This is a genomic window from Gorillibacterium sp. sgz306347 (assembly GCF_059735245.1).
Genome location: NZ_JCAPET010000013.1, coordinates 57,672 through 110,525, shown reverse-complemented (window position 1 = coordinate 110,525; position 52,854 = coordinate 57,672). Strand labels below are relative to the sequence as shown.

The following is a 52,854-nucleotide window of genomic DNA, read 5'->3' as shown; positions in this document are numbered from 1 at the left end:
CGGCTTGCTCCGCCGCTGCCCCGCCTTGCGTCCGGCTTGCTTCGCGGCTGCCCCGCCGGGCGTCCGGCTTGCTCCGCCGCTGCCCGGCCGGCGTCCCGCCGCATTGCCGCCGCCCCGGCCGGGCGTCCCGCCTGCCTCGCCGCTGCCCGCCTGGCGTCCGGCTTGCTTCGCGGCTGCCCCGCCTGGCGTCCCGCCTGCCTCGCCGCTGCCCCGCCTGGCGTCCGGCTTGCTTCGCCGCTGCCCCGCCTGGCGTCCGGCTTGCCTCGCCGCTGCCCCGCGGGGCGTCCGGCTTGCTTCGCAGCTGCCCCGCCCGAAACCCGCTCCTGCGGCGCCTTCGCAGGCGCTGACGCTGTCGGGAAATGTTCGCGCTTCCCTTTTGCCCGCCTTTTCTATATACTTCTGTTTAGTACCTGGTATTAAAATCAATGAAAGCGGGTGGCGGATATCGACCGACTGCCCAAGCGCGAGCGGCAGAGGCAGCTCGCCCTCTACATTGAGGAGAATCCGTTCGTAACCGACGAGGATTTGACCCGCCGGTACGGAGTCAGCATCCAGACGGTCCGTCTCGACCGCCTCGAGCTCGGCATTCCCGAGCTGAGGGAGCGGGTGAAGGCGATGGCCGAGCGCTCCTTCGATCAGGTTCGTTCCCTTTCGCCCGAGGAAGTCATCGGGGAAGTCATCGATCTTCAACTGGACAAAAGCGGGATCTCCCTTCTCGAAATCCGGGAGGAGCATGTGTTTTCCCGCACGGGCATCGCCCGGGGGCATCATATTTTCGCGCAAGCGAACTCGCTTGCCATCGCGGTGATCAACGACGAGATCGCGCTTACCGCGGCGGCGGACATCCGGTTTGTCCGGCCGGTCCGGCTCGGCGAGAAATGCCTGGCCAAAGCGGCCATCCGGCGCAACTCGAGAGGCAACGCAAAGGTGGACATTGTGACCTCCGTCGGTCAGGAGGTCGTATTCCAGGGGCAATTTATCATTTATCACTCCAAGAACGCTGGGAAAGGGAGTTGATCGCATGCGGATCGCAATCGATGCGATGGGCGGAGACCTTGCGCCCGACGCTGTGGTGGAGGGGGCCGTCAAAGCCGCCCGCGAATGGCCGGACACGGAGATCGTCCTGGTCGGCAAGGTATCCCGGATGGAAGCGCTGCTGCGCGACAAACCGTCCAATCTGACGCTGCACCAGGCTGGCGAAGTCATCGCGTCGAACGACGAACCCGTCAAGGCCGTCCGGGGCAAAAAGGATTCCTCGATGGTCGTGGCGGCGAGACTCGTCCGCGAGAAGGAAGCCGACGCGATGATTTCCGCCGGCAATACAGGTGCGCTGATGGCGGCCGGCCTTCTGGTTGTCGGGCGCGTAAAAGGCATCGACCGGCCGGCGCTCGCCCCGATGATTCCGACCATGGACGGCGTCGGCACGCTGGCGTTGGACCTTGGGGCCAACATGGACGCCACGCCGGACAATTTGCTCCAGTACGCGATCATGGGCAGCATCTACCGCTCGAAGGTGGACGGCATCGACCAGCCGCGCGTCGGGCTCCTGAATGTCGGAACCGAGGAAACCAAAGGGAATGAGCTGACGAAGGCCGCCTACCCGCTGCTCAAAGCCGCCCCGATCCATTTTGTCGGCAACGTGGAAGCGCGTGACGTGCTGAGCGGCGAATGCGACGTGCTTGTTTGCGACGGCTTTGCCGGCAATATTTTGCTGAAATCGCTGGAAGGCACGGCGGGGGCCATTTTCAAAATGCTGAAGCATGAATTCACCCGATCGTTCGCGACCAAGCTGGCTGCGGCCGCCTTGGCGCCGGGGATCAAGGAATTCCGGAAAAAACTCGATTATCACGAGCACGGCGGAGCGCCGATGCTGGGGCTGAACGGACTGATTCTGAAAAGCCACGGCTCGTCGGACGCGACCGCGATCATGAACGCCGTCCGCCAAGCCCGCACGGCGGTGGCCGGCCGGCTTGTGGAGTCCATTTCGGAGGAAATCGGCAAGGAAGCGGAGTGAAAGCAATGGAACTCATCCCGGTAGGGGTATTGGGCACCGGAAAATACGTGCCCGAGCGGGTATTAACAAATTTCGATTTAGAAAAAATGGTGGATACCAACGACGAATGGATTCGGACGCGCACGGGCATGCGGGAACGCAGAATCGCATCCGCCGAGCAAGCGGCGTCCGATTTGAGTTTCGAGGCGTCCAAGCGGGCGATCGCTAACGCGGGAATCCGTGCGGAAGACATCGACCTGATCATTGTCGCGACGGTAACGCCGGATATGGCGTTCCCGTCCACGGCTTCGGTGCTTCAGGATAAGCTCGGTGCAAAAAAAGCGGCAGCCTTCGATTTATCCGCCGCCTGCACGGGCTTTATCTACGGCCTGGCCAACGCGGCGAACTTTATCGCCCTCGGGACTTATAAATACGCGCTGATCGTGGGGGCCGAGGTGCTCTCCAAGATTACCGATTACACCGACCGCAACACCTGCGTGCTTTTTGGGGACGGCGCGGGTGCCGTGGTGATCGGAGCAGTGCCGGAGGGCCGCGGGTTCCGTTCCTTCGAGCTCGGCTCGGACGGCTCGGGCGGGGAGCTTCTGAAGCTGCATGCGGGCGGCTCCCGCTGCCCGGCGACGCCGGCCAGCATCGAGCAAAAGCTGCATTACCTGTACATGGCGGGCGCGGAGGTGTTCAAGTTCGCCGTCCGGATCATGGGCAGCGCGGCCGAAGAAGCTTTGCGCAAGGCGGGCATGGAAAAAGCCGACATCGATCTTCTCGTGCCGCACCAGGCGAACATCCGGATCATCCAGTCGGCCCTGAACCGGCTGAACGTGCCGGAGGAGAAATGCATGGTCAACCTGGACCGGTATGGCAACGTGGGCGCGGCGTCGATTCCGATGGCGCTCGCGGAGGCCGCGGAGGAAGGACGGCTGAAAGAAGGCGACCGGATTGTTATGGTCGGCTTTGGCGCCGGATTGACATGGGGGGCTTCGGTCCTCGTTTGGTAGCGGGGCGGTGCGGTTCCCGCGGCATAGCGTTCCGCCCTTTGGCGGTCCTGCCGGGGAATGGCAGCCTTTGCGGGAAACTACACGGGAACCGGCCGCCCGGTTGGGGCCGGTTCCGACTTTGGATCAAGCGGGAGGACCGGAATGGGCAAAACAGCATTCGTTTTTCCCGGGCAGGGGGCTCAGGCCGTCGGCATGGCCCGGGATGCATATGAAACTTCGCCGGAAGCCCGGGCGATTTTTGAACGGGCCGACGCGGCGCTGGGCTTTTCGCTTTCCGGGCTCGTGTTTGAGGGACCCGAGGAAGAACTGAAGAAGACATATAATACCCAGCCTGCGCTGCTGACCGCAAGCGTGGCGCTTTACGCCGCCCTTGCGGCCAAAGGCGCGAAAGCGGACTTTGTCGCCGGGCACAGCCTGGGCGAATACAGCGCGCTGGTAGCGGCGGGCGTCTTATCCTTTGAGGATGCCGTCCGCACGGTACGCCGCCGCGGAGAGCTGATGGAAGCGGCGGTTCCGGCCGGGCAGGGGGCGATGGCGGCGGTGCTGGGCGCCGAACGCGTCGCGCTGGCCGCGCTGTGCGCGGAAATCTCTCCGTCCATCGGACCGGTGGAGCTGGCCAACGTGAACTGCCCGGGGCAGATCGTCGTCTCGGGCGCACAAGAGGCGGTCGCTTCCGTTCAGGAACGCGGCAAGGAAATCGGAGCGAAGCGCGTGATTCCGCTGGAGGTTAGCGGCCCGTTCCATTCCTCGCTCATGCAGCCCGCCGCCGACGGCCTGCGGGACGTGCTGGCCCCGCTTTCCTTTGGCGCGGCCGCCACACCTGTGATTGCAAACGTCACGGCGGAGCCCGTAACCGATCCGGAGCGGATCCGTTCGCTGCTGACGGAGCAGGTTGTTTCTCCCGTGCTGTGGGAGGACACCGTCCGCCGGCTCGCGGCGGAGGGCGTGGAGCAGGTGTACGAAATCGGCCCCGGAACCGTTTTGGCCGGCTTGATCCGCAAGACGGACAAGACGATTGCCGTTGTGAGCGTAAACGGAATGGAAGCGATAGCAGCTTATGCCGGCTAATCCGGCGGACAGAAGGAGGGAAACCGGCATGCTGGCAGGCAAAATAGCGGTGGTAACAGGCGCATCGCGCGGTATCGGCCGGGCGATTGCGGTCGGGCTTGCGGAAGCGGGAGCCGACGTGGTCGTCAACTATTCGGGGAGCGCGGACGCTGCCGCCGAAACCGCGGCGCTTGTCGAAGCCGCCGGAAGGCGCGCGCTTGCGGTGAAAGCGGATGTATCCGATTATGCGCAGGTGGAAGGGCTGATCGAACAGACGCTTTCGGCCTTCGGGCGGATCGACATTCTGGTCAACAACGCCGGAATTACCCGCGATAATCTGATCATGCGCATGAAGGAAGAGGAGTTCGACCAGGTTATCGCCACGAACCTGAAGGGCGTTTTTAACGGAATCAAGGCCGCGACCCGGCCGATGATGAAGCAGCGGGCCGGCCGGATCATCAACATTTCCTCGGTGGTCGGCTCGCTCGGCAACGCCGGACAGGCGAACTACGCAGCCGCCAAGGCGGGCGTGTTCGGATTGACCAAGTCGGCGGCGCGAGAGCTTGCCTCGCGCGGCATTACGGTGAACGCGGTGGCGCCGGGCTACATCGTCACGGAGATGACGGACAAGCTGCCGGAGGACGCCAAAGCGAAGCTGACCGGGCAAATTCCGCTCGCCCGTCTCGGCGCGCCGGAGGATGTCGCGGGCGTCGTCCGTTTCCTGGCTTCCGACGCGGCGGCTTACGTAACGGGGCAAACGCTGCATGTGGACGGCGGCATGTACATGTGACGACGCCCGTCCGGACAAGGATGGATGACCTTTCGTTTTTGGCGGAATGGCGCGGTTTTTCGGTGCGAACCGACGGAAAAAAGCAGGGCTGCGGGACCCTATGGTAATTTGCCCGCGGTTTTCGTATAATACCATGGAGGAGGTGAACCGGATGTCCGATGTAGTAGAACGCGTAAAGCGCATCGTTATCGACCGCCTCGGGGTGGAAGAATCTGAAGTTACCCTGGAAGCGTCTTTCAAAGATGATTTGGGAGCTGATTCCCTCGATGTCGTGGAATTGGTGATGGAATTGGAAGACGAATTCGATATGGAGATTTCCGACGAAGATGCAGAGAAGATTACGACGGTGGGAGAAGTAGTGAATTACATACAATCTCATACGTAGGAGATAATCCTCCAAGTCCCGTTGCAATGCCGACGGGACTTCTTCTCCTCATGCGGAAAGTCCACTACAATAGAGGTGAGTGTATGGCACGACGAGTGGTTGTGACGGGAATGGGAGTCCTGACGGCCCAAGGCCGCGACCTGGACACCTTCTGGAAAGCGCTAATGGCTGGTAAATCCGGCGTTTCCTTGATCGAGAGCTTCGATGTAAGCGATTATACGACCAAGATCGCCGCTTCTATAAAGGATTTTAACCCCGAAGAGTACATAGACAAGAAGGACCTTCGGCGGATGGACCGCGTCGTGCAGTTTGCGGCGGCGGCCAGCAAGATGGCGCTGAAGGATGCCGATCTGCAGATCGGCGAGAATGTGGACCCGCATGAAATCGGAGTCTACATCGGCTCCGGCATTGGCGGACTGACGACCTGGGAAGAGCAGCACCGCATCCTGATCGAGAAGGGACCGAGGCGGGTCAGCCCGTTTTTCATTCCGATGATGATCGCCAACATGAGCGCGGGACAAGTCTCGATCCTGACCGGCGCGAAAGGCCCCAACAGCACCGCCGTTACCGCCTGCGCCACGGGCACGAACTCCATCGGCGATTCCTACCGACTGATCAAGTACGGCGAAGCCGACGCGATGATTTGCGGCGGAGCGGAAGCAACGATCACTCCGATGGGGCTTGCAGGCTTCTGTTCCATGCGGGCGATGTCGACCCGCAACGAGGAACCCGAGAAGGCAAGCCGTCCGTTTGACAAGGATCGCGACGGGTTCGTCATGGGCGAAGGCGCCGGCGTTCTGATTCTGGAGGAGCTGGAGCACGCGCTTAAGCGCGGAGCCCGGATCTACGCCGAGATTGTCGGTTACGGCATGAGCGGCGACGCGCACCACATGACCGACCCGTCTCCGGGCGGCGAAGGCGCGGCGCGCTGCATGAAGAAGGCGATCAAGGACGCGGGAATTCCACCCGAGGCGATCGATTACGTCAACGCGCATGGCACTTCCACGGGCGCGGGCGACAAAGGCGAAACCGACGCGATCAAGAGCGCTTTCGGCGAAGCCGCCTATAAGGTCGCCGTCAGCTCCACGAAGTCGATGACCGGGCATCTGCTCGGCGCGGCGGGCGGGGTGGAAGCGATCATTTGCGCCCTGGCGCTGCAAAACAGTATGATTCCGCCGACGATCAACCTGGACAATCCCGATGAAGGCTGTGATCTGGATTACGTCCCCCACGAGCCGCGGCAAGCGGAGCTGGAATACGTCATGTCGAATTCGTTTGGCTTTGGCGGCCATAACGCAACCATTATTATGAAAAAATACGAGGCGTAGTCCCATGAACCGTGATTTAAAGCAGCTTCAGGATTCGCTCGGCATTTCGTTTCGCAATCCCGCGATTCTCCGCCAGGCTTTTACTCATTCCTCCTATGTAAACGAGAATCGGGCGGCGGGCGCGAAGGATAACGAGCGGCTGGAGTTTCTCGGCGATGCCGTGCTGGAACTGACCGTATCCGAATATTTGTTCGAAGCGCATCCGAACCGGACGGAAGGCGAGCTGACGAAGCTGCGGGCTTCGATTGTATGCGAGCCTTCGCTTGTCACGTTCGCCGAAAACCTCGGCTTTGGGCAGTTTGTCCTGTTGGGCAAAGGCGAAGAACTGACCGGCGGCCGCACCCGGCCCGCTCTGCTCGCGGACGTGTTCGAATCGTTTGTCGGCGCTCTGTATCTGGATCAGGGGCTGGACGCCGTTCGGGAGTTTCTGAAAAGCTGCATGTTTCCCAAGATCACGGCCGACGGCAAACCTCAGATCACGGATTACAAAACCCGGCTGCAGGAATACGTCCAGCAGCACGGGCTCGGTACCTTGGAATACCGGATTGCGGAGGAGCGCGGACCGGCGCACGAGAAGGAATTTGTTTCCGAAGTGTGCATGGACGGCACCCTGCTCGGTACGGGAGCGGGCCGTTCCAAAAAGGAAGCGGAGCAGCACGCCGCCTCCAAGGCGCTTGCCAAGCTGGATGTGCAGGGCGAGTAGCCGTGTTTTGGCCAAGCCGCCCGGAGGGCGCGCGGGGCGTTCCGCAGGAGAAAGGAACGCATCCGCGCCTTCCGGATTTCCCGGCAAACGCCGCTTTCGTTCCCGATGGGGAAGGGAAGCGGCGTTTGCTGCGTGAAGGGCCGGTCCGGCGATCCTCCGCGCGAAGCTGCCGGAGCCGGCGATAGCTGAGGGCCGGGCGTTGTGATACAATAAACGGTGTATTTTGGGTCAGAGGTGAGAATATGTTTTTGAAACGGCTGGAGCTTGCGGGCTTCAAATCGTTCGCCGACCGGACGGAACTGGAATTCGTCCGCGGCATTACGGCGGTCGTCGGCCCCAACGGGAGCGGCAAGAGCAATATCTCCGACGGCATTCGTTGGGTGCTCGGCGAGCAAAGCGCCCGTTCGCTGCGCGGAGGCAAGATGGAGGATATCATCTTTGCCGGCAGCGATGCGCGCAAGGCCGTCAATTACGGGGAAGTTTCGCTGACCCTGGACAATGAGGACCAGGCGCTGCCGCTCGGCTTCAGCGAGGTGACGGTGACGCGGCGCGTGCACCGCAGCGGCGACAGCGAATACCTGATCAACAAGCAGCCCTGCCGGCTGAAGGACATTACGGAGCTTTTTATGGACACGGGAATCGGCAAGGAAGCCTACTCCATCATCGGCCAAGGGCGAATCGAGGAAATCCTCAGCACAAAATCGGAGGACCGCCGGGGTATTTTTGAAGAGGCCTCGGGGATCGTCAAATATAAATCGCGCAAAAAGGAAGCCGAGAAGCGGCTCGCGGAAACCGAGCAGAACCTGCTGCGGATTCACGACCTGGTCACCGAGCTGGAGGATCAGATCGGCCCCTTGCGCGAGCAGGCCGAGAAAGCGCGGCGTTTCAAGGAACTGAAGGAAGAGCTGAAGGCAAACGAAATCTGCATGTACGTGCATCAGATCGAGCAGATCCACCAGCAGTGGACGCAGGCGGGCGAACGGGTGGCGGCGCTCAAAACCCGTCAGCTGGAGCTCTCCGCCGAGGTGGGCCGCCATGACGCGCAGCTGGAGAAGCACCGCTGGGAGACGCGCCGGCTCGACGAGGAGCTGGAACGCCTGCACGGTCTTTTGCTGACGGTTAGCGAGGATGCCGAGAAAAGCGAAGGCCAGGGTGAAGTGCTGAAGGAGCGCAGCCGGCATCTTGAAGCGAACCGGGAATCCATGGTCCGTTCCATCGGGCTGCAAACGGAACGGCTTGCGGAGCAGGAGAAGGAGCTTGCGGAGCACCGCGGGAAGCTGGACGAGCTGTCGCGGCGGCTGAAGGAATACGAGGCCGCGGTAAGAGCCGAGGAAGAACGGCTTCTGGGAGTGGCCGGTGGCCTCAGTGGCGACGCGGAGGAAAAGCTGAAGGGCGAGCTCCTGAACGTCATGAACGAAATGGCGCACGCGCGCAGCGAAATCCGGTACGCCGATCAGCAGTCGGAAGGGCTGCGCCGCCGGCTGGAGCGGCTGGACGAGGAAACCGCCAAATGGGCGGTGGAGCGTCGCCGTCTGGCCGGCCGCCGCGAGGAGCTGACCGCGCAGCGCGATCAGGCGGCGGCGGAGCTGGAGCGGATCCGCGCGGAGTACGCGGAGCTTTCGGGCAGCCTGCAGAACCGGCAAAAGCTGCAGGAGGAAGCCGCCGCCGCGCTCCGCAAGTGGGAGCAGCGGCTCGATTCCCTCGTTTCCCGCCGCGATACGATGCGGGAAATGCACAACGACTACGATGGCTTCCAGCACGGCGTCAAGGAAGTGCTGAAAGCCAAGGACCGGCCCGGCGGGCTGAAAGGGATTCACGGGGCGGTCGCCGAGATCGTCAAGGTGCCCGCGAATGTAGAACTGGCGATGGAAACCGCGCTCGGCGGCGCGCTGCAAAACATCGTCGTGGACTCCGAAGCCGACGGCCGGGCCGCGATCGCTTTCCTCAAGCAGCGCCAGCTGGGCCGGGCCACCTTTTTGCCGCTTGACGTTATCCGCGGCCGCTGGGTCGGCGAAGCGGAGCTGCGGGCGGTGAAGGATCACAGCGGTTTTGTGGGCGTGGCGGCCGAACTGGTCGACTACGAGGAAGAATACCGGCAAATTGTTTACAGCCTCCTTGGGCATGTCATCATCGCCCGCACGCTGGAGGACGCCAACCATATCGCGGCCCGCTGCCAGTACCGGTACCGGATCGTCACACTGGAGGGCGACGTCGTCAATCCAGGCGGTTCGATGACGGGCGGCAGCCAGCACAAGAAGACGGCCAGTCTGCTCGGCCGCCAGCGGCAGATCGACGAGATCGAGAACGAGGTAACCTCGACGAAGCGGCAGCTGACCGATCTTCAGATCCGCGTCCGGAAGCTCAAGGAAGAGCTGGGCGCGGCGTCGGAGCGGATGGAGGAGCTGCGCCGCGACGGGGAAGCGAAGCGGATCGAGCTGGAGCAGGCCACGGCCGAGCTGAACCCGCTTGAGAAGGAGGCGCGGAGCGCGGAGGACAGCCTGTCCCTGCAGCTGCAGGACAAGGGCGAGCTGCAGCGTGAGCTGGACAGCCTGGAGGAGCGCAAAGCGGCCGCGGAGGAAACGCTGGAGGTCGGCGCCGAGCGGGAGGAAGAGCTGCGGGGCGCCATCCGCGAGGCCGAGCTTACGCGCAAGGCGGGCGAGTCGGCCAAGGAAGAGATGCAGACGCAGCTGACCGACCTGAAGATCAAGGCAGCGTCGGCGGCTCAGGAGAAGCAGTCGCTCGCCGACCAGCTTCGCCGCATGCAGGCCGAGCTGGCCGCCCGCCAGACCGAGCTGGAGCAGGCGCGCCGCCAGCTGCAGCAGGTGGAGCAGGAAAAAGCATTAAACGAGCAGGAAACGCTCATGCAGACCGAACAGCTCAACCATCTGCGCATCCGCAAGCAGGAGTACACGGAGCAGACGGAATTCAAACGCTCCGAACGGGCCCGCTGGATGGCGGAGCTGGAGGAGCGGGAGAATGAAACCCGCGAGCAGCGCAACGAGCTGAAGCAGGTGGAGGACGACCTGCACAAAACGGAGGTTCAGGTGAACCGCCTGGACGTCGAGCTGGACAACCTGCTCAAAAAGCTGTCCGAGGAATACGAGCTCAGCTACGAGCTGGCCAAAGCCAGGTACCCGGTTCCCGAGGACGTGGCCGGCACCCAGCAGCGCGTGAAGGAGCTGCGGCGGTCCATCTCGGCGCTGGGCGAGGTCAATTTGGGCGCTATCGAAGAGTATGCCCGGGTCAGCGAGCGCTTTGAGTTTTTAAGCGGGCAGAAGGCCGACCTGATGGAAGCGAAGGCGACGCTGTACCAGGTGATCCGGGAGATGGAGGACGAAATGTCCAAGCTGTTCCATACGACCTTCCAGGCCATCCGCGAGCAGTTTATCGTGGTTTTTGCGAAGCTGTTCGGCGGCGGCCGGGCCGATCTGATTTTGTCGGAGCCGGACCGGGCGCTTGATACGGGCATCGAGATTGTCGCCCAGCCTCCCGGCAAAAAGCTGCAAAACCTGCAGCTCTTGTCCGGCGGTGAACGGGCGCTCACGGCTATCGCCCTGCTGTTCGCCATTCTGCGGATCAAGCCGGTGCCGTTCTGCGTCCTGGACGAGGTGGAAGCGGCGCTGGACGAAGCCAACGTCACGCGTTTCGCCGAATACCTGCGCGAGTTTTCCGATACGACGCAATTTATCGTGGTGACGCACCGCAAAGGAACCATGGAGGAAGCCGACGTGCTGTACGGCGTCACGATGGAGGAAGGCGGCGTGTCCAAGCTGGTGTCCGTGCGGCTGGACGAGCAGGAAGCGGTTATTTCTGCGTAAGGTTTACTTTCGATCACGACGAGAACGCGGAAGAGACGCTGCGGCGGGCTTGCCGCTTGCCGGAGGTGCGCGGCGGGGTTCGCGGCAGCGGGCCGTCAGTTAACGGAAAGGGAGGAAACGGGATGAGTTTTTTTCGCAGGCTGAAGGAGAGCATCTCCGGAAAGACCGAAGCGGTTACCAATAAGTTCAAGGAAGGCTTGTCCAAAACGCGCGATTTGTTTGTCGGGCGGATGGAAGACTTGTTTTCCCGCCGCAAGAAAATCGACGAGGATTTTTACGAGGAGCTGGAAGAAATCCTGATTGGAGCCGACGTCGGCGTCAATACGGTGCTGAAGCTGATCGACGAGCTGCGGACGGAAGTGAAAAAGCGGAAGATCGAAGACCCGGCGGAGCTGAAGCCGCTGCTGTCCGAAAAGCTGACCGCGCTCCTGAAATCCGACGCGGATGCGGGGCTGAACATGGCCTCCAGCGGCACGACGGTCATTTTGTTCGTCGGTGTAAACGGGGTCGGCAAAACGACCAGCATAGGCAAGCTGGCGCACCGCTTTAAGCAGGAAGGCAAAAAGGTGCTGCTGGCCGCAGGCGACACGTTCCGCGCCGGCGCAATCGAGCAGCTGGAGGTATGGGGCCAGCGGGTCGGTGTTGATGTCATCCGCCAGCAGGCCGGTTCCGACCCGGCGGCGGTTATGTACGACGCGATCCAGGCGGCGAAAAACCGCGGCGCGGACATTCTGCTCTGCGACACGGCCGGACGTCTGCAAAACAAAGTCAACCTGATGGAAGAGCTGAACAAAATCTACCGCGTCATCAAGCGCGAGATTCCGGACGCTCCCCATGAGGTGCTGCTGGTGCTGGATTCGACCACCGGGCAGAACGCTTTGACCCAGGCGAAGCTGTTTGGCGAAAAAACCGGCGTCACCGGTCTGATTCTGACCAAGCTGGACGGTACCGCAAAAGGCGGAATCGTCATCGCAATCCGTCAGGAGCTGGACATCCCGGTCAAATTCGTCGGCCTCGGCGAGAAAATGGACGATATGCAGGAATTCGACTCCGAGCAGTTCGTCCATGCCCTGTTCACGACGATGATCGCGGAAGAGACGGCGAAAAGCGAATAGAAGCAATCAAGAAGGGCCCGCTTTAACTCGCAAAGTATAGGAAGACGACCTCACTCCGTTTCATAGGGGGGAGGTCGTTTTTTTTCTTGCCGTTTGGGCAAGTTGTTGGGGACTGAAGCTTGTTGTTTGGGCAAGTTGTTGGGACTGAAGCTTGTTGTTTGGGGAATTTGGGTGGGGACTGGCGATGTCGTTTGGGGAAGTTTGGGGGCCGGAACCTGTCACTTGGGGAGGTTTGAGGAAGCCGAGGCCTGTCGCTTGGTGGCTGTTGTGGTTGACGGATTGGTTACTTTGTTGAACCGCGCTGCTGGCCAGGCCCTTGTGCTTTCAGGCTCTCGCCAAATATGAGGATTGTTCACCAGTTCGAAACACAGTACGGTTGCGGACCAGAAAAAAGCAGGCTTTTTTCTGCTATATTGAATAAGGAGCGAATAACCAGGCTCGGCCATGCTCAGCGTTTTTTTATTTTTGAGAGGAGTGATGTGGGATGAAAAAAATCCATGCTTTCCGTTTATTGAGGAAGGTTACGAAATAAGCGCAGAGGATGAATTCCTCTGCGGAGTAAAATTTGGGAGGAATTCGTTTGGACGTTTCATTAAAGCCCGTGTCTAATGAAAATTGGTATGCATGCACTCAGCTTAAGGTGAAGCAGGAGCAGCTTCATGTCTTTCCAGCACCGGTGGTTTATTGGATTGCAGAATCAAAATATGTCGATGAGTTTGAATTGCGTGCGGTTTACTCAAAAGAAGTTCTAGTCGGATTTCTCGTATTTTGTATGAAACCGGATCAAGACGGTAACCATTGGATTCCAGCCATCATGATCGACGAAAAGCATCAAGGCAAAGGTTATGGCAAGGCGGCGATGGAGGCTTTGATCCGGTTTATGAGCCGTTCATCTTGCAGAAGAATAATGATTGGACATCGGCCGGACAATCAAATTGCCGGAAAGTTATATGAATCTTTAGGATTTCAAAAAGTCAGCGAAGAAGCAATAGACGGTGAAATAATCCGTCTGCTTCAAACCGTTTAACACCTTTAATGGACTGTCGGCTGCTGCCGGCAGTCTTTATTATTGCGGAAAGAGTTAACTGTTGGAAAATAGGGTCTTCGACATGATGGCATTGTTAGAACCATACCTTGCGATCCATTTCTTTCTCCGATATTCCTATTCTTGTTCCATCCGAGGACCGAGCAATTAGCAGTGATCCAACCTATATAGCGTTTGCTGGATGAAGGGACGCTCAACACCGTAAAAACTTGGAAAATGCTCACTGCTGGCTTCACCTGAAAAAGAAAATGAAACAAATCCCACGCTACATTCAGTGGTGGGTCCCAAGCTTCATTCAGTGGTGTGGCGCCTATATCGGTGGTGTCCGCAACGGGTTGGGTGGCAAAGGGGTGCAGCAAGCGCAATAGGAGGCCTGTTTGCTCGAAGGCAGGAGGCTTAGAAATTTGTAACGGTTGCCACAGAGCTTATTTGCTCCAAAAAAGAGGGTCTGGAAATTTTAACGGTTGCCACAGAGCCTATTTTGGTATTTTTGCCGTTTTTGGCCCCGTTTTTCTTAAATAAGCGCTATGGCAACCGTTAGCGCAAAAACAAGGCGATTTTGGCCCGAATAAGCGCTGCGGCAACCGTTAGAATTGGTGGTGATAAAAACGGCGAAGTCGCCAGGCCATTTCTCCCGATTCTCCTCCTATTAAAAGTTCTATTTCATAGCCCGGAGGAGCATTTCCTTTTCCGGTTCTCTATTTGGATAGGCTCGCTCCGAAAACTTGGGGGAGGAAAATGAAACGTTGGAAGCCGCATTATCCCGGGGACAGCACATTGAACCGGGGGCGCATGATTGAAATGGCCGGCCTGCCTGAATCAACTGGGGATAGGCTGTATAACCTCAGTAGCCTTTAAGGAGATACAGGAGTGTTAAAAAGCCACGGGTTCGATTTAAAAAGCCGCGGGCTCGATTGCTATCAGCATCGACCGCGGCTTATGAAAAGGGACTCAGGCGGCTAAGCCAACCGGTACCGAAAAGGCCGAGGCTCCGTATTGATCAAACGGGGCAGCCGCCTATGAGCGGAAACCAACTACCGACTCCAACTGGTATGCCGGCCTAACACTGGCTCCAATGGTTTGCCGGCCCAGCTGCCGGCTCCAACTAGGATGCCGGCCGGACAGGTACGGAGGTTTTGCCCAAGCGGAACCCAGTCAAATCAGAAGCTGGAACAGCGTCTGGTCCCGGTTCAGTTCAAGGAAGGAGTAGCCCTTGCGGGTCATCCGTTCAATCAGGGGCTCGTAGTCGGCGCGCTGCTTCAACTCGATGCCGACGAGAGCGGGGCCGTTGTCCTTGTCGTTTTTCTTCATATATTCAAAACGCACGATGTCGTCGGTCGGTCCCAGCACGTCGACCAGAAATTCGCGCAGCGCTCCCGCCCGCTGGGGGAACTTGATCGTGAAGTAATGCTTCAGCCCCTCGTAAATCAGCGAGCGCTCCTTGATCTCCTGCATCCGGTCGATGTCGTTGTTGCCGCCGCTGATGATGCAGACCACGTTTTTGCCTTTGATTTGGTCCCGATACAGGTCCAGGGCGGCGATGGGCAGCGCCCCGGCCGGCTCGGCGACGATGGCATTCTGGTTGTACAGCTCGAGAATGGTCGTACAGACCTTCCCCTCGGGCACGAGCACGACGTCGTCCACCACCTCCCGCGCCATGCGGTAGGTGAGCTCGCCGACCCGCTTGACGGCCGCTCCGTCCACGAACTTCTCGATGTTCTCCAGGGTGACGACTTCGCCCCGGGCGAACGCTTCCGATAACGAGGCCGCCCCGGCCGGCTCGACGCCGATGATCCGGGTCGCCGGGCTGATCGCTTTGACGTAAGCCCCGATGCCGGAAATAAGGCCGCCTCCGCCGACCGTGGCGAAAACGCAATCGACCGGAACCTTGATATCCTCCATCATTTCCATGGCGACGGTGCCGTTGCCGGCGATGATTTTCGGATCGTCGAAAGGATGGATGAACGCCATGCCCGTCTCGGCGCAGGTGCGCATCGCTTCCGCGAACGCGTCGTCAAAGGTGTCCCCGGTGAGAATGACCTCCACGTTTTCGCCGCCGAAGAAATTCACCTGGTTCACTTTTTGGCGAGGCGTGGTGCTGGGCATGAATATCTTTCCTTGAACGCCAAGCGCCTGGCAGGAGTAGGCGACTCCCTGCGCGTGGTTGCCGGCGCTGGCGCAGACGATGCCCCGCTCCAGGACGTCGGGGGAGAGCGAGCGGATCGTGTGGTACGCTCCGCGGATTTTGAAGGAGCGGACGACCTGCATGTCCTCCCGTTTCAGGTAAACGTTGCAGCCGTATTTGCCCGACAGAAACGAATCGCGCACAAGCGGCGTCCGGGTAATTACGTCTTTCAGCATGTGGTGCGCGAATACGATTTCCTGCATGCCCACTTTTCCATCCGGTGTCGAAGCATTCATCACGGTTCCCATCCTTTGTCCAAAAATAAAAAAGCCCCGTCCACAAAAGGGACGAGACGGTTTTCTCGCGGTACCACCCTTGTTCCGCCGCCTGCGCTTCTTCCCTTGGAAAAAGCCGGCCGCGGCGCTCACTGCGCATGCGCCCATGCGCCGCCCGTAACGTGGGCTTGCCGGCGGGACCTAATGGGCCGTGCAGACGGTTCGGTCCGGCTTCTCCGAGACGATATCCCGCCCGGCCGGTCCGTTGGCTTTCAGCAGCCGCCAACTCTCTGGGGAACCGGGTCCGCGCGGACGTGTTCTCTTCGACGAATTTTATCGCGTGCGTCAGATTGTTATTCTTTTTATACCGTGCGGCTTGAAAAATGTCAATGGAAGCGCGCGGCTGCGGAGTTTTCCGCTGACAAGCAAATGTACTTGACAACAATCCGGCGTTCGGGTAAACTGTTCAAGGTTAATGCGACTGTAAAGGTTTTTTCCTTGACGGGAGGGAGCGCAAATGTCCGGCGACAACGTGTTGGAGAAGACGACGCGGGTGAATCTGCTGTTTGACTTTTACGCCCCGCTGCTCACGGAGAAGCAGCGCACGTTTCTGACCTGCTATTTCCTGGACGATCTGTCGCTCGGGGAAATCGCCACCGAATTTACGATCAGCCGCCAGGCGATCTATGAGCATATCAAGCGGGCGGAAGCGACGCTGGAAGCCTACGAAGAGAAGCTGGGCCTGCTCGCCAAGCACGAGCGGAGGACCCGCTGCCTCGAAGCGCTGGCTACGGAGCTGACGGCCGCGCAGCGGACGGGAGCCGGCATGGCCGGCGAAGCGTTCGGGCGGGCCTTGGAACGAATTGAAGAACTGAAACGTATAGACGAATGATATAGAACGAATGCAAGGGAAAGGAGGTGCGGATAATGGCGTTTGAAAGTTTGTCGGGGCGCTTGCAGGCCGTATTCGGCCGGCTGCGCGGCAAAGGCAAGCTGACCGAGGACGACGTAAACGAAGCGCTGCGCGAGGTTCGGCTGGCCCTTCTGGAAGCGGACGTCAACTTCAAGGTCGTGAAGGACTTGATCGGCAAGATCAAGGAACGGGCGATCGGCCAGGAAGTCATGAAGAGCTTTACGCCCGGCATGGTCGTCGTCGACATCGTCAACAAGGAACTGACCGCTCTTATGGGCGGCACGCAGAGCAAGCTGGCGAAGGCGAATCGTCCGCCGACCGTCATTCTGATGGTAGGCTTGCAGGGCGCCGGTAAAACGACCACCTCCGGAAAGCTCGCCCGGATGCTTCAAAAGCAAAACCATCGCCCGCTGCTTGCGGCCTGCGACATTTACCGTCCCGCCGCAATCAAGCAGCTCCAGGTGCTTGGAGAGCAGCTGAAGGTGCCCGTCTTCACGATGGGCGACAAGACAAGCCCGGTCGACATTGCCAAGAACGCGCTGCAGCATGCAAAGGACAACGGCAACGATTACCTGATCGTGGATACGGCCGGCCGGCTGCATATCGACGAAGCGCTGATGGATGAACTGAAGCAGATCCGCAGCGAGATCAGCCCGGACGAAGTGTTGCTTGTGGTCGACGCCATGACCGGCCAGGACGCCGTTAACGTAGCGGAAAGCTTCAACAGCCAAATGGAGCTGACCGGGGTCGTCCTCACCAAGCTGGACGGCGACACCCGGGGCGGAGCTGCGCTGTCGGTCAAGGCCGTTACCGGCTGCCCGATCAAGTTTGCCGCGCTGGGCGAAAAAGCCGATGCACTGGAGCCCTTTTACCCGGACCGGATGGCGTCGCGGATTCTCGGCATGGGCGACATGCTCACCCTGATCGAGAAGGCGCAGGCCGGCATCGACGCGGACAAGGCGAAAGAGATGGAGCGCAAGATGCGCAACGCCGAATTCACCTTCGAAGACTTGATCGAACAGATGGAACAGGTCAAGAAGATGGGCCCGCTCGACCAGCTGATGGACATGATTCCCGGCATGGGCAAGCTCAAAGGCGCGCAGGGGATGCAGGTAGACGACAAGCAGATGGGCCGCGTAACGGCCATCGTCCGCTCGATGACCACGGAGGAGAAACAGCAGCCCGAGATCATCAACGCCAGCCGCCGTAAGCGGATCGCCTTGGGCAGCGGAACGAGCCTGCAGGACGTCAACCGGCTCATCAAGCAGTTCGAGGACATGCGCAAGATGATGAAGCAGCTTTCCGGCATGATGGGTCCGGGCGGCAAAGGCATGAAGGGCAAAGGGAAGGGCCCGCTCGGCAAGATGGGCAAAAACTTCCGCTTTCCGTTCGGCTGATCAGCCAGTCGGAATGACCGTCTGGTTTTGATACAAGAGTTTGATAAGTGTACCTTTTTAAGGAGGTGAAAATGATCATGGCAGTTCGCATCCGTCTGAAACGCATGGGCGCGCACAAAGCTCCGTTCTACCGCGTAGTCGTAGCCGAGTCCCGTTCGCCCCGTGACGGCCGTTTCATCGAAGAAATCGGCACGTACAACCCGCTGACGAAACCGGCTACGGTTACCCTCGACGAAGAGAAAGCCCTGAAATGGCTCCAAAACGGCGCCCAGGCTTCCGATACCGTTCGCAGCCTGTTCAGCAAGGCCGGCATCATGACCAAATTCCACGAATCCAAACTCCAGAAGTAACCGCAAGGGTTGGAGGAGAAGCTCATGAAGGATTTAGTGACCGTTCTCGCGAAAGCGTTGGTTGACCATCCGGAAGATGTGCTTGTGAATGAAGTGGAAAACAAATACGGCATCGTCTACGAGCTTACCGTTCATCCTTCCGACATCGGCAAGGTGATCGGCAAGCAGGGACGGATCGCCAAGGCCCTCCGCACCGTCGTGACTTCCGCGGCGGTTAAAGAGAACAAACGCGTCTCCGTCGAGATCATGTCCTGACGGACGCGGTCTGGCTGCAATAACAGGTGCGGGGAGTCTGTCCCCGGCCGTCTTCTCCGGTGCCGGTTCGGCCCGGGAGGGACGCCGGACAGGCTCTTTGTTCGTTTACATAGCGGAGAAGCGCCTTGAACGATGGAAACCGGACTCCTTTTGCATAAAGCCATAAGAGGGACCGATACGGGAGGCATGACATGGGCAAGCTGTATAATGTGGCCAAAATCGTCAATACGCACGGAATTCGGGGGGAGCTGAAGCTGCTGTCCCAGACCGATTTTCCCGACGTTCGCTTTCGCAAGGGCAGCACGCTCTTTCTGATCGGACCGACCGGCTCGGAGGAGCTCCCGGTTACCGTGGAAACGGCGCGTCCGCAAAAGAACGTCTGGATCGTCAAATTCAAAGAAATGGCCGATATCAACGCGGCGGAGAAATACAAGGGCTGGAGCGTCAAAATCAAGGAGGAGCAGTTGGTCGAGCTGGAGGAAGGCGAATTCTATTACCATGAAATCGTCGGCTGCGCCGTTTATACGGAGGAAGGGGAGGAGCTCGGAACGATCAGCGAAGTGCTTTCCCCCGGCGCCAACGACGTGTGGGTGGTGGAGCACAAGTCCGGAAAGCCGCTCCTTCTTCCCTATATCGATGACGTCATCCTGGATGTAAACGTGAAGGACAAGCGCGTAACCGTCAATCTGCTGGAAGGGCTGCTGTAAGCATGAGAATGGATGTGCTGACCCTGTTTCCGGAAATGTTCGAAGGCGTGTTCCAGTCGAGCATCCTCGGCAAAGCCCGGGAAAAAGGCATCGTTCAACTGAATACCGTCAACTTCCGCCGCTATTCCACCAACAAGCACAACACGGTGGACGATTATCCGTATGGCGGCGGGGGAGGCATGGTGCTGAAGCCGGAGCCGCTGTTTGCCGCCGTGGAGGATGTGCTGCGCGACGCGCAGCCTCCGGACCGCGCCGCGAAGGCGGAAGAGGAGGCGGGCACGGCGTTCTCCGATAATGGGGGGGGCGGCTCGGCCGGTCTGCTCCCCGCCGCGCCGCGCGTCATTCTGCTGTGCCCGCAGGGCGAAACGTTTACCCAGCAAAAAGCCGAGGAGCTGGCCGCGGAGGAGCATCTCATTTTCGTATGCGGCCATTATGAGGGATACGACGAGCGCATCCGTGAGCATTTGATCACGGACGAGCTGTCCATCGGCGATTACGTTCTGACGGGCGGCGAGCTGCCGGCCATGGTCATTATCGACAGCGTGACACGCTTGCTGCCGGGCGCTCTCGGGAACGAAAGCTCCGCCGTGACGGATTCGTTCAGCACGGGCCTCCTGGAATATCCGCATTACACGCGTCCGGCTTCTTTTCGCGGCTGGGACGTGCCCGAGGTGCTGATCTCCGGCCATCATGGCAACATTGAGGCCTGGCGGCGCGAGCAGTCGCTCCGGCGGACGTGGGAGCGCCGTCCCGACCTGCTGGAAGCAGCGGATCTGACGCCCAAGGAACGGGAGCGGCTGGCCCGCTGGGAGCGGGAGAAAGCGGCGGAGACGGCCGCCGGGGACAAGCAGGAAGAGTAGCACTGCCCCGTGTAATAACAGGGCTGCTCCAGCAAATAATTCGCCGTTTCCGTCGGCCGCTATCTTGTGTTTTTCGGCTGAATGTGATAGGATAGCTTTTGTTGTGGTTTTTTATTCCGGTGGTCCTCTGCGCTGACATCATGAAGAAGTACACATCCAAAGAGCGGCAAGAACACCTGTGTGGAAGGAGGGAATCCTATGAATTTGATTCAGGAAATTACCAAAGAACAACTTCGCACGGACATTCCGAGCTTTCGCCCCGGCGATACGCTGAAGGTGCACGTGAAAGTTATCGAGGGTTCTCGCGAGCGGATCCAGCTGTTCGAAGGCGTTGTTATCAAACGCCGCGGCGGCGGAATCAGCGAAACGTTTACCGTTCGCAAAATCTCCTACGGGGTCGGCGTGGAAAGAACATTCCCGGTGCACTCTCCGAAGATCGACAAAATCGAAGTAGCTCGCCGCGGTAAAGTACGCCGGGCTAAGCTGTACTACCTGCGCGGCCTGCGCGGCAAAGCAGCAAGAATTCAAGAAATTCGCTAAACGATCGGGGGGCTTGTGTAACAGCAAGTCCCTTTTCGTTTTTTTGTGCTATAATCAGGAAGTTGGAAATTATCCGCCACGGAAAGCGAGGCCGTCCCAATGGATTACATGGACGAGAACACGCAGCCTGCGAAACCGGCAAAAACTAAAAATGAAGTCTGGGAATGGACCAAAGCGATCCTGATCGCGCTTGTGCTTGTGATCGTCATCCGGATGTTCATCTTCAAACCGTTTATCGTGGACGGGCCGTCGATGCAGCCCAACTTCCATACCGGCGAACGGCTGATCGTAAGCGAGTGGATTTACCATCTGCGCAAGCCCCATCGCGGGGAAGTCGTCGTGTTTCACGCAACCGAGGACAAGGATTACATCAAGCGGGTCGTCGGCCTTCCGGGCGAAACCGTTTCGATTTCCGGCGGCACGGTTTACATCAACGGCGAACCGCTGGACGAGCCTTACATTCAGGAAGCCGTCGATCAATATAAACAATCGACCGGCGCAAACTATAATGCCGACTTTGCGGAAACAACCGTGCCCGAAGGCGCCGTTTTCGTTATGGGCGACAACCGGGTAGACAGCCAGGACAGCCGGATGATCGGAGCGATCGAATACGACCGGATCATCGGGCGCGCGGACATTGTCTTCTGGCCGCTCAAGGACCTGGGCATCGTCAATCATAAAAATTAGGGCCGGCGGGCAACCTGGCTGCCGGCGCGCCAACCGAGGTGACGCATGAGCATTCAATGGTTTCCGGGCCACATGACCCGAGCCCGCAGGCAAATCGAAGAAAAGCTGAAGCTGATCGACCTGGCCATCGAGCTTCTGGATGCGCGGGTGCCGCTGTCGAGCCGCAATCCGATGGTCGACCGCATTTTGGGCGGGAAGCCGCGGATTGTTTTGCTGAACAAACAGGACCTGGCCGATCCGAAAGCGACGGCCGAATGGGTCTCCTATTTCCGGGAGCAAGGGCTTGACGCGCTTCCCATCGACGCGGGAAGCGGCAACGGCGTGAAGGAAATTACGCCCCGGGCAAAGGAATTGCTGGCCGCCAAACGGGAAGCGCAGCGCAAGAAGGGCGTGAACCCCCGGGCGATGCGCGCCCTTATTGTCGGCATCCCGAACGTCGGAAAGTCCACCTTGATCAACCGGCTGGCGGGCAAAAAGGCCGCGATCACCGGAGACCGGCCCGGCGTGACGAAGGGCCAGCAGTGGATCCGGGCGGGCGAGGATCTGGACCTGCTGGATACGCCCGGCATTCTGTGGCCCAAATTCGAGGACGAAGCCGTCGGATTGCGTCTGGCGGCGACCGGCGCGATCCGGGACGAGATTTTGCACGCGCAGGACATCGTGTTCCACACCTTGAAGCATTTGGTGAACCGGTACCCGAACGAGCTTCGCGAACGGTTCCAGATCGAGTGGGACGAGGAACGCTTCGACCCGGAAAATCCGCAGGATGTTGTGGAGATCATGGAAGCGATCGGCCGCAAAAGAGGCTGCCTCATCAGCGGAGGACGCGTCGATCTGGAGAAAACGTCCGCCATTTTCCTGAAGGATTTCCGCAGCGGCAAAATGGGCCGCATTACGCTGGAGCTTCCGCAGGATTTCGCGAACCGGGAATGGTTGACGGATCAAAGCTGAAAGCAAAAGCCGGCAGATGGCCGGATTTGCATGGAAGGGCTGTTTGCCTGTTGGAGAGAGGACCAATGGCGCGGACGGCCCTTTTTTCGGCGGTTACAGTCTGAGCATTCAAGACATAGGCACGCATGCGGCAGGAGGAATACATATGCTGGAGTACGAGAAAAAGCTTTGGGAATCGCGCCGGGCGTCCCGTATCGCCGGGATCGACGAGGTCGGCAGGGGCTGCTTGTTCGGAGACGTTGTTGCCGCGGCGGTCATTTTGCCGGCGGGCCTTGTGCTGGAGGGCGTGAACGATTCCAAAAAGCTGACCGCCAAAAAAAGGGACGAGCTTTACGATTTGATTATGGGCAAAGCGCTGGCGGTCGGCGTTTCGGCGGTCGGAGCCGAAACCGTGGACCGGATCAACATCAAGCAGGCGGCGCGGCTGGCCATGAAGCAGGCGCTGGAAGGCCTGTCCGTGCAGCCGGATTATTTGCTGGTGGATGCGGAGAAGGTGGACAGTCCGCTGCCGCAGCTTGCCATCATTCACGGGGATGCGATGAGCCAATCCATCGCAGCCGCTTCGATCATCGCCAAGGTTACGCGGGACCGGATGTGCGTGGAATGGGAGGCGCGTTATCCCGGCTACGGGATTGCCCTGCATAAAGGCTACGCGACGAAATTTCACCGGGAACGGCTGGCAGAGCTTGGTCCGAGCCCGATGCACCGGAAAACCTTTATCCGGAAAATCGTGGCGGCGCCCGAACAGCAAACTTTTTTTCCCGATCTTTGATTTTGATTCCCGGATGCCGATAACCCATACATAAGGAATGGAAGACGAACGGAAAAGGCAGGAGGCGAGAGCATGAGCATGAACATTGGCCAAACCCTGAAAAGCATGCTGGGCGACATCAAGGCCGGCGAGCCCAAAATGACGGAGCTGAAGCCCGGACAGGTTGTTCGCGGCGTGGTGACGCAAGTGGTCTCCGACCAGGAGGCCGTTGTCAGCATTGGCGGGACGCCGGTTCATGCGCGTTTGGAAGCTCCGCTCAAGCAAGGCGACACGGCGCTCTTGCAGGTGCAGCCGGAGAACCGGGACGGCATGGTGGTGCTGAAGCCTTTGTCGTCCTCCGATCTGGCGATTCCGGAGCAATCCATGGGTGACATGCTTCGCGGCTTCGGCGTTAAGGATACGGCTGCCAACCGGGAGGCGGTCCAGTTTCTTCATCTGAACGGAGTGCCGCTGACCCGGGAGACGGTTCGCGAGTTTGCGGCGGCTTTGCAGATGAACCCGAAGGGCGTCGGCAAAGAGGAATGGCGGGACGCAGCCTTGCTGGCGGTGCGCAAAGGGCTGCCGCTGACAGAGACGACGTTAACTGCACTGCATTCGATTCTGAGCGGAAAAGGGATGCATGAAACCCTGGAGGGCTTGGCAAGCCAGGCGGCCCGGTTCCTGCAGTCGGCAGTCGCGGCGCCGGGCGGGGATGCGGCGCAGCTGGTGCGGCTGATCAGCCAAGCGCTGGACGAGATTGCCGGCACAGTTGGCAAAGGCGTAGCGGACGGAACGGCTGGTAGCGGCGCGGGAGCGAGTAGCGCGAGCGGGAACGCGGGCGCAGCGGCGAGCGGCGCGGGAGCGGGCNGACGAGCGACGCGGGAGCAGGCGTAGCGAGCGGGAATGCAGGCGCAGCGGCGAGCGGCGCGGGAACGAGTAGCGCGAGCGGGAACGCGGGCGCAGCGGCGGGCGGCGCGGGAGCGGGCGTAGCGAGCGGGAACGCGGGCGCAGCGGCGGGCGGCGCAGGAGCAGGCGCAGCGAGCGGGAACGCAGGCGCGGCGGCGAGCGGCGCAGGAGTGAGCGGGAACACGGGCGCTGCGGCGGATGGGGCCGCCGAGCAGGCAAGCGGAGCTACTGCGGCGCGCGCTCCAGAGGAAAAAGGCGGCTGGATCGGCCGGCTGTTTTCCGCTATGGGCCTCGACCATGAGCGGAGCTTGAGCCGGCTGCCCCATGCGGCGGCGTCCGGGCCGGCTGGTCAAGCCGACATGATTGGCGCTCCCGTCCATTCCGACGCACACGCTTCGTTAAAGAGCCTGCTGCTGCAGGCGGCCGAGCACCCCGATTTGCCCCCGGCGCTGCGGGACGCGGCTCAACAGGCCTTGCAGCAGATTACCGGCCAGCAGCTTCTGCTGACGCCGGACCGTAGCGCGCTTTTTTCCCACGTCACCATGATGGTTCCGTTTTTCAACGAAGCGGGCGAGCAAACGGCGGCCGTACACATTGAATCCCGGACCGGAAAACGCGGCGAGCTGGATGCCGCAAATTGCCGCCTGCTGTTTGACCTGTCGCTGCAGGCCATGGGCAACGTGCTGATCGACGTGCAGGTTGTGGACAAGATTGTCGGCCTCCGGGTTCACAACGATCATCAAATGACCGGTGCAATTCTGGAGGCTTCAAAGGAAGAGATCGGGGCATCCCTGTCCGGAGCGGGCTACCAGCTTTCCTTTTTGCAAACCCTGCCGTACCCGGTTCCTGCGGAAGGGGCCGCGGCCGGCGCTTCGGCTTTGGCGGAGGCGGCGAGAAACCGGAAGGAATTTTATCCTTCGAAGCCCTACAAAGGAATGGACATCCGCATATGACGAGCAAAAAACACACGGTCAAACAGGCGGTCGGCCTGCGCTACAACCCGGAACAAATGCAGGCGCCGACCGTCATTGCCAAAGGCAAAGGGCATGTCGCCGAGGAAATTCTCAAAAAGGCCCGGGAGCACGGCGTGCCCGTCCAGGAAGACGCCTCCCTGGTTGAAGTATTGGGTCAGCTGGAGCTGGACACCCAGATTCCGGGCGAGCTGTACCAGCTCGTGGCGGAAATTCTCAGCTTTGTTTACCGGACCGATACCCGTGTGAAAGGACGGCGGGAATCTTGACCGGATACCGGAGGACCGGCCAAAAGACGGAACAAAGCGGCGCAAAACCTTCCGCCGGCCGAGACAAAGACGGACGCAAACAAACCGGGCTGTTAGGCGAACGGATGGCGGCGGAACATCTGTCGGGTATGGGCTGTGCCATCCTGGCGCGGAATTGGCGCTGTCGTACGGGCGAGCTGGATCTGGTTGTCCGGGATGCAGATACGCTGGTCTTTGTCGAGGTGCGCACACGGCACCGGACCGGCACGTTCGGGTCGCCGCAGGAATCGGTGGATGCCCGCAAGCAGCAGCAGGTCCGCCGGACGGCGCTTGTTTACCTGCAGCAAAACGGCGGACTTGACCAAAAAATCCGTTTCGATCTGGTAGCGGTCGAACTGGATGGAGTACATGCCGTGGTATCGCTCCGGCATTATCCGCACGCGTTCTGAACGGCGGAAAGCCAATGTCGTCCGTTTCAACCCGTTGTCATTTGTTTGCGGGCTATTCATTCAGGGGCTCTGACCCGTTGCCTTCCCGCTGCACGAGGAGGGCTTTTTTGCATTTCCTCACCGATTCCTATACCCTGCAAATAAAACAAGTCCTGTATCATTGTCGGTGGTGCAAGGATGGCGCGGGTGGCTAATGGGGGAGCTTCAAACGGACTCCGCAAAAAGGGGACGATGCGAGCATAGACACTCACGGAAAACAAAAAGCCGGGAATCCGAATTCCCGGCCTGCGCAGCAGCTATTGCTTTTATACCAGTTCGATGCTTTTCAGCGTTTCCCCGTCAAGCCCCTTGATCGAAAACCGGTTTTGCTCCAGAACAGCGTAGGAGTTGGGGTGGTTTTCTTTGGGCAGCGAGATGGAGCCCGGGTTCAGCAGGTAAATGCCGTCTTTCTTTTCGGCCACCGGAATATGGGTATGGCCCTGGATAAAGACGTCGCCTTCCGAAAGCGGCGGCAGCTTGTCCATGGAGAACAAATGCCCGTGCGTGGCGAAAATCCGCTTGCCTTCATAAATCAGCAGGGCATAGTCGGCTAAAGCGGGGAAGTTCAGCAGCATTTGGTCGACCTCGGCCTCGCAATTGCCGCGAACCGTCACCAGCCGGTCACGGCGGGCATTCAGGGCGTCTGCCACAAGCTGCGGGTTGTAGCCCTCCGGCAGCGGATTGCGGGGGCCGTGATAGAGCAGGTCGCCGAGCAAAACCAGCTGATCGGCACGCTCTTCGTCAAATTTTGCGAGCGCCTGGTTCAGCCAGTGGCTGGAGCCGTGCACATCGGACAGAAAAAACAGCTTCATGATGATCGCTCCTTTACATTTGCTTTTTGTCCAGGTTGCGGTATTGAACCGCCTCCGCCATATGAGGCAGACCGATGGTGTCCGCCCCCTCCAGATCGGCGATGGTGCGCGCCATTTTGAGGATGCGGTCATGCGCCCGGATGCTGAGGCCGAGCCCCTCGAACGTGCGGCGAAGCATCGCTTCGGCATCGGGGCGGAGGGCGCAATGGCGGCGCAGCAAACGCCCGGTGAGTTCGCCGTTAAAGGAAATTCCGGTACCCGCATACCGCTCTTCCTGACGTTTTCTCGCTTCCAGCACGCGTTCTCTCATCTCTTGTGACGAGAGGGATTCGGCCCGGCCGCTAAAGTGCTCGTAAGGAATTCTCGGCACCTCCACCTGCAGGTCGATCCGGTCCAGCAGCGGGCCTGAAATGCGGGAGCGGTACCGAAGCCTTTGCAGGGGCGAGCAGGTACAGGAGGACGTTTCCGTCTCTCCTTCGTAATAGCCGCACGGACAGGGATTCATGGAGGCGGCCAGCATCAGCGAGGAAGGGAACGTATACACGGCCTTCGCGCGTCCGATCGTCACCTCTCGGTCTTCCAGCGGCTGGCGCAGCACTTCCAGGGAGAGCCGGGAAAACTCCGGCAGCTCGTCGAGAAACAGCACGCCGTGATGCGCGAGACTTACTTCCCCGGGCTTCGGGACGGAGCCGCCTCCTATCAAGCCCGCCGGGGAGATCGTGTGATGTGGCGCGCGGAAAGGAGGCGTGCGGAGCAGCCCGGCCCTTCCCTGGAGTTTGCCGGCCACGCTGTAGATTTTGGTCGTTTCCAGCGCTTCCTGTTCGGTTAAGCCCGGAAGGATCGTAGGCAGCCGCTTGGCGAGCATCGTTTTGCCGGTTCCGGGCGGACCGATCAGCAGGATGTTATGAAAGCCCGCAGCGGCGACCATGAGAGCCCGTTTGGCGTGCAGCTGCCCGAAAATATCCGCATAATCAAGCCCGGCCGCTTCAAGTCGTTCCGTCCCGGCCCCCGCTTCCGGATGGCCCGCCGCATCCTCAACCGTTAGCGGTTCGCCGGACGCAGAGCGGACGAAGGCGCCTGCCTCCAGCCATTGCCCGCCCTGTTCCGCCAAAATGCGTATATCGTTCAGATGCTTCAGCGGAAGGGCGGACACGCCTTCCATCAGCAGAGCTTCCTGCACATTTTCTTCCGGCAGCAGAAAGCGCCGGATGCCGCGGGACCGGGCATGATGCACCATGGCCAAAACCCCCGCCACCGGCCGCAGGGTTCCGTCCAGCGCCAGCTCGCCGATCAGAAGCGTGTTATCCAGCAATCCGGCGGGAAGCTGGCCGCTGGTGAGCAGCATGCACAGCGCGATCGCCAAATCGTAGGCGGTTCCTTCCTTGCGGACATCGGCGGGTGCCAGATTGACCGTGACCCGTTCCAGCGGGAAAACAAACCGGCAGTTTTTCACTGCCGCCCGTACCCGTTCGATGGATTCCCGGACGGCCGTGTCCGGCAGCCCGACCACGGCGACCTGCGGCAGTCCGTTGGCAATGTCGACCTCCACTTCAACCAGTTGACCGTCGATGCCGGCAAGGCAGGCGGTCGTTACTTTTCCAAACAACAAAAACACCTCTCTCCTTCTTGCGCGGCCGCTTAGGCAGGCCGGGTCAGAACGGAAAGGTGCTTCCTTTATCCGCCGCCGGATCTTCCGGATCCGGCATCGTACTCCTGTTAAATTTCGGCATGGGCTCCGTTTCTCCTTCTCGTGTTCACGAAAATGACAAATATGCAAGGGCGGATTAGCATGTTTTCATGGCGGATGGCAGAAGTGACTGTTACCCCTTTTCATTTTTTGACAATGGTACCTTTTGCCCGAAGCAAAAAGAGGGAAGGAAGGTTCCTCCTTTTTTTTCTGGGCATATGGAGCGATTTTCCGGAAAAATGTTGCAAACGATAGGGGATTGGGTAATAGTGGGGGTTGGAAATTACAATGTCTAGGAGGAAATCATCTTGAAGAAATGGACTACTGTTATTTTGGGGACTGTACTAACACTCAGCCTTGCCGGATGCGGGAACAAAGAAAAAGAAGCCGAAAGCTCCGCGTCCCCGGCAAGCGCTGCAACTTCGGCTGCTTCCGCGCCTGCGGCGACGGCATCGCCCGCAGCAACCGAGACACCGGCGGCGGAAACAGGCGGGGCCATCACGGTTGAAGAATTTCTCACAAAAGCTACGGAGGCCGGGAAAAGCCTGGAAAGCTTCGAAATGCTGAACGAGACCTCCCAAAATATTGAAATGACCCTGGAGGGCCAAACCCGCACGGCCGACAGCAAAACGTCCTCCACCGCCCAATTCATCAAAAAGCCATTTACCATGCATCAGGTGATGACGTCCTCGGGCAACGCTGCGCCGGGAGGGGTCATGGAAGTGGAGCAATATCTGACGGCTGACGGAATGTATTCCAAAGTAAACGGGCAATGGGTCAAGATTCCGTCCTCCCTTACTGCCGACCTTACCGCGACGCTGGAGCAATCCGCCAGTCCGGAAGCGCAGCTGGAAGAGCTGAAGACCTTGACCGATAGCTTGAAAATCGTTGAGGAAGGCGATGAGTACCTGCTGACTACGGAAGTATCCGGGGATCAGGTGAAGGAGCTGGCCAAAGAATACATGAGCCAGAGCGGATCGTCCACCCCCGAAGAACAAGCGATGATGGAGCAAATGAACGTGGAAACCATGACCATTCAATATGCGGTGCAAAAAGATACGTTCTATCCGACCAAAACGAGCGTTTCCATGGCCATGAAAGTCGACGTGGAAGGGCAGTCGGTCAGCATCACCATGGATATGAACAGCTCGGTATCCAAACACAATGAAATCGGCGAAATCAAAGTGCCGGAAGAAGCATTGAACGCTCCGGAGCAGGAGATGCCGGCCACGCCGTAAGCTCGCTTTTTGAGCAAAAGAAAGGGAAGCGACAGTCCGGCCCGTGCTTGCTGGAGGACCGGCCGACCGTCGCGGAAAGACCGCCATTCCTTCGGGAATCGGCGGTCTTTGCTTTTGCTGTTTTGGGCAAGAAGCCGTCCTTCTGCGCTTCAATGCGCTGAGTAAAGCCATTGCATGTCCGGACTTCTGCCCAACGCTTGGAGAGATGCAAAAAGGGCATGCTAAAGAAGAGGTGAATGCAATGGAAGAAAAACCTTATTTTTGTCCGAACTGCCGTTCCAACCGATACAAATTCAGCCGGCTGACGACGTTCTCGACGCCGTTTCTGAAGGATGCCCTTACGGGCCAGCAGTTGGAGACGGGAGAGCCCGAGGCGCTGCCGGAAGAGGAGCCTTTGATCCAGTGCCAGGTTTGCCAGTTTGCCGGCAATGAGCTGCGTTTCATCAAGCAGGCGGAACGGGAGCCTAGGCCCGGCGCGCCGCTCTCAAACGGACTGGCTTAAGCGGCGGCCCAGCCTCTCATTGGACCGGCAGGCCAAATGGCTGAAAGGTGCGCTTAAGCCGAATCAGACAAACAGGACCTCATGAAAGCATGAGGTCCCCAGGCTGTTGAGAAAGTCTCGTTAGGCATTTTTTGTGCAAAAGGGCAGCAAGCGCGAATTCCCATTAACCGGAGGGTTTCGCGCTTGCAACCTGGACAGGAAGTGCAATAAAGCAACTAATCCGATTATATCTGACCATTATCGACCGTTTAGTTGCAAAAAAGCAATTAATTCTCCGCTTTTCTCCAGATATCGCTTGTTTATTCAGATTTAAGTGCGTCTAGGGATTTATTTTGCGATCGGAACGGGACACCATCGAAAATAAGTGTCGCTGTGCATCTATTTGCCTTTTTTCCCGGACTTCGTGGGCTTGTGCCCGCCACTTGCGATTTTCAGCCAATAAAGCAGAGAGAAGAAAGGGAGAACGAGGCAAACGGGGAGGCGCTGATGACGGTAGCCGTACAGAATAGGACGAAGACAGCGACCCCAACAGGATCGCTGAGATTAACGGAGTAAGTACCCCCTTCGTTTTCCCCCTTTACAACGAGCACAAACGAAACTGAGCACCCACGGGAACTAAAATGAGCTGGGTTTCTCGACAAGCTGAGGCCCTCATGTCAGCATGAGGGCCTCTTTGTTATTGCATCGCCAAATCCTATCGGAGCTTTCCCTTCTCCGGCCGTTGGCACCCGGTTCATCCGCCGCCGGCGCTTACGCCTTCGCGGAATCCGCCGTCTTGCTTTCGCAGACGATCGTCCAGCCGAACGGATCGTCCAGGCTGCCGTTCTGGATGCCGGTGATGCTGTCGTACACGCGCTGGGACAGCGGACCGATCTTGCCGCCGCCGATGACCATGTTCTTGCCTTCCCAATTCAGCCGGCCGATCGGGGAAATAACGGCCGCCGTACCGGTGCCGAACGCTTCCTCCAGCGTGCCGTTCTCGTACGCCTCGGCAATTTCGGCGATCGAGATTTTCCGCTCCTCGACCGGAACGTCCCAGCTTTTCAGGAGCTGCAGCACCGAGTCGCGGGTAATCCCGCCGAGGATGCTTCCGTTCAGCATGGGCGTGCAGACCTTGCCGCCGATCTTAAAGAAGACGTTCATGCTGCCGACCTCTTCGACATATTTCTGCTCCACGCCGTCGAGCCACAGCACTTGGTCGCAGTTGTCGGCGTGCGCGTCTTCCTGCGCTTTCAGGCTCGATGCATAGTTGCCCGCCGTTTTGGCGAAGCCGGTGCCGCCCCGCACCGCGCGGACATACTTGTCCTCCACGCGGATGTCAACGGGCTTCAGCCCGTTTCCGTAATAGGAGCCGACGGGGGAGAGGATGATCATAAACAGGTAGCGGCTCGAGGCGCGGACGCCCAGTCCAACCTCCGTGGCGATGATGAAGGGGCGGATGTAGAGGGACGATCCGTCCGCTTCCGGGACCCATTCCGCTTCCCGGCCTACCAGCTCGCGCACCGCGTCGACAAAAAACGCCTCGTCGAAAGCGGGAATGTTCAGCCGTTCGCCGGACAGGTTCAACCGCTCGGCGTTTTTCTCGGGACGGAACAGACGAAGCGTGCCATCCTTGCCCTTGAAGGCCTTCATGCCTTCAAAAATCGCCTGCCCGTAGTGGAAGATCATCGCGGCCGGGTCCAGCGTCAGGGGAGCGTACGGGACGATCCGGGGGTCGTTCCAGCCTTTTTCCCTGGAGTAGTCCATCAGGAACATATAATCGGTAAAAAATTTGCCGAATCCAAGCGAAGCCGAGTCCGGCTTCGACTTCAGGGAGACCGCTTTTTCAAAACGAATGTCGTCTGCCTTGTAATTCGTCATGGTCAAGTCCACCTTCCAGTATCGTATCTTGCCGTTTTTTCTATTTTACACTATACGCACCGGAAATTCATTGTACAATCCGAAAGTGTCAATTAAAATCATAGACAACGTCAATGATTCGGAGGAGAAAACAGTGGATTTTCGGCTGCTGGAGTACTTTTTGGCGGTTTGCGAGGAGCTTCATTTTACCCGGGCGGCGGACAAGCTGGGCGTCAGCCAGCCGACGCTGAGCCAGCAAATCCGGCTCTTGGAGCATCGGGTGGGAACGCCTTTGTTCCGGCGGATCGGCAAACGCATTTTCCTGACGGAAGCGGGCGAAATTCTGCGGAAGCATACCGCGAACGCGTTTCACGAGCTGGAGCAGGCCCGCAATGCAATCGGCGATTTGAAGAAAATGAAGCGCGGCAAACTGCGGATCGGCTGCTCGGGGAATCACCTGCTCGCCGCCGCGGCCGCCGGTTTTCACTCTTTGTACCCGGAAATCGAACTCAGCCTGGCCGAGCTCGCCACCGAAGAAACGCTGCACGGGCTGCTGCATCACAACCTCGACCTGGGGATCGTTTTTTTGACGTTCGACGAAGAACGCCTGGAGCGCGTGCCGCTGTACGAGGAAACGCTGGAGCTCGTCGTTTCCCGCGATTTTCCGGTTCCCGAGGATGGAAACGGCTGTATTCCATTGACGGCCTTGGCGGATGTTCCGCTGATTTTGCTGCAAAAGAAATTTTACGTCCGTCAGTTATTCGACCGGTTTATGCAATCGGCGGGGCTTGCGGCGAAGCCGAAAATCGAGCTTTCCACGCTCGAAACGCTGAGCCGGATGGCGGCGGGCGGCGTGGGCGGCGCGGTGCTGCCCCGGTCATATGCGTCGGGTCTTCAGGACGCAAGCCTGCGCCGCGTGCCGATCGTCGATCCGGTGCCTTTTCAGCCGGTCGGGATCGTGTATCACAAGGACACGTACTTGAACCTGCCGGCGCGTTTATTTATTGATCACGTAAAAAGCTGTCTTCGCGCGGAGACGGAGGAATAAGATAAAAGAGGCCCGCTTTCCCTGGGGCAGACAAGATAGCAGATCGGCAGCCGGTCCCGATTTGCTATTTTTTATTTTGTCAATAAAATAGGATATAGACACTACACTCTTCTTATGTATTGTTGCACCGACAGATCGCGCATTCAGATGATGGGAGGATCGGTTGATGAACATTCATGAGTACCAGGGGAAAGAAGTGCTCCGGCAGTACGGGGTTTCCGTCCCGAGAGGAAAAGTCGCCTATACGGCGGAGGAAGCGGTTGAAGCCGCATTGGAGCTCGGGTCTTCCGTAACGGTCGTCAAAGCGCAGATTCACGCGGGCGGCCGGGGAAAGGCGGGCGGTGTCAAAATCGCCAAGTCGCTGGACGAGGTGCGGGAGCACGCCGGGGAGCTGCTCGGCAAAGTGCTTGTTACCCACCAGACGGGCCCGGCGGGCAAAGAAGTAAAGCGGCTCCTGATCGAAGAAGGCGTTGATATCCGCCAGGAGTATTACATCGGTCTGGTGCTCGACCGCAGCGTCGGCCGCGTCGTTCTGATGGCTTCGGAGGAAGGCGGAACGGAAATCGAAGAGGTGGCCGCCCGCACGCCGGAAAAGATTTTTCGGGAAACGATCGATCCCGCCGTCGGACTGCTGCCGTTTCAGGCAAGACGGCTTGCGAAAGCGATCCGCATTCCGGATGAACTGGCCGGCAAGGCGGTGCGGTTTATGGCCGCTTTGTACAGCGCTTACATGGACAAAGATTGCACGGTGGCGGAAATCAACCCGCTTGTTGTAACCGGCTCGGGCGAGATTATCGCGCTGGATGCCAAGCTGAATTTTGACGCCAATGCCTTGTACCGGCACAAAGACATCCAGCAGCTGCGGGACCCGGATGAGGAAGACCCGAAGGAAATCGAAGCCTCCCGGCACGATCTGTCTTATATTTCCCTGGACGGAAACATCGGCTGCATGGTGAACGGTGCCGGTCTGGCCATGGCAACCATGGACATCATTCATTACTACGGCGGGGAGCCCGCCAATTTTCTGGACGTCGGAGGCGGCGCCTCGGCGGAAAAAGTGGCGGAAGCGTTCAAGATCATTCTTTCCGACACGAACGTAAAAGGCATCTTTATCAACATCTTCGGGGGCATTATGCGCTGCGACGTGATCGCCGAAGGCGTCGTTTCGGCCGCCCGGCTGGTGGGGCTGGACCGTCCGCTCGTGGTCCGGCTGGAAGGCACGAATGTGGACCGGGGCAAGGCGATTCTCAGCCAATCGGGACTGAATATCATAGCCGCGGACTCCATGGCCGACGGGGCGCAAAAAATCGTCCGCGAGGTTCAAACGGCCTGACCGGAAATCCGGCGCGACAGCGTTCGGACGGTCAAGCGAAAGCCGTCAGACGGATTTTCGAATAAGCGAGAAAAGGATGTGTTGGGAATGAGCATCTTTATCGGCCGCGACACGAAAGTCATCACCCAGGGGATAACCGGGGCAACCGGGCTGTTTCATACAAAAGGCGCGCTGGAATACGGCACGAAAATGGTCGGCGGGGTCACGCCCGGCAAAGGCGGCACTCAGCTGGAGATCGCACTGGACAGCGGACAGACGGTTTCGCTGCCGGTTTTCGACTCGGTGCGGGAGGCCAAGGCCGCGACGGGAGCGACCGTTTCCGTGATTTATGTGCCTCCGGCGTTTGCGGCCGACTCGATCATGGAGGCGGCCGAGGCGGGACTGGAGCTGATCATCTGCATTACCGAAGGGATTCCGGTGGTCGACATGATCAAGGTCAAGCGTTATCTCGAAGACAAACGCTCCGTGCTGATCGGCCCCAACTGTCCGGGCGTGATCACGCCGGGGGAGTGCAAAATCGGCATCATGCCGGGCTACATTCATACGCCGGGCCATGTCGGCGTCGTGTCGCGGAGCGGCACTTTGACCTACGAGGCGGTGCATCAGCTCACGGTGCGGGGCATCGGCCAGTCGACGGCCGTCGGGATCGGCGGCGATCCGGTCAAAGGCTCGGAATTTATCGATGTGCTGCGCCGCTTTAACGAAGACCCCGACACCTACGCCGTTATCCTGATCGGGGAAATCGGAGGCACGGCCGAGGAAGAAGCGGCGGAATGGATCAAGCTGCACATGAAAAAGCCGGTGGTCGGCTTTATCGGCGGCCAGACGGCTCCGCCGGGCAAGCGGATGGGCCATGCGGGAGCGATTATCGCCGGCGGGAAGGGGACGGCGGCCGAGAAGGTGGCCGCCCTGGAGGCGGCGGGCATCCGCGTGGCGCCCACCCCGGCGGATATGGGCGAAACGCTGGCGAATCTGCTGGCGGAAAAAGGGCTGCTTGAGAAATGCATCACAGCGAAAGCGTCCGTAAATTCGTAAGCTTGGAGTATATAAGAACACGGAACAGGTAAGCAACCTTTCCTTGCCCTCGCGGGCGGGAAAGGTTTTTTTATTTACCTGGGTCTAGGCTGTGTCAGGCCTTGCTGCCCTGGGGCATGTTCCGAAAAGGAGAGACTTTATGGACCGGAGAACGGTATTGCTTGCGCTTCAGGAGATCAAGGGAGTGGGCTGGAAAACGATTCTGAAGCTTGCGGCGGAGCTTGCAGACCTGGCGGCTTTGCCCGGTCTGTCCGCCGAAGCGCTCGTCCGGCTTGGCCTGCCCGCAGCACGGGCGGAGGCCGTGCTTGCCGGGCTGAACGGCCGCGACTGGAGCGACCTGGAACGCGGCTACGCGGAGCGCGGCATCCGCTGCATCGTGATCGGCGACCCGGCTTACCCGGCGCTGCTCGCCGAAACCTCGCAGCCCCCGTGGGCGCTGTACGCCATCGGCCGGCCGGAGCTCCTGGCCCGTCCGGCGTTTGCCGTCGTGGGGACAAGGTCCCCGTCGGCGTACGGCCGGCGGGCGGCGGAGGACATCGGCCGCCTGCTGTCGCGCGCGGGAGCGTCCGTCGTCAGCGGTCTCGCGCGCGGCATCGACGGCGCCGCCCACGCGGGCGCGCTGGAGGCGGCCGGCGGGACGATCGCCGTCGTGGGCGGCGGCCCCGACGTCGTCTACCCGCCGGACAACGCTCCGCTGCGCGCGGAGATTGCCCGGCGAGGGCTGATCGTGTCCGAGTTCCCGCCGGGAACGGCGATCCGCCCCGGGCTGTTTCCGCTGCGCAACCGGATCATCGCCGGGCTTTCGCTCGCCACCATCGTGGTCGAAGCTGCGGAGCGCAGCGGCTCCCTGATCACGGCCGATCAGGCGCTGGACGAATCCCGCGATGTGTTTGCGGTGCCCGGCCCGATCAGCTCGCCCAAAAGCCGCGGCACCAATCTGCTTCTGCGGCAGGGCGCCCGGATCGTGACCGAGCCGCAGGACATTTTGCGGGATTATGCCGGCTTTCCCGGCCTCTCGGCCGAACCGGACGGCGAAACCGCTTGCGCTTTATCCGCCCCGGAACGGGAGGTGCTCGGCCTCTTGTCGAACATCCCCTCGACCTTTGACGAGCTGATGGCCGGCGCGGGCAAAGATTTTGGCGCCCTTCACGAAATCCTGCTGTCCCTGACTTTGAAAAAGCGGATCAAAGCGCTTCCGGGAGCGGCGTATCTCCGGCTATAAAGGTTGTATATTTGCCGATATCTTCGGGAGTCGGAAGGAGAATTCGGGGTAAAGAGAGAATAGAAAAGAGCGGTTTTGGAATCCCGTTCCAGATCGTTCTTTCATTATATATTTGACAAGTAGGGCGCGATTGTGTAGAAATGAATGGTGACGCCAGCAGGTTTTCGGAACCGTTTTCGTCCGCGCCGGGACTGCGGAAGCACGGGGCAGTCCGGCCGTCTTAGCGGCGGGTTGGAACCATTCGGGCGCATTCGACGTACATCATGGGTAAACCTTAACAATAGCACGCTCCGCTTTTTTATAGTCGCCGGCGCTCCTTTTGCACAGAGGAAGCTGCCGGAGGATAACGGGGCGGATGAAAGCATGCCGCGTCCGGCGCGGCGAAACGAAGACAAGCAACCGCTCAAATGAAGGGGGTCGGTGCAATGGCAGATTCTCTTGTGATCGTGGAATCACCCGCCAAGGCAAAAACGATCGGAAAATATCTGGGAAGCAAATTCATTGTCAAAGCCTCCATGGGGCACATCCGCGATCTTCCCAAAAGCCAAACCGGCGTCGAAGTGGATAACGGCTTCGAGCCCAAATACATCACCATCCGCGGCAAAGGCCCCGTTCTGAAGGAACTCAAGGACGCCAGCCGCAAAGTGAAAAAAATTTATCTGGCCGCTGACCCTGACCGCGAAGGGGAAGCGATCGCTTGGCATCTCGCGCATTACCTGGACATCGACGAGAAGGACTCCTGCCGGGTCGTGTTCAACGAGATTACGAAGCAGGCGGTAAAGGACGCGTTCAAGACGCCGCGCCCGATCAACATGGACCTGGTGAACGCGCAGCAGGCGCGGCGGATTCTCGACCGTCTGGTCGGCTACAAGATCAGTCCGCTGCTTTGGAAGAAGGTCAAAAAGGGCTTGTCCGCCGGGCGCGTTCAATCGGTGGCCGTCAAGCTGATCAACGACCGCGAGAATGAGATCCGGGAGTTTGTGCCGGAGGAATACTGGTCCATCACGGCGGCACTGCTTCAGAAAGGCGCGCCGGTGGAGGCCAAATTCTACGGCAGCGCGGGGCAGAAGCGGGAGCTGTCGAACGAATCAGATGTTCAGGCGATTTTGAAGGAGATTGGAAACGGGCCGTTTGCGGTCGCGGAGGTCCGCGAGAAGGAACGGCTGCGGAATCCGTCCGCTCCGTTCATCACCAGTACCCTGCAGCAGGAAGCGGCGCGCAAGCTGAACTTCCGCGCTTCCAAAACGATGTCCGTCGCCCAGCAGCTGTACGAGGGCATCGACCTCGGCAAAGAGGGAACGGTCGGTCTTATTACCTACATGCGGACCGACTCCACCCGGATCTCCCCGGTGGCGCAGGAAGAAGCCAAATCGTACATCACCGAGAAGTACGGCGAAGCTTTTTATCCGGAGACCCCGCGGGTGTACACCAAGAAAGCGGCCAATACCCAGGACGCCCACGAAGCGATCCGGCCCAGCTCCGTCCTGCGCGAGCCGGATGCGATCAAGGAATTTTTGAGCCGCGATCAGTACCGGCTGTACAAACTCATTTGGGAACGGTTTGTTTCAAGCCAGATGGCCTCCGCCGTTCTGGACACCGTAACGGCCGATATCGCCGCCGGGTCGCATCTTTTCCGCGCCGCCGGCTCCCAGGTGAAGTTCCCCGGGTTCATGAAGGTCTATATCGAAGGCAACGATGACGGCACGACGGAGGAGGAACGGCTTTTGCCCCCGCTCAAGCAGGGCGACGTTCTCGAAGTGTCCGGCATCGAGCCGAAGCAGCATTTTACCCAGCCGCCCCCAAGGTACACTGAAGCCCGGCTGGTGCGGGCGCTGGAGGAAATGGGCATCGGACGGCCCAGCACGTACGCCCCGACGCTGGAGACGATTCAAAAGCGCGGATACGTGGCTCTGGAGGAGAAGAAATTTGTCCCCACCGAGCTCGGCGAGCTGGTAGACGAGCTGATGGCGGAGTTCTTCCCCGAAATCCTCGATGTGGAGTTTACCGCCCGCATGGAAGAGGATTTGGACCATGTCGAGGAAGGCCGCGAAGACTGGGTGAAGGTGCTGGAGCATTTCTACGAGTCGTTTGAGAAGCGGCTGGAAGTCGCCGAGGAAGAAATGAAGGAAATTGAAATCCAGGACGAAGTGTCCGATGAGATATGCGAGAAATGCGGCCGCCCGCTCGTTTACAAGATGGGCCGGTTCGGCAAATTCCTCGCCTGCTCCGGCTTTCCGGAATGCCGCAACACCAAGCCGATCATCAAGGATACCGGCGTAATTTGCCCCACCTGCGGGGAAGGGCGGATCGTGGAGCGGCGCAGCAAGAAAGGGCGCATCTTCTTCGGCTGCAACCGTTACCCGGAATGCGATTTCGTTTCCTGGGACCGGCCCTTCGGCGAGAAGTGCCCGTCCTGCGAAAGCATGCTGATCGTCAAGAACTCCAAGAACGGTCCTGTCGTTCAATGCACCGCATGCGATTACAAACGGGAGCTCCAGGAGGAAGGAACGGAAGAAGCCGAATAAACAAACCGGCCCGAAAGCTAAGCTTCCTGCGGAAGCTTAGCTTTCCTTTGCGGCCGGGACAACCAGAAGGAGGAGTACGGTTTGACTACAGCAAGCAGCAGGACCCCGGTTACGGTTGTCGGCGCAGGTCTCGCAGGCAGCGAGGCCGCCTGGCAGATCGCCAAACAGGGAGTGCCCGTGATTCTATACGAGATGCGGCCGATCGTCAAAACCCCGGCGCATATCAGCGACAAGTTTGCCGAGCTGGTGTGCAGCAATTCGCTGCGCGCCAACGGCTTGTCCAACGCGGTCGGAGTAATCAAGGAGGAAATGCGGCGGCTTGACTCGCTTATTCTCTCGTCCGCCGACCGCCATGCCGTGCCGGCGGGCGGGGCGCTGGCCGTGGACCGGGACGGTTTTTCCGGCGCGGTCACCCAGGCGCTGCGCGAGCATCCGCTCGTTGAGGTGCGCAATGAGGAGCTGACGGAGCTTCCGGACGGCATCGTGGTGATTGCTTCCGGCCCGCTGACGTCCGCTCCGCTCGCCGCCCGGTTAAAGGAGCTGCTCGGGGAAGAGTATTTGTATTTCTACGATGCGGCCGCTCCGATTGTCGAGAAGGATTCGATCGACATGGACAAGGTGTACGTCGCCTCGCGCTACGATAAAGGGGAAGCGGCCTACATCAATTGCCCGTTTACCGAGGAAGAGTTCAACGCGTTTTACGACGCGCTTGTATCGGCGGAGACCGCTCCGGTCAAGGAATTTGAGAAAGAAATTTATTTCGAGGGCTGCATGCCGGTCGAGGTCATGGCCTCCCGCGGCCGCCAGACATTGCTCTTCGGTCCGATGAAGCCTGTGGGACTGCCGGACCCGAAGACCGGCAAAATCCCCCACGCCGTACTCCAGCTGCGCCAGGACAACGCGGCCGGCACGCTGTACAACCTGGTCGGGTTCCAGACGCACCTGAAATGGGGCGAGCAAAAGCGGGTCTTTTCGCTGATTCCCGGCCTGGAGAATGCCGAGTTCGTCCGGTACGGGGTTATGCACCGGAACACGTTCCTGAATTCGCCGCGTTTGCTGAAGCCGACCTATCAGTACAGGGGACGCGATACGCTTTTCTTCGCCGGCCAGATGACCGGAGTGGAAGGCTACGTCGAGTCGGCGGCCTCCGGGCTTCTTGCCGGCATCAATGCGGGACGGCTGGCGAACGGGCTGGAGCCGCTGATTTTCCCTCAGGAGACAGCCTTGGGCGGTATGGCGCATTACGTGACCCATGCCGATCCCGCCGGTTTCCAGCCGATGAACGCCAACTTCGGTCTTTTCCCGCCGCTGGCGGAAAAGATACGGAACAAGAAGCTCAAAAACGAAAAGCTTGCGGAACGCGCACTTGCCAGCCTCGGCCAGTACGCGGGCGAGCAGGGGCTTCTCTAACCGAAAGGCGGCCCGAACGGGGCCGCTTTCGCTTGTAGGTACAAGGCCAGCTGTGTTACGATAAATATGTTTTCCTTGATCGGAACGCGCGGGATCGGGTCCTGTTCCTGCCATTCAGAATTTTCAGTAAATAAGGGGTTTTTCCAAAATTCCCCCGGAGGTGCGACATGGGCGATTTTCACGCCACAACAATATTTGCGATCCGCCACAAAGGCAAAGGGGCGATCGCCGGGGACGGACAGGTGACGTTTGGCAACAACGTGGTCATGAAAAGCCATGCCAAGAAGGTCCGGCGGCTTTACCGGGGCAAGGTTATCGCCGGCTTTGCCGGTTCGGTGGCCGACGCCATAACGCTGTTCGAGAAATTTGAAGGCAAGCTGGAGGAGCATAACGGAAACCTGCAGCGCGCCGCCGTAGAGCTGGCCAAGGAGTGGCGCTCCGACCGCGTGCTCCGCAAGCTGGAAGCGCTGCTGATCGTGATGGACGCCAAAGACCTGCTGCTCATTTCCGGCAACGGCGAGGTCATTGAACCGGACGACGGCATTTTGGCTATCGGGTCGGGCGGCAGCTTTGCGCTTGCGGCCGGACGCGCGCTGGCCCGGCATTCCTCCGGCATGGAAGCGAAAGAAATTGCCGGAGCGGCGCTGGAGATCGCGGCGGAAATTTGCGTTTTCACCAACCATAACATTATTGTGGAAGAAATCGAATGATTCGGGAGGCTGGGAACGAATGAAGGATACAGCACTCACGCCCAGGGAAATCGTTGCCGAGCTGGATAAATACATAGTGGGTCAAGCGAAAGCGAAACGTTCCGTGGCGGTTGCGCTGCGCAACCGGTACCGGAGAAGCAAGCTCGACAGTGCGCTGCAGGATGAGATCGTGCCGAAAAACATCCTGATGATCGGCCCCACCGGCGTCGGCAAAACCGAAATTGCCCGCCGTTTGGCAAAGCTGGTGAATGCGCCTTTCGTGAAGGTGGAGGCAACCAAGTTTACCGAGGTCGGCTATGTCGGCCGGGACGTGGAATCCATGGTTCGCGATCTGGTGGAAACGGCAGTGCGGATGGTAAAAGCCGAGAAGGCCGAGGAACTGCGGGATCGGGCGGCCGTTTTGGCCGAGGAACGGCTCGCGGCGATTCTCGTGCCGTCGGCTGATACGGGGCGCGCGTCCAAGAACCCGTTTGAGATGCTTTTTGGCGGCCAGAACGCCGCCAAGGAGGAGGAAGCCAAACCGGTCGATCCGGCCGTCGGCAAACGCCGCCAGGAGACGCTGGAGCAGCTGCGGCGCGGCGAGCTCGAGAACGAGACGGTGGAGATCGAGGTGGAGGACAACGCGCCTTCCATGCTCGACATGCTGGCCGGCCAGGGCAACGAGCAGATGGGCATGAACCTCCAGGAAATGCTTGGCAGCATGATGCCGAAACGGCGGAAGAAACGCAAGCTCCCGGTACGTGAAGCCAGGCAGGCGCTGATTCAGGAAGAAGCGCACAAGCTGATGGACATGGACGAGGTCGTGCAGGCGGCTCTCAAGCGCGCCGAGCAGTCGGGGATCATCTTTATCGACGAGATCGACAAGGTAGCCTCCTCCGGAAGAGGCGGAGGGCCGGACGTGTCCCGCGAAGGCGTGCAGCGCGACATCCTTCCGATTGTCGAAGGTTCAACCGTGACGACCAAATACGGCGCCATTCACACGGATTACATCCTCTTCATCGCAGCCGGCGCTTTTCATACCGCCAAGCCTTCGGACTTGATTCCGGAGCTGCAAGGCCGGTTTCCCATCCGGGTGGAGCTCGGCAACCTGGACGAGGAGGATTTTATCCGCATTTTGACGGAACCGCAAAATGCGCTGACCAAGCAGTATACCGCTTTGCTCGGAGCGGAGGAGATCGAGGTTACCTTCTCCGAAGAGGCGATCCGCGAGGTGGCGAAAATCGCCGCCGAGGTAAACCGCAACACCGAGAACATCGGGGCGCGCCGGCTTCATACCGTGTTGGAGAAGCTGCTGGAGGATCTTTCGTTTGAAGCGCCGGATCTTCATTTGGAGTCGTTCGTCATCACACCGGAATACGTGCGCGAGAAGCTGGCGGAAATCGCCAAAAACCGGGATCTCAGTCAATACATCCTGTGAGGACGGCGGATGCCGCCGTGCGCGCAGGCTTCTTTTTGAAACGTTGGGGGTAGGGCTATGAGTTTATTGGTCAAAACGCGGAAGCTGAACCGGCTTCTGCAGCAGGCGGCGGGAAAAGCCGTCAATTTCAAGGAAATGTCCGAAGTGCTGAAGGATATTATTGAAGCAAGCGTTTTTGTAATCAGCCGGAGAGGCAAGATTTTGGGTTATGCGGCGCTCCGGCCCTTTGAATCGGAAGAAGCCAGGCGGCACATTCTCCAGGAAGGGCGGATTCCGGCGGATTATAACGCCCAGCTGCTCAAAATCGAAGAGACGGTGTCGAATTCCACCGAGGCGCTGCACGGGCTTTTCGAGCCTGGCCATGTCACGGTTGTGCCCATTACCGGGGCGGGCGACCGGGTGGGGACCCTCATTCTTTCCCGGCCCGGAGAACCCTTCACCGACGATGATCTGGTGCTAGCGGAGTACGGTTCGACAATTGTCGGCATGGAAATTCTCCGCGAAAAGGCGGAGGAGAGCGGGCTGGAGATACGCAGCAAAGCGGTCGTGCAGGTCGCCGTCAATTCTTTGTCATACAGCGAGCTGGAAGCGGTCGAGCACATCTTTGAGGAACTACATGGAAAAGAAGGTCTTCTGGTCGCAAGCAAAATCGCCGATCGGGTCGGAATCACCCGCTCGGTGATCGTGAATGCCTTACGGAAGCTGGAAAGCGCAGGCGTCATCGAAACGCGCTCGCTCGGCATGAAGGGTACCTATATCAGAATTTTAAACGACCAGTTGCTTGGCGGTTTGGACAAAGCCAAAATATAGAATGATTATTAAAATTAAATAATATAAATTTTCATGAAAAAAGCCCTTTCTTTTCAAAGATAGGGCTTTTTTCATATTGTCCAATATGGTCAAAACAGGAATAATCAGAGAATGTAGACAACGCAAAAGATGCGACAAAAGTTGCAATTTTATCGATTCTTGTCGCTGTCGAAAGGAAACGCCTTTTCTTTGCCGAATACTTGGACTATCTCGGTTTGAAGCGGATGGCTGATCTTGTCAATGTCGGTCAAGTCCTTCACAAAAACGGTATAAAATGGGAGGGAAATCACACCTTGCTTACCAGCTCCGTAGCCAAACTTTTGGAACGGTCGATTGACGCCGCAAGCCTTCGGCAAAGTGTCATCAACAATAACCTGGCGAATATCGAAACCCCGAACTTCAAGCGGTCGGACGTGCGATTTGAGGATCTTCTCCAAAAAGAACTGAACGGGACATCGGACCTGTCCTTTTCCGCAAAACGCACGGATCCCCGTCATTTTCAATTTGGCGCCGGCGCTTACGCCGCGCCTCAGATCGTAACCGATGAAAAATCGGTGATGAACAACAACCTGAATAATGTCGACATGGATGCGGAAGCCGCGCTTTCCGCTAAAAACCAGCTGACCTACAGTGTTCTGGTTCAGCAGATGAACAACGAAATCCGTCATCTTCGCACGGCAATCGACAAGGGGAGATAATCGATGAAGCTGACTAACGGTTTTGATATCAGTACCTCGGCCCTAACCGCCTCCCGGCTTCGGATGGACGTAATTTCGGCAAACATCGCGAACGCGACCACGACCCGAGGCAAGCTCGTGGACGGAAAATGGGTGCCTTACACCAGGAAAATGGTCGTCATGGAACCGAAAACGTCCCAGCCCTTTCAGTCCTATCTTCAGAATGAAATGGGCACATCGACGGGAGAAGGCGTAAAGGTTTCCCGTATTGTTGAAGACAAGGCACCGTATAAGATCGTCTACAATCCGACGCATCCGGATGCCGACGAAGACGGTAACGTATTGATGCCGAACGTGGACACGCTCAAGGAAATGGTTGACATGATCGCCGCTACCCGCGCTTACGATGCCAACGTAACGGCCTTTAATGCGTCCAAAGCCATGATTGTAAAAGCGCTGGAAATCGGCAAGTAACAGAACAAGAGTGGAGAGTGCGAATCATGATCAATCCGATTGCCTACAATCAGTTATTTGCTCAGCCTGTTTCCGGGAAAATTTCCGGAGGTTCCTCGGGCACGGAGCTTTCCAAGCAATTCGGGGAAGCGCTCGATCAAGCGCTTGCCGGCCTGGAGGCGCAGCAGCAGGAATCCCACAAGTTGACCACTCAGTTTATGCAAGGCGAGTCGACCGATGTCGATAAAATGCTGATCGCGGCGGAGAAAGTGTCGCTCGGTCTGGAATTCACCGTCCAAATACGCAATAAAATGATTGAAGCTTATCAGGAAGTCATGAGGATGCAGTTGTAGGATAAATCATTTATTGCCTGTTTAGATGGGGTGACACGGTGAACGAGAGGTTTCAGCAAATTTTGAATACAGCCAAAACAAGGTGGTCGAATTTCGGAAAAACGCAAAAAGTTGCGTTCTTGTCCATTGTGGCGGTCATCGCCATTTCGATCCCCTTGCTGATTATGTATTTTTCCCGCACGGAATACGCGCTGGCGTTTACAGACTTGAACGCCAACGATGCGGCGGGGATAACGCAATACCTGGACTCGGCCGGCATTCCTTATGTCCTGAGTCCCGACGGAGGCAGCATTTCCGTACCGCGCAGCGATGTAGCTTCCGTCAAAATCAACGTCGTTTCCCAGGGCTTGAACCAGAACGGGGCCATCGGGTACGAATCGCTCAAAACGAGCGCCTTCGGTACGACGGACCGGGAATTCGACGTCAAAGAGCTTTCGATGATGCAGGGCGAGCTTGAAAAAATGCTCAATATGTATGATGCGGTTGCTTCTTCCAATGTCATGATTACCCGTCCGAAAGAATCGGTTTTTCTGACGGAAGGAGAAGCCGAGAATTCGTCGGCGGCGGTCATCCTGACGCTCAAACCCGGTTATTCGCTGGATCAGTCGAACATCGACACCATGTACCAGCTGGTATCCATGAGCATCAATCATCTGCCGATCGAGAACATCCGCATTTCGGACACTTCCGGCAATTTGCTGCCTTACTCCAAGTCGGACGACGCGATCGACACGACGAGCAGTGCAGCCGCGATGCAGTTCCAAATCAAGAAGCAGTTCGAAAAGGACATTCAGGCGAACGTAACGCGCATTCTGACGGAAGTGCTCGGCGAGAATGCCAAGGTCGTTCCGATCGTTGTGGCCAGCATCAACTTTGACAAGAAATCGACGGAGGAAAACCTCGTCCGCCCGGTTGTGGACGACGAGGGGATCGCTATCAGCATTCAGGAAATCCAGGAAAGCTATTCCGGCCAAGGCTCGCCGACCGGCGGCATTGCCGGAACCGGCGAAACGGATGTCCCCACGTATCCGAGCGATACGGCGACAGGAAACACCACGTCGGAGAAAGTATCCCGTACCATTAATAATGAAGTCGACCGAATCCACAATGTGATAGAGAAATCTCCCTATCATATTAATGACTTAACCATTTCCGTCGGGATTGAAACACCCAATGGACAACCTTTAGGAGATTTAGAGGCGAATATTCAAAAATTGCTCAAAGGTGTCGTGAGCGCATCGCTTGCCAACGCCGATACGCCGCCGACGGACGAGCAGCTGAACGCGAAGGTAACGGTCTTCTCGACTACGCCTGCCGTGACAGAGGAAGCCGCCGCGGAAACCGGCATCAACTGGCTGCTGTGGGGCGGAATCGGAGCCTTGGCGCTTGCGCTGGTGGGCTTCGGAGCCTTCTTCCTGGCAAGAAGGAAGAGAAAGCAGGAGGACATTCTGCTCGCTGCCGAACCGCTGCCGACGAAGGTGGAATATCCGACGATCGATCTGGATGCGGAAACGAGCGAGACGCAGGTCCGCAAGCAGCTGGAAATGTTGGCCAAGAAAAAACCGGAGGAATTTGTCAATCTTCTGCGGACTTGGCTTGTAGACGAATAGGAGTGGGAACTCTTGGCTAAAGGCATTCAACATGGTTTGTCGGGCCGCCAGAAAGCCGCCATACTGCTCATCAGCTTGGGGCCTGAGGTGTCCGCGCAAATTTTCAAGCATCTCCGGGACGAGGAGATCGAGCAGCTTACGCTGGAGATCGCCAACGTAAGAAAAGTGGATTCGGCGGAAAAAGAAATGATTTTGTCCGAGTTCCACGAAATCTGCATGGCCCAGGAATACATCTCCCAGGGCGGGATCGCGTACGCCAAAGAAATTTTGGAAAAGGCGCTGGGCTCGCAAAAAGCGGTGGATATCATCAACCGCCTGACGGCGAATCTTCAGGTGCGGCCTTTCGATTTCGCCCGCAAAGCGGATCCGGGTCAAATCCTAAACTTTATTCAGAACGAGAATTCCCAGACCATCGCCCTGGTGCTTTCGTATCTGCAGCCCGATCAGGCGTCGATGATCCTTTCCTCCCTGCCGCAGGAAAAGCAGGCGGAGGTGGCCAAACGGATCGCGCTGATGGACAGCACCTCGCCGGAAATCATCAGCCAGGTCGAGCGGGTGCTGGAGCAGAAGCTTTCCGCCACCGTTACCCAGGACTATACGTCCACGGGCGGCATCGAGTCGATCGTTCAGATTCTGAACGGCGTCGACCGGGGGACGGAGCGCACCATTCTGGATTCCCTGGAGATTCAGGACCCCGAGCTGGCGGAAGAAATCAAGAAACGGATGTTTGTCTTCGAAGACATCGTCAATATCGACAACCGCTCGATTCAGCGGATTATCCGCGACATCGAAAACGCCGACCTGCAGCTTGCGCTTAAAGTGGCGAGCGAGGAAGTCCGCGAGGTTATTTTCCGCAACATGTCGAAGCGGATGGTGGAAACGTTCCGCGAGGAAATGGAGTACATGGGTCCGGTACGCCTGAGAGACGTCGAAGAAGCTCAAACGCGCATTGTCGGCACCATAAGGAGATTGGAAGAAGCCGGAGAAATCATCATCGCCCGCGGCGGAGGAGACGATGTCATTGTCTAATCTCATTAAACCGAGCGGCTATATTCATCTTGATCAGGCCAAGCTGGTGGACAATCTGGAGCTTATTCTTCAGCGGTACCGGGAGGCGCATCCGGTTGTTCCCGAGAAAGATGAAGAAACGATCCGGCGCGAGCAGGAGCTGGAGCGGCTGCAGGGCGTAAAGGACCAAATTCTTCGGGATGCCGAGGAGCTGGCCGAGGAACAAATCCGCCAGGCCCGGGAAGAAGCCGCGCGGATTCTGGACGAAGCGCGCTCGGAGGCCGAAGCCTGGTGGCAGGAACGCCGCCGGGCGGACGCGGAAACGGAGGAAGCGGCGCGGGAGCACGGGTATCAAATCGGCTACCGGGAAGGCATCATCAAGGCGGACGAAGAGGTTCGCGGCGAATACGCGGCCATGACGGAGGAAGCATCGGCGGTTCTCGAGCACGCCTACCGCGTGAAGCAGGAGATTGTGGCCGAGGCCGAGCCTTTTCTGATCGAAGTGGCTGCCGCCATCGCGGAAAAGATATTGCAGCGTCAGCTGTCGGTGGAACCCGGCTGGATCGCCGATCATGCGCGAAAGGTGCTGGCCCGCAAGCGTGAGAAAGGATTGGTCACGCTTTGCGTGGCGCCCAAGCATTTTTCCTACTTTCATGAAGCCCGCACGGAGCTTATGCTGGCGCTTGATTCGCAAGCCGAGCTCCAGATTCTCCCCGACGCTACGGTATCCGATCTCGGCTGCGTGGTGCGGACGGAATTCGGCAGCGTCGATGCCCGGATCGATACCCAGCTGAAAGAAATCAAGCAAGCTTTGCACTCGCTCGTAGCGGGCAGCGGGGAAGGGGACGCGGATGCAGAAACGGCTTGATGCTTCCCGGTATGTGGAGCACCTGCAGCAGATCGATCCTGTTGTCGTAGGCGGAAAGGTGACGCAAGTCATAGGCCTTACGGTGGAGTCCGAAGGACCTGATGCCAGCGTAGGAGATGTCTGCCTCATCTATCCGTACAAATCAAAGGAACCGCTTCAAGCGGAAGTGGTCGGGTTCCGCGACAACAAGGTTATTCTGATGCCGCTTGGCGAGCTGCATTCCATCGGCCCCGGCTGCGAAGTGGTCAGCACCGGGAAGCCGCTCACCGTGCAGGTCGGCCATGAGCTGCTCGGCAAGGTGCTGAACGGGCTCGGCCAGCCGCTCGACGGCTCCAAGCTCCCTTCGCGGATGGCGACTTACTCGACGAACAACCAGCCGGGAAACCCGCTGAAGCGCCCCCGGGTGCTGACGCCGATCAGCGTCGGCGTCCGCTGCATCGACGGTCTGCTGACCATCGGCGGCGGACAGCGGGTCGGCATCTTTGCCGGCTCCGGCGTCGGAAAGAGCACCCTGCTCGGCATGGTGGCGCGCAATACGTCGGCGGATGTCAACGTGATTGCATTGATCGGGGAACGCGGACGCGAGGTCCTGGACTTCATTGAGCGGGACCTGGGGCCGGAAGGTCTCGCCCGTTCCGTCGTCGTTGTCGCCACGTCCGACCAGCCCGCGCTGATCCGGATCAAGGGGGCGCTCATCGCCACAAGCATCGCGGAATACTTCCGCGACCGCGGGATGAACGTCATGCTGATGATGGACTCGGTGACCCGCTTTGCCATGGCGCAGCGCGAGGTCGGGCTGGCCGTCGGGGAACCGCCCGCGACGCGCGGGTACACGCCTTCCGTTTTCGCCATGCTGCCGAAGCTGCTGGAACGGTCCGGAACCGGGCCGAAAGGCTCGATTACCGCTTTTTACACCGTGCTGGTAGACGGGGATGACATGAACGAGCCGATTGCCGACGCCGTGCGGGGGATTCTGGACGGGCACATCGTGCTGAACCGGAATATCGCAAACAAAGGGCATTACCCCGCCATCGATGTGCTGGCAAGCATCAGTCGGGTCATGAAGGAGATCGTGCCGGAGGAGCATCAGGACGCCGCCGATTTTCTGAAGCGGATGCTTTCGGTCTACAAGGATTCGGAGGATTTGATCAATATCGGCGCTTATCAGCAGGGGTCCAACCCCGAGATCGATCAGGCGATCAGTTATATCGGCGGCATCAATCAATACACGCGTCAAAAGACGCACGAAAAAGTCAATTTCCAAGAAGCGCAGGAACGGCTGATCCAAGAATTTTCCGGAGGTTGATGAAGGTTGAAATTCCGGTACTCGTTTCAAAAAATCGTCGATTTGAAATCGAACGAGAAAACGCAAGCCGAGTGGATATTGTCAGCGGCGGTAGGTCATTTGCGGAAGGAAGAGGAGAGCCTGACGGAGCTGCAGACGGAAAAGCGGCAACTCCAGGAACAGCTGACCGACGCAGCCGTGAACCGGACGACGGTTTCGGAGCTTGTGCTGTACCAGGAGTACCTTTCCCATATTCAAACCCGGATTAATTCGAAGGTGACGGATGTCGCCAAAGCCGAAAACCATGTGCTCGAGCGAAGAGACCAGTTGTCCGCCAAGATGAAGGAAGAGAAGGTTTGGTTCAAAGCGAGAGACAAGGCCATGAACGCCTTCGTCGCGGAATCGCTCAGGAAGGAACAGGAGATTTTGGACGAACTGGCGATCACCCGGCACAAACGGCCTTCGTGATCAGACCGCGGCCTTGAAAGTAGGGAAGACGGATATGGATACGGAAAAGTCGGAAATGAACGCGCTGGAGCGGTTTCTCATCTGGTTTCTGGTGCCGGTCGTATTCGGAATCGTGCTGCTGATGGTCATTTTTTACCTTTTTGACGTGAACATCAAAAAAGATTTGATGGCGCTTGGCAACCGGATTCCCATTGTGGAAAAGTGGGTGCCCGATCCCGTTCTTTCGGTGGAAGGACCGGCGGAAACGCAGAGCAAGCCGCAGGAAGCGGACGTCAAGAAGGAGTCCGATCAGCTCGCGGAAAAGGACAAGCAAATCGCCGAACTGCAAGCGAAGCTGGCGGGACTGGAGAAGGACTCCGGGCAATTTCAGGCCAATTACCTGCAAAAGGACCAGGAGCTCAAGGATCTGGAGGCCCAGTTCGCAAAGCTGGAAGCGGATTACAAGAAGCTGGAGCAAAACGACGAGGCGTATGCCAAGTCGGTTTCCGAAACCAGCAAAATCTATGCGGCCATGTCGCCCGGCAAGGCGGCTCCGATTTTGCAAACCATGAGTTTGGCCGAGCAGGCGCTCGTTCTCGGCGGTATGAAAACGGACGAGCAAACGGCCATTCTGGAAAAGATGACCCCTGAGAATGCCGCAAATGTTTCGATGCTGCTGAAGGACCAGGTTCCGGCTAGAGACCGTCAGCTCGCCGCGCTTCAGGAGCGTGTCAAGAAGCTGTCGCAGGCTGGCGGAACGAATGCGGCTCCGGCCTTTACGACCGAGGATCTGGGACAGACGTTTGCGGGAATGCCCGCCGAGCAGGCGGCCGAGCTGCTGATGGAGATGTACGGCACCAACCAGGCAAAGGCGATCGGCATTTTGAAGGCCGTGAACGTGCAGGCGAGAGCCGGTATCCTGGCCTCGATGGCCGAAGCGGACAAAGCGCGCGCCGCAGCCATTTCCGCAAAGCTCACCCCGTAAAGCCTTTCGGGATGACCCTTGAAAGGAGGTGAAACCAAAAAATGGATATGATCATTAGCACACCGGCCCAGCAGGCGCAAAGCACAGCCGCCGGGACCAAGACGGTTGCGGCGAACGGCGCGGCTTCGGCCGGACAAGCGGGCTCCGCCAAAACGGCCGAAGGCAAAAGCTTCGGAGACGTGCTGAAAAGCGCGGGAAGCGAAACAGAAACGGCGGCACCGTCCGAAACGGCTGCCGATCCCTCTCTCCTGGCGCTTGTCGCCAACATTCCGGCCATTCTGGCTGCCTTGCAGTCGTCGGCAGGAACGTCACAGGATGCGGCTTCCTTGATTGAGGCCCTTCTCGGCGACGAGGACGCGATGAAGGCATTCGCGGCAACGGACGAAGGCCAAGCCTGGCTGACGCAGGTTACCGCGCTTTTGACGGCGATGGGCTTTCTGAATACGGCCCCGTCCGGTGAAGCTTCGGCTGAACTGCCGGATCAAACCGCGATCCCGCAAACCGCTCCGACGGCGGCGGGAGAGCAAGGAGCAGCCCAAATGCGTCAGGCACTCACTGGACTGCTGCAAGCTCTGCAAACGGAGCCCGACAGCGTCCTACTCGGCCAAGTGTCGCAAAGCCTTGCCGTTCTTCTCTCCGCTGAGCCCAAAGGCGAACAGCCTGCGGTCCCCGGAGCGAAAACCGGCCGGACGAATGCAAACGCCGCCGACGCGCTTCTGCAAAACGCGCTTGGTGCGGACGACTCGTCCGCAGCGCAAGTTACGGTCAAGGTTGAAACGGCTCCTGCCGCCAAACCGGCCGCAGCGCTTGAAGCGCTGGCGTACCGCAGCCGTATTCCGCTGGAGCAGACAGCTGCCTCGCAAACGGAAACCGGCGAAAGCGCACCAGCAGCAGCCGCCGAAGGTCCCGCAGCACCTGCTGCGGCACCGCAAGCATCCGTGAGCTACCAGGCCGCAGCTTCCCAAGTGTCGGACCTGCCTGCGGACGCACCGGAAATCCAGGTGCCGGTTCGGGACTTTACCCAGCAGATGGCCAACCTGGTCGTCAAAAACCTGAAGTCCGACCTGTTCACAGGGATGGCGCAAGCCCGCCTGATTCTGCAGCCGGAGCATCTCGGCCACATCGACGTTCGCATCTCCGTGCTGAACGGGCAGCTTGTAGCGCATTTCGCGGCCCAGAACACGACCGGCAAAGAAGCGCTCGAAGGCCAGATGGCCCAGCTCCGCGCAAGCCTGCAAAGCCTTGGCTTCCAGGTGGAGCGGCTTGAGGTGACCCAAAACAATCCTTCGCCCGAATCCGGCCTGTTCCAGGAGGAACGGCGCCAGCAGCCTTTCCGCGAGCAGCGGGAATCCGGCCGCGGCGGCGGCGGATATGTCGATGCTTTGACGGAGGAAGAGTTTGCAATCGGCGGCGAATCGGCTGATGCGGACCAGATCCGCCGCGCCGCATCGGGCGCAACGGTGGACGTCTCCGCTTGATCACTGATAAAGGAGGTGCGGCATTGGCAAATCCAGTAGTAGGAAAAAATGTGTGGCCTTATTATTCCTCAAGCAACTCAAAAGCGGCGGTCTCGGGCAAAGCCGAGCAAAATCTGGGCCGGGACGATTTTCTGAAGATCCTGACGACCCAGCTGGCCAACCAGAATCCGATGGAACCGCTGAAGGATACCGAATTTATCGCGCAAATGGCCCAGTTTACATCCGTCGAGCAAATGACCAAGGTGGCGGATGAAATGAAGCAGCTGCGCTTGTCCCTCGGTGTTAATCCCGCGATGATCGGCAAAGAGGTCTCTTGGGAGAAGCTTGACAAGGAAGGCCAGGTTCAGGTGAATACCGGCGTAGTTTCCGCCATTCTGATCCGTGACGGACTGCAATATGTGACGGTGGGAACCGAGCAGGTAGCCATCGACAAGCTCACGG

General features: G+C 58.9%; 51 protein-coding genes, 1 pseudogene and 1 other annotated feature (1 of these 53 cut by a window edge). Of the genes and pseudogenes, 47 read left to right on the top strand and 5 right to left on the bottom strand.

Annotated elements, in window-relative coordinates:
* Window positions 1–426: pseudogene (locus AC6I6H_RS09645) on the bottom strand (hypothetical protein); the annotation flags it as partial.
* A 9-nt stretch (window positions 427–435) separates the two neighbouring features.
* On the opposite strand from AC6I6H_RS09645, the gene fapR reads away from it, so the two are divergent.
* The 11 genes from fapR (at window position 436) to AC6I6H_RS09590 (ending at window position 13,219) form a co-directional block, all read left to right on the top strand.
* Window positions 436–1,017: a transcription factor FapR gene (fapR, locus tag AC6I6H_RS09640; RefSeq protein WP_497953545.1), complete on the top strand. Its 582-nt coding sequence runs from the start codon at window positions 436–438 to the stop codon at window positions 1,015–1,017.
* 4 nt (window positions 1,018–1,021) lie between these two features.
* On the top strand, window positions 1,022–2,014 hold the full coding sequence (gene plsX / locus AC6I6H_RS09635; protein WP_497953544.1) for a phosphate acyltransferase PlsX: 993 nt from the start codon (window positions 1,022–1,024) through the stop codon (window positions 2,012–2,014).
* Window positions 2,015–2,019: 5 nt separating this feature from the next.
* Window positions 2,020–3,006 carry a beta-ketoacyl-ACP synthase III gene (locus AC6I6H_RS09630; protein ID WP_497953543.1) on the top strand — a complete coding sequence of 329 codons (987 nt, stop codon included), beginning with the start codon at window positions 2,020–2,022 and terminating at the stop codon, window positions 3,004–3,006.
* A 141-nt stretch (window positions 3,007–3,147) separates the two neighbouring features.
* On the top strand, window positions 3,148–4,074 hold the full coding sequence (gene fabD / locus AC6I6H_RS09625) for an ACP S-malonyltransferase (RefSeq protein WP_497953542.1): 927 nt from the start codon (window positions 3,148–3,150) through the stop codon (window positions 4,072–4,074).
* A 28-nt stretch (window positions 4,075–4,102) separates the two neighbouring features.
* Window positions 4,103–4,843: a 3-oxoacyl-[acyl-carrier-protein] reductase gene (gene fabG / locus AC6I6H_RS09620; protein WP_497953541.1), complete on the top strand. Its 741-nt coding sequence runs from the start codon at window positions 4,103–4,105 to the stop codon at window positions 4,841–4,843.
* A gap of 151 nt (window positions 4,844–4,994) precedes the next feature.
* On the top strand, window positions 4,995–5,228 hold the full coding sequence (gene acpP, locus AC6I6H_RS09615; protein ID WP_497953540.1) for an acyl carrier protein: 234 nt from the start codon (window positions 4,995–4,997) through the stop codon (window positions 5,226–5,228).
* Window positions 5,229–5,311: 83 nt separating this feature from the next.
* Complete coding sequence (gene fabF / locus AC6I6H_RS09610; protein WP_497953539.1) at window positions 5,312–6,556, top strand: beta-ketoacyl-ACP synthase II; 1,245 nt, start codon at window positions 5,312–5,314, stop codon at window positions 6,554–6,556.
* Between the two features lie 4 nt (window positions 6,557–6,560).
* Window positions 6,561–7,259, top strand: coding sequence for a ribonuclease III (gene rnc / locus AC6I6H_RS09605; protein ID WP_497953538.1), 699 nt, complete (start codon window positions 6,561–6,563; stop codon window positions 7,257–7,259).
* A gap of 242 nt (window positions 7,260–7,501) precedes the next feature.
* Complete coding sequence (gene smc / locus AC6I6H_RS09600) at window positions 7,502–11,077, top strand: chromosome segregation protein SMC (RefSeq protein ID WP_497953537.1); 3,576 nt, start codon at window positions 7,502–7,504, stop codon at window positions 11,075–11,077.
* A 122-nt stretch (window positions 11,078–11,199) separates the two neighbouring features.
* Window positions 11,200–12,192, top strand: coding sequence for a signal recognition particle-docking protein FtsY (gene ftsY / locus AC6I6H_RS09595; protein WP_497953536.1), 993 nt, complete (start codon window positions 11,200–11,202; stop codon window positions 12,190–12,192).
* 580 nt (window positions 12,193–12,772) lie between these two features.
* Window positions 12,773–13,219 carry a GNAT family N-acetyltransferase gene (locus tag AC6I6H_RS09590; protein ID WP_497953535.1) on the top strand — a complete coding sequence of 149 codons (447 nt, stop codon included), beginning with the start codon at window positions 12,773–12,775 and terminating at the stop codon, window positions 13,217–13,219.
* A gap of 1,173 nt (window positions 13,220–14,392) precedes the next feature.
* Here AC6I6H_RS09590 and ilvA read toward each other — a convergent pair.
* A complete protein-coding gene (gene ilvA / locus AC6I6H_RS09585; protein ID WP_497953534.1) occupies window positions 14,393–15,658 on the bottom strand; it encodes a threonine ammonia-lyase IlvA in 1,266 nt (421 codons plus the stop codon).
* A 44-nt stretch (window positions 15,659–15,702) separates the two neighbouring features.
* Window positions 15,703–15,973, bottom strand: a binding site (T-box leader).
* 181 nt (window positions 15,974–16,154) lie between these two features.
* On the opposite strand from ilvA, the gene AC6I6H_RS09580 reads away from it, so the two are divergent.
* From AC6I6H_RS09580 to AC6I6H_RS09515, 14 genes are all read left to right on the top strand, one after another.
* Window positions 16,155–16,529 carry a putative DNA-binding protein gene (locus AC6I6H_RS09580; RefSeq protein ID WP_497953533.1) on the top strand — a complete coding sequence of 125 codons (375 nt, stop codon included), beginning with the start codon at window positions 16,155–16,157 and terminating at the stop codon, window positions 16,527–16,529.
* A gap of 35 nt (window positions 16,530–16,564) precedes the next feature.
* Window positions 16,565–17,947, top strand: coding sequence for a signal recognition particle protein (gene ffh, locus AC6I6H_RS09575; RefSeq protein WP_497953532.1), 1,383 nt, complete (start codon window positions 16,565–16,567; stop codon window positions 17,945–17,947).
* A gap of 77 nt (window positions 17,948–18,024) precedes the next feature.
* The gene (gene rpsP / locus AC6I6H_RS09570; protein WP_347768076.1) at window positions 18,025–18,297 is read left to right on the top strand and encodes a 30S ribosomal protein S16; all 273 of its coding nucleotides are present in this window, start codon (window positions 18,025–18,027) and stop codon (window positions 18,295–18,297) included.
* A gap of 24 nt (window positions 18,298–18,321) precedes the next feature.
* The gene (locus AC6I6H_RS09565) at window positions 18,322–18,552 is read left to right on the top strand and encodes a KH domain-containing protein (RefSeq protein WP_497953531.1); all 231 of its coding nucleotides are present in this window, start codon (window positions 18,322–18,324) and stop codon (window positions 18,550–18,552) included.
* Between the two features lie 191 nt (window positions 18,553–18,743).
* Complete coding sequence (gene rimM, locus AC6I6H_RS09560; protein ID WP_497953530.1) at window positions 18,744–19,259, top strand: ribosome maturation factor RimM; 516 nt, start codon at window positions 18,744–18,746, stop codon at window positions 19,257–19,259.
* Window positions 19,260–19,261: 2 nt separating this feature from the next.
* The gene (gene trmD / locus AC6I6H_RS09555; RefSeq protein ID WP_497953529.1) at window positions 19,262–20,119 is read left to right on the top strand and encodes a tRNA (guanosine(37)-N1)-methyltransferase TrmD; all 858 of its coding nucleotides are present in this window, start codon (window positions 19,262–19,264) and stop codon (window positions 20,117–20,119) included.
* Window positions 20,120–20,317: 198 nt separating this feature from the next.
* A complete protein-coding gene (rplS, locus tag AC6I6H_RS09550) occupies window positions 20,318–20,659 on the top strand; it encodes a 50S ribosomal protein L19 (protein ID WP_497953528.1) in 342 nt (113 codons plus the stop codon).
* A 99-nt stretch (window positions 20,660–20,758) separates the two neighbouring features.
* Window positions 20,759–21,346, top strand: coding sequence for a signal peptidase I (gene lepB, locus AC6I6H_RS09545; RefSeq protein ID WP_497953527.1), 588 nt, complete (start codon window positions 20,759–20,761; stop codon window positions 21,344–21,346).
* Window positions 21,347–21,391: 45 nt separating this feature from the next.
* Window positions 21,392–22,297 carry a ribosome biogenesis GTPase YlqF gene (gene ylqF / locus AC6I6H_RS09540; RefSeq protein WP_497953526.1) on the top strand — a complete coding sequence of 302 codons (906 nt, stop codon included), beginning with the start codon at window positions 21,392–21,394 and terminating at the stop codon, window positions 22,295–22,297.
* 145 nt (window positions 22,298–22,442) lie between these two features.
* Window positions 22,443–23,069 carry a ribonuclease HII gene (rnhB, locus tag AC6I6H_RS09535; protein ID WP_497953525.1) on the top strand — a complete coding sequence of 209 codons (627 nt, stop codon included), beginning with the start codon at window positions 22,443–22,445 and terminating at the stop codon, window positions 23,067–23,069.
* Between the two features lie 72 nt (window positions 23,070–23,141).
* Window positions 23,142–23,942: a TP0910 N-terminal domain-containing protein gene (locus AC6I6H_RS09530; protein ID WP_497953524.1), complete on the top strand. Its 801-nt coding sequence runs from the start codon at window positions 23,142–23,144 to the stop codon at window positions 23,940–23,942.
* A 182-nt stretch (window positions 23,943–24,124) separates the two neighbouring features.
* Complete coding sequence (locus AC6I6H_RS09525; protein ID WP_497953523.1) at window positions 24,125–24,907, top strand: hypothetical protein; 783 nt, start codon at window positions 24,125–24,127, stop codon at window positions 24,905–24,907.
* The gene (locus AC6I6H_RS09520; protein WP_497953522.1) at window positions 24,904–25,194 is read left to right on the top strand and encodes an EscU/YscU/HrcU family type III secretion system export apparatus switch protein; all 291 of its coding nucleotides are present in this window, start codon (window positions 24,904–24,906) and stop codon (window positions 25,192–25,194) included. Before AC6I6H_RS09525 ends, AC6I6H_RS09520 begins: the two co-directional genes overlap by 4 nt.
* Complete coding sequence (locus tag AC6I6H_RS09515; protein ID WP_497953521.1) at window positions 25,191–25,622, top strand: YraN family protein; 432 nt, start codon at window positions 25,191–25,193, stop codon at window positions 25,620–25,622. Before AC6I6H_RS09520 ends, AC6I6H_RS09515 begins: the two co-directional genes overlap by 4 nt.
* A 305-nt stretch (window positions 25,623–25,927) precedes the next feature.
* Here the strand turns inward: AC6I6H_RS09515 and yfcE are convergent, their stop codons facing one another.
* Together yfcE and AC6I6H_RS09505 are read right to left on the bottom strand one after the other, a co-directional pair.
* A complete protein-coding gene (gene yfcE / locus AC6I6H_RS09510; protein WP_497953520.1) occupies window positions 25,928–26,473 on the bottom strand; it encodes a phosphodiesterase in 546 nt (181 codons plus the stop codon).
* Window positions 26,474–26,486: 13 nt separating this feature from the next.
* Window positions 26,487–28,079 carry a YifB family Mg chelatase-like AAA ATPase gene (locus tag AC6I6H_RS09505; RefSeq protein ID WP_497953519.1) on the bottom strand — a complete coding sequence of 531 codons (1,593 nt, stop codon included), beginning with the start codon at window positions 28,077–28,079 and terminating at the stop codon, window positions 26,487–26,489.
* Window positions 28,080–28,468: 389 nt separating this feature from the next.
* Between AC6I6H_RS09505 and AC6I6H_RS09500 the strand changes: the two genes are divergently transcribed.
* Both AC6I6H_RS09500 and AC6I6H_RS09495 read left to right on the top strand, forming a co-directional pair.
* Window positions 28,469–29,398, top strand: a complete 930-nt coding sequence (locus AC6I6H_RS09500) for a DUF6612 family protein (protein WP_497953518.1) — start codon at window positions 28,469–28,471, stop codon at window positions 29,396–29,398.
* A 241-nt stretch (window positions 29,399–29,639) separates the two neighbouring features.
* Window positions 29,640–29,900, top strand: a complete 261-nt coding sequence (locus AC6I6H_RS09495; RefSeq protein ID WP_497953517.1) for a hypothetical protein — start codon at window positions 29,640–29,642, stop codon at window positions 29,898–29,900.
* A 750-nt stretch (window positions 29,901–30,650) separates the two neighbouring features.
* Here AC6I6H_RS09495 and AC6I6H_RS09490 read toward each other — a convergent pair.
* Window positions 30,651–31,760 (bottom strand): branched-chain amino acid aminotransferase, encoded by a 1,110-nt coding sequence (locus tag AC6I6H_RS09490; protein WP_497953516.1) that lies wholly within the window; start codon window positions 31,758–31,760, stop codon window positions 30,651–30,653.
* Window positions 31,761–31,893: 133 nt separating this feature from the next.
* Between AC6I6H_RS09490 and AC6I6H_RS09485 the strand changes: the two genes are divergently transcribed.
* The 20 genes from AC6I6H_RS09485 to AC6I6H_RS09390 all read left to right on the top strand — a co-directional run.
* Window positions 31,894–32,787, top strand: coding sequence for a LysR family transcriptional regulator (locus AC6I6H_RS09485; RefSeq protein WP_497953515.1), 894 nt, complete (start codon window positions 31,894–31,896; stop codon window positions 32,785–32,787).
* A gap of 166 nt (window positions 32,788–32,953) precedes the next feature.
* Complete coding sequence (gene sucC, locus AC6I6H_RS09480) at window positions 32,954–34,120, top strand: ADP-forming succinate--CoA ligase subunit beta (RefSeq protein WP_497953514.1); 1,167 nt, start codon at window positions 32,954–32,956, stop codon at window positions 34,118–34,120.
* An 87-nt stretch (window positions 34,121–34,207) separates the two neighbouring features.
* The gene (gene sucD / locus AC6I6H_RS09475; protein ID WP_497953513.1) at window positions 34,208–35,155 is read left to right on the top strand and encodes a succinate--CoA ligase subunit alpha; all 948 of its coding nucleotides are present in this window, start codon (window positions 34,208–34,210) and stop codon (window positions 35,153–35,155) included.
* Between the two features lie 139 nt (window positions 35,156–35,294).
* Window positions 35,295–36,377: a DNA-processing protein DprA gene (gene dprA, locus AC6I6H_RS09470; protein ID WP_497953512.1), complete on the top strand. Its 1,083-nt coding sequence runs from the start codon at window positions 35,295–35,297 to the stop codon at window positions 36,375–36,377.
* Between the two features lie 425 nt (window positions 36,378–36,802).
* Window positions 36,803–38,902 (top strand): type I DNA topoisomerase, encoded by a 2,100-nt coding sequence (gene topA, locus AC6I6H_RS09465; protein ID WP_497953511.1) that lies wholly within the window; start codon window positions 36,803–36,805, stop codon window positions 38,900–38,902.
* Window positions 38,903–38,983: 81 nt separating this feature from the next.
* The gene (gene trmFO / locus AC6I6H_RS09460) at window positions 38,984–40,312 is read left to right on the top strand and encodes an FADH(2)-oxidizing methylenetetrahydrofolate--tRNA-(uracil(54)-C(5))-methyltransferase TrmFO (RefSeq protein ID WP_497953510.1); all 1,329 of its coding nucleotides are present in this window, start codon (window positions 38,984–38,986) and stop codon (window positions 40,310–40,312) included.
* Window positions 40,313–40,479: 167 nt separating this feature from the next.
* On the top strand, window positions 40,480–41,022 hold the full coding sequence (gene hslV, locus AC6I6H_RS09455; protein WP_497953509.1) for an ATP-dependent protease subunit HslV: 543 nt from the start codon (window positions 40,480–40,482) through the stop codon (window positions 41,020–41,022).
* Window positions 41,023–41,041: 19 nt separating this feature from the next.
* Complete coding sequence (gene hslU / locus AC6I6H_RS09450) at window positions 41,042–42,439, top strand: ATP-dependent protease ATPase subunit HslU (protein WP_497953508.1); 1,398 nt, start codon at window positions 41,042–41,044, stop codon at window positions 42,437–42,439.
* Window positions 42,440–42,496: 57 nt separating this feature from the next.
* Window positions 42,497–43,249, top strand: coding sequence for a GTP-sensing pleiotropic transcriptional regulator CodY (codY, locus tag AC6I6H_RS09445; RefSeq protein ID WP_497953507.1), 753 nt, complete (start codon window positions 42,497–42,499; stop codon window positions 43,247–43,249).
* 293 nt (window positions 43,250–43,542) lie between these two features.
* The gene (flgB, locus tag AC6I6H_RS09440) at window positions 43,543–43,947 is read left to right on the top strand and encodes a flagellar basal body rod protein FlgB (protein WP_497953506.1); all 405 of its coding nucleotides are present in this window, start codon (window positions 43,543–43,545) and stop codon (window positions 43,945–43,947) included.
* Between the two features lie 3 nt (window positions 43,948–43,950).
* The gene (gene flgC / locus AC6I6H_RS09435) at window positions 43,951–44,400 is read left to right on the top strand and encodes a flagellar basal body rod protein FlgC (protein ID WP_497953505.1); all 450 of its coding nucleotides are present in this window, start codon (window positions 43,951–43,953) and stop codon (window positions 44,398–44,400) included.
* Window positions 44,401–44,426: 26 nt separating this feature from the next.
* Window positions 44,427–44,732 carry a flagellar hook-basal body complex protein FliE gene (gene fliE, locus AC6I6H_RS09430; protein ID WP_497953504.1) on the top strand — a complete coding sequence of 102 codons (306 nt, stop codon included), beginning with the start codon at window positions 44,427–44,429 and terminating at the stop codon, window positions 44,730–44,732.
* A gap of 38 nt (window positions 44,733–44,770) precedes the next feature.
* Entirely contained in the window at window positions 44,771–46,342 is a 1,572-nt protein-coding gene (fliF, locus tag AC6I6H_RS09425) for a flagellar basal-body MS-ring/collar protein FliF (RefSeq protein ID WP_497953503.1), read from the top strand.
* 12 nt (window positions 46,343–46,354) lie between these two features.
* Complete coding sequence (gene fliG / locus AC6I6H_RS09420; RefSeq protein WP_497953502.1) at window positions 46,355–47,371, top strand: flagellar motor switch protein FliG; 1,017 nt, start codon at window positions 46,355–46,357, stop codon at window positions 47,369–47,371.
* Window positions 47,358–48,218 carry a FliH/SctL family protein gene (locus AC6I6H_RS09415; RefSeq protein WP_497953501.1) on the top strand — a complete coding sequence of 287 codons (861 nt, stop codon included), beginning with the start codon at window positions 47,358–47,360 and terminating at the stop codon, window positions 48,216–48,218. Before fliG ends, AC6I6H_RS09415 begins: the two co-directional genes overlap by 14 nt.
* Complete coding sequence (gene fliI / locus AC6I6H_RS09410) at window positions 48,202–49,524, top strand: flagellar protein export ATPase FliI (protein ID WP_497953500.1); 1,323 nt, start codon at window positions 48,202–48,204, stop codon at window positions 49,522–49,524. The genes AC6I6H_RS09415 and fliI overlap by 17 nt, the downstream gene beginning before the upstream one ends.
* A gap of 6 nt (window positions 49,525–49,530) precedes the next feature.
* Complete coding sequence (gene fliJ / locus AC6I6H_RS09405) at window positions 49,531–49,971, top strand: flagellar export protein FliJ (RefSeq protein WP_497953499.1); 441 nt, start codon at window positions 49,531–49,533, stop codon at window positions 49,969–49,971.
* A 34-nt stretch (window positions 49,972–50,005) separates the two neighbouring features.
* Complete coding sequence (locus AC6I6H_RS09400) at window positions 50,006–50,935, top strand: MotE family protein (RefSeq protein ID WP_497953498.1); 930 nt, start codon at window positions 50,006–50,008, stop codon at window positions 50,933–50,935.
* A 41-nt stretch (window positions 50,936–50,976) separates the two neighbouring features.
* Entirely contained in the window at window positions 50,977–52,413 is a 1,437-nt protein-coding gene (locus tag AC6I6H_RS09395) for a flagellar hook-length control protein FliK (protein WP_497953497.1), read from the top strand.
* A gap of 23 nt (window positions 52,414–52,436) precedes the next feature.
* Window positions 52,437–52,854, top strand: the 5' portion of a protein-coding gene (locus AC6I6H_RS09390; RefSeq protein WP_497953496.1) for a flagellar hook capping FlgD N-terminal domain-containing protein. 23 nt of this gene lie beyond the right edge of the window; only the first 418 of its 441 coding nucleotides appear in the window; the start codon lies at window positions 52,437–52,439; its stop codon lies beyond the right edge, outside the window.

What these genes read in the sequence shown, in the direction of transcription:
- plsX (WP_497953544.1), top strand. Translation starts at nt 1,022, where the DNA reads ATGCGGATCGCAATCGATGCGATGGGCGGAGACCTTGCGCCCGACGCT.
- AC6I6H_RS09630 (WP_497953543.1), top strand. Translation starts at nt 2,020, where the DNA reads ATGGAACTCATCCCGGTAGGGGTATTGGGCACCGGAAAATACGTGCCC.
- fabD (WP_497953542.1), top strand. Translation starts at nt 3,148, where the DNA reads ATGGGCAAAACAGCATTCGTTTTTCCCGGGCAGGGGGCTCAGGCCGTC.
- fabG (WP_497953541.1), top strand. Translation starts at nt 4,103, where the DNA reads ATGCTGGCAGGCAAAATAGCGGTGGTAACAGGCGCATCGCGCGGTATC.
- acpP (WP_497953540.1), top strand. Translation starts at nt 4,995, where the DNA reads ATGTCCGATGTAGTAGAACGCGTAAAGCGCATCGTTATCGACCGCCTC.
- fabF (WP_497953539.1), top strand. Translation starts at nt 5,312, where the DNA reads ATGGCACGACGAGTGGTTGTGACGGGAATGGGAGTCCTGACGGCCCAA.
- rnc (WP_497953538.1), top strand. Translation starts at nt 6,561, where the DNA reads ATGAACCGTGATTTAAAGCAGCTTCAGGATTCGCTCGGCATTTCGTTT.
- smc (WP_497953537.1), top strand. Translation starts at nt 7,502, where the DNA reads ATGTTTTTGAAACGGCTGGAGCTTGCGGGCTTCAAATCGTTCGCCGAC.
- ftsY (WP_497953536.1), top strand. Translation starts at nt 11,200, where the DNA reads ATGAGTTTTTTTCGCAGGCTGAAGGAGAGCATCTCCGGAAAGACCGAA.
- ilvA (WP_497953534.1), bottom strand. Translation starts at nt 15,658, where the DNA reads ATGAATGCTTCGACACCGGATGGAAAAGTGGGCATGCAGGAAATCGTA.
- AC6I6H_RS09580 (WP_497953533.1), top strand. Translation starts at nt 16,155, where the DNA reads ATGTCCGGCGACAACGTGTTGGAGAAGACGACGCGGGTGAATCTGCTG.
- ffh (WP_497953532.1), top strand. Translation starts at nt 16,565, where the DNA reads ATGGCGTTTGAAAGTTTGTCGGGGCGCTTGCAGGCCGTATTCGGCCGG.
- rpsP (WP_347768076.1), top strand. Translation starts at nt 18,025, where the DNA reads ATGGCAGTTCGCATCCGTCTGAAACGCATGGGCGCGCACAAAGCTCCG.
- AC6I6H_RS09565 (WP_497953531.1), top strand. Translation starts at nt 18,322, where the DNA reads ATGAAGGATTTAGTGACCGTTCTCGCGAAAGCGTTGGTTGACCATCCG.
- rimM (WP_497953530.1), top strand. Translation starts at nt 18,744, where the DNA reads ATGGGCAAGCTGTATAATGTGGCCAAAATCGTCAATACGCACGGAATT.
- trmD (WP_497953529.1), top strand. Translation starts at nt 19,262, where the DNA reads ATGAGAATGGATGTGCTGACCCTGTTTCCGGAAATGTTCGAAGGCGTG.
- rplS (WP_497953528.1), top strand. Translation starts at nt 20,318, where the DNA reads ATGAATTTGATTCAGGAAATTACCAAAGAACAACTTCGCACGGACATT.
- lepB (WP_497953527.1), top strand. Translation starts at nt 20,759, where the DNA reads ATGGATTACATGGACGAGAACACGCAGCCTGCGAAACCGGCAAAAACT.
- ylqF (WP_497953526.1), top strand. Translation starts at nt 21,392, where the DNA reads ATGAGCATTCAATGGTTTCCGGGCCACATGACCCGAGCCCGCAGGCAA.
- rnhB (WP_497953525.1), top strand. Translation starts at nt 22,443, where the DNA reads ATGCTGGAGTACGAGAAAAAGCTTTGGGAATCGCGCCGGGCGTCCCGT.
- AC6I6H_RS09520 (WP_497953522.1), top strand. Translation starts at nt 24,904, where the DNA reads ATGACGAGCAAAAAACACACGGTCAAACAGGCGGTCGGCCTGCGCTAC.
- yfcE (WP_497953520.1), bottom strand. Translation starts at nt 26,473, where the DNA reads ATGAAGCTGTTTTTTCTGTCCGATGTGCACGGCTCCAGCCACTGGCTG.
- AC6I6H_RS09495 (WP_497953517.1), top strand. Translation starts at nt 29,640, where the DNA reads ATGGAAGAAAAACCTTATTTTTGTCCGAACTGCCGTTCCAACCGATAC.
- AC6I6H_RS09490 (WP_497953516.1), bottom strand. Translation starts at nt 31,760, where the DNA reads ATGACGAATTACAAGGCAGACGACATTCGTTTTGAAAAAGCGGTCTCC.
- sucC (WP_497953514.1), top strand. Translation starts at nt 32,954, where the DNA reads ATGAACATTCATGAGTACCAGGGGAAAGAAGTGCTCCGGCAGTACGGG.
- sucD (WP_497953513.1), top strand. Translation starts at nt 34,208, where the DNA reads ATGAGCATCTTTATCGGCCGCGACACGAAAGTCATCACCCAGGGGATA.
- dprA (WP_497953512.1), top strand. Translation starts at nt 35,295, where the DNA reads ATGGACCGGAGAACGGTATTGCTTGCGCTTCAGGAGATCAAGGGAGTG.
- topA (WP_497953511.1), top strand. Translation starts at nt 36,803, where the DNA reads ATGGCAGATTCTCTTGTGATCGTGGAATCACCCGCCAAGGCAAAAACG.
- hslV (WP_497953509.1), top strand. Translation starts at nt 40,480, where the DNA reads ATGGGCGATTTTCACGCCACAACAATATTTGCGATCCGCCACAAAGGC.
- hslU (WP_497953508.1), top strand. Translation starts at nt 41,042, where the DNA reads ATGAAGGATACAGCACTCACGCCCAGGGAAATCGTTGCCGAGCTGGAT.
- codY (WP_497953507.1), top strand. Translation starts at nt 42,497, where the DNA reads ATGAGTTTATTGGTCAAAACGCGGAAGCTGAACCGGCTTCTGCAGCAG.
- flgC (WP_497953505.1), top strand. Translation starts at nt 43,951, where the DNA reads ATGAAGCTGACTAACGGTTTTGATATCAGTACCTCGGCCCTAACCGCC.
- fliE (WP_497953504.1), top strand. Translation starts at nt 44,427, where the DNA reads ATGATCAATCCGATTGCCTACAATCAGTTATTTGCTCAGCCTGTTTCC.
- AC6I6H_RS09415 (WP_497953501.1), top strand. Translation starts at nt 47,358, where the DNA reads ATGTCATTGTCTAATCTCATTAAACCGAGCGGCTATATTCATCTTGAT.
- fliI (WP_497953500.1), top strand. Translation starts at nt 48,202, where the DNA reads ATGCAGAAACGGCTTGATGCTTCCCGGTATGTGGAGCACCTGCAGCAG.
- AC6I6H_RS09400 (WP_497953498.1), top strand. Translation starts at nt 50,006, where the DNA reads ATGGATACGGAAAAGTCGGAAATGAACGCGCTGGAGCGGTTTCTCATC.
- AC6I6H_RS09395 (WP_497953497.1), top strand. Translation starts at nt 50,977, where the DNA reads ATGGATATGATCATTAGCACACCGGCCCAGCAGGCGCAAAGCACAGCC.